The organism is Streptococcus sp. TATVAM-FAB8, assembly GCF_046592795.1.
Taxonomy (GTDB): domain Bacteria; phylum Bacillota; class Bacilli; order Lactobacillales; family Streptococcaceae; genus Streptococcus; species Streptococcus ruminicola.
The window spans coordinates 1-57,671 of the sequence record NZ_JAWVPQ010000009.1 but is presented as its reverse complement, the minus strand read 5'-3'; the positions used below and the strand labels follow the sequence as shown (position 1 = coordinate 57,671).

Here is a 57,671-nt window from a genome sequence, read left to right as displayed (position 1 = left end):
TCAAACGATTTTATGGTATTAATGGAGCATTGGACGAATACCGTGAACAAGAAGTTAACCGTATTGGAAATAAATTATTTATTTTGCTCTTCCTTTTTGAATTTATTTCAACAGCTCTTACCTCTCTCTTGAGCACTGTCTGGAAAGTATCTGCTGAAATTTTTCTCTACTGCAACGCTTTTGTCATTATTTTTGTCATGCCAATGGTTATGATGACAATGCTGACCAATAGAGACTTACAAGGACCTCTTGAAGTCCCTAGAGATAAGCTTGAGATAGAGCGTCAAAAAGCTAAGAAAAAAGGTTGGCTTAATGGAGTTGTTTTTGCCATTTTTATGCTTGTTTTTAATATGTTTATCAAATGGCAAGAAGGTGAAAATCCTTTTGAAATTTTGTTCAATCCTCTCTTCTTAAGCATCCTCATTTTTTCTGGTTTTATCTTTGGAGCTATTATGGGGTCTATGGCTGCTAGTCAAATTGACCCTGAAAAAAATTAGCACTCTTTTTATAAGAGTGCTAATTTTTTAATGCTTTTTACTTGATTTCCTAGTGGCTAGTGCTATAATGTAAGTATGAAATCTGACTATCTTTGACCTTTGTTGTTTTAGTCAGACATTACGAAAGGAGGGTATTTTATATGCTCTGTCAAAATTGTCATTTAAATGAATCTACTATTCACCTGTATACAAATGTCAATGGTCAGCAAAAGCAAATTGATTTGTGTCAAAATTGCTATCAAATTATGAAAACTGACCCAAATAACGCTATTTTAGGAGGATTAGGAGGTAATCCTCAATCATCTTCTAACCAAACAAACCAATCATCGAATCCTTTCGACGATTTCTTTAGTAATCTCAGCGGCTTCCCAGCATTTGGAAGCCAAGGATTCCAAAATACTCCTCCAACTCAATCTGGTGGAGGCAATAATAACGGACGCGGTGGCAATGGCAACAACAATTTCCGCCCAAACGGACCAGCACAGCAAGAACCTAAGGGCTTGCTAGAAGAATTTGGTATCAATGTTACTGATATCGCACGCCGTGGTGATATCGACCCTGTTATCGGACGTGATGCTGAAATTGTTCGTGTTATCGAAATTCTTAACCGCCGTACAAAAAACAATCCTGTTCTTATCGGAGAACCTGGTGTTGGTAAAACTGCCGTTGTTGAAGGATTAGCCCAAAAAATTGTAGACGGTAACGTTCCACAAAAACTCCAAAATAAACAAGTTATCCGCCTAGACGTGGTAAGCCTTGTTCAAGGAACTGGTATTCGTGGTCAATTTGAAGAACGTATGCAAAAACTCATGGAAGAAATCCGTGAACGTAAAGATGTTATCCTCTTCATCGATGAAATCCACGAAATTGTCGGCGCTGGTAATGCTGGTGACGGTAACATGGATGCTGGTAACATCTTGAAACCCGCTCTTGCTCGTGGAGAACTTCAATTAGTCGGCGCTACTACTCTTAACGAATACCGTATCATCGAAAAAGATGCTGCGCTTGAACGTCGTATGCAACCTGTAAAAGTTGACGAACCAAGCGTCGAAGAAACTATCACTATTCTTCGTGGTATTCAAAAGAAATACGAAGATTATCACCATGTCAAATACAGTGATGATGCTATCGAAGCTGCTGCTACCCTCTCAAATCGCTACATTCAAGACCGTTTCCTTCCAGATAAAGCTATCGACCTTCTCGACGAAGCTGGTTCTAAGATGAACTTGACACTCAACTTTGTTGATCCAAAAGAAATTGACAAACGTTTGGTTCAAGCCGAAAACCTAAAAACTCAAGCCACTCGTGAAGAAGATTACGAACGCGCAGCATATTTCCGTGATCAAATCGCTAAATACAAGGAAATGCAAAAACAAACCATCAACGAAGATGATATTCCAGTGATTACTGAGAAAACTATCGAAGCAATCGTTGAAGAAAAAACAAACATCCCTGTTGGTGACTTGAAAGAAAAAGAACAATCACAATTGATTCACCTTGCTGATGACTTGAAAGAACACGTTATTGGTCAAGATGAAGCCGTTGATAAGATTGCCAAAGCTATCCGTCGTAACCGTGTTGGTCTTGGTACACCAAACCGTCCAATTGGTTCATTCCTCTTTGTCGGTCCTACTGGTGTCGGAAAAACAGAACTTTCAAAACAACTTGCTATCGAACTCTTTGGTTCAGCTGATAGCATGATTCGTTTTGACATGTCTGAATACATGGAAAAACATGCCGTCGCTAAACTCGTCGGAGCCCCTCCAGGATATGTTGGTTACGAAGAAGCTGGTCAATTGACTGAAAAAGTTCGTCGAAATCCATACTCACTCATCTTGCTTGATGAAGTTGAAAAAGCACACCCTGATGTCATGCACATGTTCTTGCAAGTTCTTGACGATGGGCGTTTAACTGACGGTCAAGGACGCACTGTAAGCTTTAAAGATACAATTATCATCATGACATCTAACGCTGGTACTGGCAAATCTGAAGCTTCTGTTGGTTTTGGTGCTGCTCGTGAAGGACGTACAAATTCTGTTCTTGGTCAACTTGGAGACTTCTTCAGTCCTGAATTCATGAACCGTTTTGACGGCATTATCGAATTCAAAGCACTAAGCAAAGATAATCTCCTTCATATCGTTAACCTCATGCTTGACGATGTTAACAACCGTTTGGCAACTAACGATATTCACCTTGAAGTAACAGATAAAGTTAAAGAAAAACTAGTTGACCTTGGATATGATCCTAAGATGGGTGCTCGTCCACTTCGTCGTACTATCCAAGATCACATTGAAGATGCTATTACAGACTTCTACCTTGAACACCCAACTGAAAAAGATTTAAAAGCTGTGATGACAAGCAATGGTAAAATCATCATCAAATCAGCTAAAAAAGTTGAAAAAGAAGAAACTGTTTCAGCAGAATAATAAAAGCAAAGTCTAGGAAGTTTTTAGCTTTCTAGGCTTTTTTAACAATCCAGAAATCAAAATATTCCGACAATTTTCTAGCAAAAGACAACTTTTTTTAGTATAATAACAACAATAGCCACTCTTACAAATCTACTTTAGAGATTAATCATTCCATCTCCACTCATTCGGACACTTGTTTTATAGGAGAATATTATGTCAAACCCAACTTTTGGTGAAAAACTTGATAACGTTGATTACAAAGCTCGCTACGGAGTGTATGCCATTATTCCAAATGCGACTAAAGACCAAATCATTTTAGTTCAAGCCCCTAACGGCTCTTGGTTCCTTCCAGGCGGAGAAATCGAAGCGGGCGAAGATCATTTTTCAGCTTTAAAACGCGAACTTATTGAAGAACTCGGATTTTCAGCTGAACTTGGTTATTATTACGGACAAGCTGACGAGTACTTCTACTCACGTCATCGTGATACTTATTTTTATAACCCTGCTTACCTCTATGAAGTCACACATTATGAAAAAATTGGGGCACCGCTTGAAGATTTTAATCACCTTGCTTGGTTCCCAGTCGATGAAGCTATTGTAAAATTAAAACGTGGCAGCCATAAATGGGGTGTTGATGCTTGGAAAAAAAATCATCATTAAAATCTCATAATCTAAGTTTTTCACCTAAAATAGTGTTATAATAATGGTAGAAAGTTCATAGGAGGAAATTTATGAGGTTAATCAACACAACAAGTAGTCATTCCGAGCTAGTTCGTAACCAGCTTCGAAACACGGACGCTAAACTCGTTGAGACTTACTCTGCAGGAAATACCGATGTTGTTTTCACTAAAGCACCAAGTCATTACGAACTGTTGATTTCAAACAAGTATCGTGCTATCAAAGAAAGTGAAATCGAAGCCATTCGGGAATTCTTCCTCAAACGCAAAATTGACAAATCTACCGTTCAATTAGATCAGTTGAAAACCTTACATACAGCGAATCTAATTGAAATTTCCTTCCCAACAGTTCACTAATCAGGTTTTTAAAACCTGATTTTTTTTAGTTTACATACAAAAAAAACGAACTCAAGTGAGTTCGTTTTTAGTTATTATAGGTTATCGCATTATTTTGCTTTAACTTCAAAGCCTTCTGCTACTGCTTCTGGGAAGTTAGCTTCAACGATTTCAGCACAGTGGTCACAAATTGTAACACCGTATGAACGTTCTTTAGCTGTTGGATCTACGCGACGGCAACGATCACAAACTTCACCTTCAGCATGCGCTACTGTAAAGGCAACACCATCAAAGGCAACCGCATCTGCTGGAGCAGCTTCGTCAGTAACAGTCAATTGTGATACGATCAACAATTGAGCAATGTCGCTATCAAGGGCAGCAAGAAGAGTTTTCACTTCTTCACCAGCATAAATTGTCAAGTGTGCTTCCAATGATTTACCAATAACTTTAGCGTTACGAGCTTCTTCCAAAGCTTTTTGAGCTTGGTTACGAAGTGTCATGAAGGCATCCCATTCTTCAAGAATATTTTCTTGACCTTCGAAAACTTCAGCATCTGGTAATTCAGACAATTGAACGAATTCTTCTGGTTCGAATTCAAGGTATGACCAGATTTCTTCAGCTGTGTGTGGAAGAATTGGAGTCAACAATTTAGTGATTTTAACCAAGATATCGTAGAAGACTGTTTGCATTTGACGGCGAGCAATATTGTCTGCTGCTTCGATGTAAACAACGTCTTTGGCGAAATCAAGGTAGAAGGCTGACAAATCAACTGTGATAAAGTTAACAACAGCTTTGTAGATAGCCATGAAGTCATAGTCTTCATAAGCTTTACGGATTGTAGCTACCAATTGGTTGAATTTAACAGTCATGTATTTATCAACCGAACGCAAGTCTTCGTAAGCGACGGCATCTTTATTTGGATTGAAGTCTGTTGTGTTAGCAATCAAGAAACGAAGTGTGTTACGGATTTTACGGTAAGTTTCTGAAACTTGACCAAGGATTTCCATAGAAACACGTACGTCAGCGTCAGTATCTACTGAAGCAACCCACAAACGAAGGATTTCAGCACCGTATTGTTTTGCAACGTCGTTTGGTGAAATGATATTACCTTTAGATTTAGACATTTTTTCACCTTTACCATCAAGAACGAAACCTTGTGAAAGCACAGCTTTGTAAGGTGCATGTCCGTTAACAGCAACTGAAGTAATCAATGATGAGTTGAACCAACCACGGTATTGGTCAGAACCTTCAAGGTAAAGATCAGCTGGATATTCCAAACCTTCACGAGCGTTCATCACACCATTCCATGAAGAACCTGAATCGAACCAAACGTCCATGATATCAGTTTCTTTAGTGAATTCACCATTTGGTGAACCTGGGTGAGTGAATCCTTCTGGAAGAAGGTCTTTGGCATCGCGTTCCCACCATACGATTGAACCGAATTCTTCGAACAAGTCAGCCACGTGATCAGTCACTTCTTTAGTCATGATAGCTGTACCATCTTCAGCATAGAAGATTGGAAGTGGAACACCCCAAGCACGTTGACGTGAGATTACCCAGTCACCACGGTCACGAATCATGTTGTAAAGACGAGTGCGACCCCATTCTGGATAGAATGTTGTGCGATCAATTTCATCAAGGATGTCTTGACGGAATTTAGAAACAGAGGCGAACCATTGTGGAACAGCACGCCAGATGATAGGTTTTTTAGTACGCCAGTCAAATGGGTATGAGTGAGTGATAACTTCGCTAGCAAGCAAAAGATCACCAAGTTTTTCTTTAACAGTTGGAACAACTTTATCGTAGAATTGACCTTGGAATTCAGGGCCTGCATTTTCCATCATGATACCACGTTCGTCAACTGTAACAGCAACTTCAAGGTTGTATTTGATACCTACATTGTAGTCATCTTCACCAAAACCAGGTGCAGTGTGGACAACACCAGTACCAGAATCAAGTGTAACGTGATCACCCAAGATAACAAGTTCGTCTACTTCTGTATCCCATGGGTGTTCAGTAACGATGTATTCAAGTTCAGTACCTTTGTGTTTTGCAAGAACTTCAAATGATTCCCAACCGAATTTTTCAGCAAGGCTATCAAGAAGTGCTTCCGCAACCACAAATTTACGATCATCGTTAGCAGGTTTAACAACAACATAATCCATATCAGGACCAACAGTCAAACCACGTGAAGCAGTTACTGTAAATGGAGTTGTTGTCCAAACAACGATGTATGTATCTGTATCAAGAACACCTTTACCATCTTTAACTTTGTTAGCATAGTAAAGTGAAGTTGAATCAATATCATGATATTCAATTTCAGCTTCGGCAAGAGCTGATTCTGATGACCATGACCAGTAAACTGGTTTAGCACCACGGTAGATATAACCTTTATCAGCCATTGCACCAAAGACACGGATTTGTGCAGCTTCATATGCAGGAATAAGTGTTACATATGGATTTTCCCAATCTGCAGATACACCAAGACGTTTGAAATCTTCACGTTGTTTATCTACTTGGCTAAGAGCGTATTCACGACACATTTCAAGGTATTCAGTCAAAGGAATTTCTTTACGTTTTACACCTTTTTTAGCCAATACTTGTTCAATTGGAAGTCCATGTGTATCCCAACCAGGAACATAAGGAGCACGGAAACCAGACATTGATTTTGAACGCACAATAATGTCTTTAGAAATTTTGTTCATGGCGTGACCAACGTGGATATTACCATTGGCATATGGAGGTCCATCGTGGAGGTTGAATGAAGGTTTGCCTTCGTTTAATTGTTGACGTTTAGCATAGATGTCTGCTTCTTCCCATTCTTTTTGCCACTTAGGCTCTTTGTTTGGGAGTCCAGCACGCATTGGAAAAGCAGTTTTTCCAAGATTAAGCGTTTCTTTTAATTTCATGACTACTCCTTATAATAAATAATATTCAACTGTCCATGATTAACTCATTGACAGAAAAATGACTTTTTAAAGTGGTAAAACAAAACGAGCTCTCGTCTCAGTAAGGACGAAAGCTCGTGGTACCACCTTAGTTTAGAAATTTAGCTACACTGAAAAATAAGGTAGAAATCTAAATTTCCCTCTTTAACCCGTAAGGTGAGTTTCTCCCTTTTATCTTACTTCATTCAGATAAAATCTTAGAAAAGGATAACTGATATCCCAGTGATTGCAGACCTCGCACCATCGTCCACTCGCTGTTAATATAGCATATCAATCGCGTTTTTCTTATTCTTCAATATTTAATTTAAATGTTTGTGTTTCGTTAAGATTGATGTCATCGGCATCATCAATAACAGGAAGTTTTTGTGTTTCTTCAAGGTGTTTGTTTCCTGCTTCTACACGACGTTGCAATTCTTCCATTTCTTCTGGAGTGAATTGACGTGTAGCATCCATTGACAATTCATCATCAGCTTCAGGCATTTCTTCTTCCAAAACTTTCTCAACAACTTCACGGAAAGCTGCATCAGAATTTTGAAGGTAAACAGCAGTTGGTTGCAACAATTCTGTCCATTCTGGTGAATTTGTCAAACCAAGTTGACCTTCGATAGCGGCAACCAAACGTTGGTGGAAGACACGTGTTTGACGTTTCAAATCTTCTGTTTCAACCGCAACACGTTTAGCTTCATCTGTTGCATCACGCAAGATTTGGTTTGCTTTAGATTTTGCTTCGTCAATCAAATGTTGTGCATCGTAGTTAGCTTTGCTAACAAGGTTAGCAGCTTCATCATTAGCTGATGTTTTAACTTTTTCAGCAGTTTCTTGAGCAAGAATAACAGATTGGCTCAAAGATTCTTTCATTTCATCAAAGTAAGCAAGTTTGTCTTCTAAATCTTTGATTCTGTTTTCTTGTTCATGATTGCGACGAACCAAGTCTTCGTAGTCATCTACAACGATATCAAGAAATTCATTAACTTCTTCTTCGTCGTATCCACGAAATTTTAATTTAAATGTTTTATCTTTAATATCAAGTGCTGTAAGTGCCATTGATTTCTCCTTATTTATGTATCATCTTATCTACGGTCAATTTGTATTTTCCATTCTTCGTAAGCCCATTCTCACTTAAGATAGAAAACCGACCAAATCCTCTAACACTAATCAAATCTCCAACTTGAAGCATTTCTGAAGGTCTATCAAGCGTCTGATAGTTAAGCTTTACCTTTTCAGCACTGATCAACTGAATACCTTGACTTCTAGAAAGCTTCAAAACTGTTGCTAGAACTTTATCCAAACGCATACTTGAAACCATGATATCTAGCTGATGAGATTCTTTTTCTCCCTTAATTAACTGGTCAAGCGGAATCTCTTTTAGGCTTACACTTGCTTTTGCAATCTTAGTAACATTAACTCGAAAATAATCAACCATATTTTTCGTAACTAATAACTGTGCGTAGCCTTGTTCAACTAAAATATCTCCAATAATCGTTCGCTTAACTCCAAGCTTGTGAAGTAAAGTTCCCATTATTTGAGCGTGAGTTAATTGATTAAACTTCGAATTATAGTTCACTTCTAGCAGTGCTAACTCGAAATCTTCCAAATTTAGCTCATAGTAATCAGGTGCAACTAGTATACGTGCGTACTCTGCAGGATAATAATCACTCGAAACAAAGTAGCGCAAGCCTCGATTTCCAAGAATACTTTTAGCAATATCAACTTGGCGAGGATTTAGAAAATCTGTTAATGAATAAGCGTATGTCTCTTCTACCCTCTGAGCGATGTCATCCATTTTTTCAATGAAATCATACTCTTCAGGTCGAAAATGTTGGTAAATTTCTTTTTTCATCGAACCAATAACATAATAAGAAAGCGACTCAAGAGATTTAAGGCAATAACCGCGGCCCAAATCGTAAAGTCCAATCCCATAAATTGAAGATTTAAACGTTGAAAAGGTTTAATTACTGGTTCAACAATTTGAACCAATAAACGACCAAATCCAGTGTTATACGCACCAGGAAACCAAGATAGGAGCGCATACGCAATTAGCAGATAAGAGTATAATTGAATGGTTTTTAATAGTACAATTAATACAAAAATCATATATTAGCGTCTCTTCATGTCAAAATCGAACCCAACATCTTGTCCCGCATTTGGGATTGGAAGTTCTTCGAGATTGACGATGACATTTGATGGTGTCAACAAATACATTGAACTGCCAACTTTTTGAAGACTACCATAAAGAACTTTACTTGCACCATCAATAAAATCAAGACAACGACGTGCTTGAGCATCAAGCATATATTGAAAATCAATCAATACACATTCGTTAACAATCAATAAATCAACAATTTCTTGAGCATCCTCATATTTACGAGGGTATTTCAAGGCAATTGTTGTAGTCGTTTGATTGTTTCGAACTTGTAATTGTTCTTCACGACGTTGATTCAATGAATGAACGTGCGGATTTTCATCAGTAGCACGTCTTTGTTGAGGTTGCACACGTTGACGAACAGCACCACCAGCTTGAACTTGTTGAGCTCGTGCTGATGAGAATTGCTGTTCTGCGCGTCTAGGTGCTTGCTGTGGCTTAGCCTCAACTTGTTGTTGAACACGAGGTTGTCTAACCTCATCTTCAACAGTTTCTTCAACATCACTTACCTCATCAGTATCGAAATAAGAGATTAGTTTGTCAAATTTATCTTTCAAAGCCATGTTTTTCTCCCGTTATTTAAAGAATGATGATCCAATTCTAACAAAAGTTGCCCCATTGCGAATAGCAATTGGGAAATCACCACTCATGCCCATACTTAATTCGGTAAACGGCATATGAGCTAATTGTCGTGCCTGCAACTCTTGTCTAAGTTTGTCGGCTTTTCCAAAAATGTCGTCAATTTCACTTTCAGAAGCATTCTTAGGCGCCATCGTCATCAATCCTACAATTTCCACTTTATCAAAGTCAGAGATTTCAGCTAAAGCTTCATCAATTTCTGAAACTTTAAAGCCGTGTTTACTCTCTTCCTCGGAAATATTAACCTGTAGGAAGCATTTAATGGGATGCTCTGCTCTTTTCTGGATTTCAGCAGCTAATTTAACAGAATCTAAAGCGTGAAAATAATCAACGTAATTAATGACATTTTTTACTTTACGACGCTGTAGAGTACCGATTAAGTGCCATGTTAAATTTTTATCTTTTAACGCTTCATACTTATCCAGAAACATATCGACCCTATTTTCACCAATATGTTCAATACCTGTGTCAATAAGACGAGCAGCAACACCACTATCAACATACTTCGTCACAGCAATAATCTTGACACTTTCTTGTGAACGATTGGCTGCTTTTGTTGCTTGCGCAACCTGTTCAAAAACAAGGTCTTTATTTTTTTGAAAATCGGTCATTAACGATTTTTGAAGAATGGTGGTGTTTCAAGTTCATCATCAGCATCTTCATTAGCTGTAAATGTTGACATTGTCAATTTGCTATCAAGTTCGCCTTCTGTTGGACGTGCGATGTTGTCGCGACGAAGGTCCCAATTTCCAAATGAATTATCTTTTTGTTGTGATTGATTTGCTGTTGGTTGTTGTGGAGCTGGCATTGCATGGTTTTCGCTCATATCATAGTCAAAGTTTGAACGACGTTCAAAAGCGGCTTGACCAGGTTGTTGAGCACGTTCTGAAGCGTATTGAGCGCCAGCTGCTTGTTGTGCGTTGTTTTGTGCAAATGAACGAGTTGCTTGTGGACGGAATCCTGCTACTTGTTCTGCACGATCTTGATGAACACCTGTAGCTACAACAGTTACACGGATTTCATCTTTCATTGTGTCATCAATAGATGTACCAAGCCAGATGTTAACACCTTTACCAGCTGCTTGACTGATGATTTCAGAAGCTTCTTCTGCTTCAGTAAGAGTCATGTCAAGACCACCAGTTACGTTAACGATAACATCTTCAGCACCATCGATTGTTGTTTCAAGAAGTGGAGAGAAGATAGCTTTACGAGCTGCTTCAGTAATACGTTCTTCACCAGAACCGATACCAATCCCCATAAGAGCGTTACCTTTGTTAGCCATAACTGTTTTAACATCGGCAAAGTCAAGGTTGATAAGACCTGGATTTGTAATCAAATCAGTAATACCTTGAACACCTTGACGAAGCACGTTATCTGCTTCTTTAAGAGCTTCAAGAAGTGGAGTTTTCTTATCAACGATTTCAAGAAGGTTGTTGTTTGAGATGATAAGCAATGTATCAACTTGTTCACGAAGTTCTTGGATACCTTCTGCAGCGAAGTTACCACGTTTGTTACCTTCAAAACCAAATGGACGTGTTACAACTGCAACTGTAAGAGCTCCAAGGCTTTTAGCGATACGTGCGATAACTGGTGCAGCACCTGTACCAGATCCACCACCCATACCAGCAGTGATGAAGACCATATCAGCACCTGTAAGAGCTTCAGTCAATACTTCTTCGCTTTCTTCAGCGGCTTTACGACCAACCTCAGGTTGTCCTCCAGCACCGAGTCCACGAGTCAATTTAGGCCCTAACTGAATAACAGTTTCAGCTTTTGAAGAGCTCAATGCTTGGATATCAGTGTTTGCTGCGATAAATTCAACACCAGCAACACCTTCATCAATCATGCGGTTGATAGCGTTACCTCCGCCACCACCGACACCAATAACTTTAATAACTGCACCTTGTACTGATGCTGTGTCAAATGAAAATGCCATTTTTATTCCTCACTTATTATTAGTCAAACATACTTCCGAAAATACCACGAACACGTTCGCTAAACTTAGATTTTGGTTCTTCGTGTCTTTGTACAGGCTGAACTGGAGCTGGCTGTGGTACCATGTTTTCATTAACTGGTACAACAGGTTCGTTATTATAAACCACTCGTTGTTGCGCTTGTACTTGTGGCTGTGGTTCGAAATCAACTGGTTTACGACGAAGTAATTCTTCACCAGATACCGCACGTTGAGCAATAACATCAACTTCGCTCATTGTCCCAACGTATTCAACTAAGCTAATAACATTGGCAAACATTGGGTTGCGGATACCAACTTGATTTGGAACGTGTAGTTTGACAGTTGTTCCAAAAATTTCTTGAGCAACTTCTACCACACCTGGCATAATTGCTCCACCACCAACAAGAATAATTCCTCCTGGTAGGTCAAGTAGACGTCCACGTTCTAGATCTTGTTTAACACGATCTAAAATGTGGCGAACTCGTGCAGAAATGATTTCTGACAAGTATCGTTCACTTACTGAAATTGGAGATTCACTACCAACAACATCTACTTGAACAGTTTCTGAAGAGCTTGCTTCTTCTAAGTTTGCTTGACCAAAGTTAAATTTAAGGGCTTCAGCAATCTCCATAGAAGTTTTCAAGACTTTAGAAATGTCTTTAGTGACATACTCGCCACCTTCTGCATAGATGTTTGTATATTGCAATTCTTGTGCTCGCATAGAAGCAACGGTTGTTTGACCGCCACCCATATCAATCACAGTAGCACCAAATTCACGTTCACCTTCGTTAAGAACTGATTTTGCCAAAGCAAGTGGTGAAATAATAACATTTTCAACACTGATACCAGCGCGTTCTACTGTTTTACGAAGGTTATGAAGAATTGTTGTTGGTCCAGTATAAATTAAACCACGCATTTCTAAACGAATTCCCATCATGCCACGTGGGTCACGAATACCTTGGAAACCATCAACGATAAATTCTTCTGGAATCAAAGAGATAACTTCACGTTCTGGAGTGATGCTCTTAGTCAATGCTGATTTAACAACGCTATCAACATCTTCATCTTTGATTTCTTTTGATTCACTTGGAACTGGAATCATACCTTGAGTTGGTTCGATTTGAAGAAGATTAGCTGGAAGACCAACATTAATCTTATCGATTGTCATTCCAGCTTTTTCTTCTGCTTGTTCAATCGCTGTTTTGATTGCTTCTGCAGCTGCTTCAATATCTATAATAATACCGTCTTTTACTCCCGTGCTGGGAACGTTACTCACACCAATCACGTTCATTTCGCCAGAAACAAATTCTGCTACTAGAACTTTAATCGAGCTTGTCCCTATATCTAATCCTGTAAAAAAGCCATTTCTAGCCATTCACTCGACCTCACTATCTTTCCAATCATTTACTATTCTAAAATCTGCATAAAATCAGAATTATTCAGAAAATATTATATCATAAAAAAACGTAAAATGTTATCATTTTACGTTTTTTGTTATAGAATCTTAATTTTATTGTTGAGCTACTTGTTCAACTACTGCGGTTTCGTTCGGATGCTCTTCATTTGTAGCTCCTGGAGCTTGATTTTCTGCGCCTTCAGTTTCACTTGATTCCGTTGCTGTAGCTTCCTCACTCGACTCGGTTTGAGAGTTTTCTTCGTCAGATTTAGAATCAGATTCTGATTCTTTTTTGTTTTCGTTTTTAGCTTTTTCTTTATCTGCTGCAACAGATGCTTCAATGGATTCAGAAGTTGCATAAATTCCCACTTCCATATCAACAATACTGTTTTCTGGCAAGCTATCTTTTATTTTCAAATAATATGGTAATTTCTTAGCCAACTCAGATAGTGGAACACGAACAACGTTTCCATCATGCATTTCCAATTTCAATAAATCTGATGTTGTTGCAGAATCTGCTGAGCTGACAATTTGAATTTGATTAACCAAATCTTTATCCAATTTTGAAAAAGCCTTAACCAGTTTTTGAATGTCTTTTTCTGATGATAAATTAATCGTTAAGAAACTTTCTGGTAATTCAGAAGCTCCTACAAGACCAATACGTGTCCCATTTTCAAGGATTGGCTGATAGCCATCATCAGTTTGGGCATAAGCAATTATGCTGTACTCTTTAACATCAATATTTAATTTATTTGGGAATCTGTAAATAAAGTTAGCACTTTTCACCATTTTATTTTTGCTAATAATATTTTTTTCATAAGCTGAATGGTGGAAAATCAATGAAAAGAGATAGTTAGACGGTTTAATTCCTGAATCTCTAATCACTTCTTCCTGACTAACCGTTGTCGCACCCGTAACCGTAACAATTTTCTTTTTACTAAATGGGGTTACCAAAAAGATTGAAATTAAAAGAATAACCGCAGAAGTGATGATAACTGGTAGCGCATGATGAATCGCTTTTTGAAGAGGCGTTTTCTCTTTTTTAGCTTCCAGTTTTTGTAATTTTTTAGCCTCTTTGGCTTCTCTAGCTTCTTCTTTTTTAGCTTCCTTAGCCTTTTTCTTTTCTTCTGCAGTCAAAACTTTTTCTTCAACTTTTTCAGCTTCGGTATCAGTATCTGTTGCTTTCGGCTTACGCTCTAAGCGTAATTTTTCTTGGCGTTTTTTCTTTTCCGCTTTTTCAGCTTCTTTTTTCTTTAGAAACTCAATATTACGTTTTTGCCATTCCGTCAAAGCTGATTTTTTTTCTGATTTAGCTTTTTGACTTTTTTTAGGCTCTTTCTTTTTTGTCATTTAAATTCCTTTTGCAGTCTTAGAAATATCTTGTTTAAGCAGATCATAAAATTCTTCTTGTGACTTGATTTCAGTGGAATTTTTCATTTGTGTGTGATAACTATTTTCTTGTTCAAAGAGTTGAGTGAGCTCTTCTTGCAAATGCGTAAAAGTAAGTTTATCCTCAGAAAGTTGGCGAGCATAACCTTTTTTCTCAAAATAAGCTGCATTTTCAAGCTGATCTCCTCGACTTGCTTCTTTTCCAAGAGGCACAATCAAGTGCAATTTATTCATCGCCACTAATTCAAAAATAGTATTTGAACCACCGCGTGTCACAACAGCATCTGCCATGTCCATCAAAGGCTGATAAAGGTCTGTGACATAATCAATTCGATAGAGATTTTGACTCAATCCGTTTAAACTTTTATCTCCTGAAATATTGATAACATTGTAGTGCTCAACCAATTCAGGGGTATTTGTAATAAAGTCATTAAAAACACGTGCACCTGCAGAACCACCGATGAAAAGAAGTGTTTTCAATTCAGGGTTAAAGTGTGCTTTAATTCCTTCAATTTTGCTGCTATCATAAGCAACTTTGCTACCAACTTTTGTAATCGCACCAACGTGTTTTGCTTTCACCAAGCCTTTGGCTTGTTCAAAGGTTGTGTACATCGTTGTCGCAAATTTATAAGCGATTTTATTAGCAAGTCCCATTGATAAGTCAGATTCGTGCACAAAAACAGGAACTCCGAGTGTTTTTGCCGCAATGACTGGTGGGACAGATACAAAGCCACCTTTTGAGAATAAAGCTTGTGGACGAATTTTAGCGATAATTGCAATTGATTGAAGAATTCCAAATGAAACTTTGAACACATCAAGCATGTTTTGCCATGAAAAATAACGTCTTAATTTTCCTGTTGCAATAGAATGGAAGGTTACATCTAGACCTGATTTTTCAATTTGTTCGTGTTCAATTCCATGTTTGTCACCAATATAGTGAACTTCCCAACCATCTTTGATAAATTTTGGGATAAGAATCAAGTTCAAGGTAACATGGCCAACTGTACCACCACCGGTAAATACGATTTTTTTAGCCATGCTTATTCTCCTTTAATAGCTTCAAAGGTTGCGATAAATTCATCACCACGAACTTCAAAGCTCTTATACATATCCCAGCTTGCATTAGCAGGGCTCAAGAGAACAACATCACCAGCTTCAGCTTTACTGTAAGCAATACGAGCAGCATCTGCGACATCTTTAGCATCAACGTACGGAACTTGTGCTTTATCAGCTGCGCGTTTCACACGAGGAGCTGATTCACCAAGAATAACCATTAATTTAACACCTGTAATATCTGGAACAAGTTCGTCAAATTCATTACCACGGTCAAGACCACCAGCAATCAAGATAACTTTTAAATTATCAAATCCTGAAAGAGCTTTTTGAGTTGCTAGAATATTTGTTGATTTAGAATCGTTATAGAATTTAATGCCGTTAACTTCACCAAGAGCTTGAAGACGGTGTTTAACCCCACCAAAATGTGACAAAGTTTCTTTAATAGCTTCATTTGCAATACCTGAGAGTTTTGCAATTGCAATTGTTGCCAAAGCATTTTCAACGTTGTGGCTACCAGGAACACCGATTTCAGATGCTTTCATGATAGCTTCATCTTTGAAATACAAAGTATCACCATCTAGGTAAGCACCGTCAACTTTCTCAGTTGTAGAGAATGGGACAACTTGTGCTGCTGTTTTTTGTGCTAATTCTTTTGCCAAATCTTGGTTAAAGTTAAGTACCAAATAATCTTCTGCTGTCATATTCTTTTGAATATTCCATTTTGCAGCAACATATTCTTCAAAGCTGCCATGGTAATCAATATGTGTTGGCATAAGGTTTGTAATAACAGCCATGTGTGGGTGGAAAGTATCTGTTCCCATCAATTGGAAAGAAGATAATTCCATAACCAAAGTGTCTTTATCTGTAGCAGTCTGTGCCACTTCAGAAGCAGGAAAACCAATATTTCCTGAAAGAAGACCTGATTTACCACCATTGTTCAATGTTTCAGCAATCATAGTTGTTGTTGTTGTTTTACCATTTGAACCAGTGATACCAATAATTGGGGCATCTGAAATCATGTAAGCCAACTCAACTTCTGTGATAACTGGAATATTTTTTTCGATAGCGCGAGCCACCATTGGATTATCGTAACGAATTCCTGGGTTTTTAACCATCAATTCAAAGTTTTCATCCAAAAGTTCTAGTGGATGGCTACCACAGATAACTTTGATGCCTTCTTCAAGAAGAGATTGTGCAGCTGGATTTTCATCAAATGGTTTACCGTCGTTAACTGTAACGATAGCACCTAATTTTTCAAGGAGACGCGCTGCAGCTTCTCCAGATTTTGCTAAACCAAGAACTAAGACTTTTTTATTTTCAAATGTTTCAATTTTTTTCATAATATATCCATTCTAACATTGCAAATATAATAATATTCTACCTTTATTTAAGGCGTTTTTCAATCATTCTACGGCATTTAAGACAATCTTAGTGTCGCAATGTCTGATAGAGTGTTTATGACAAAAAAAGCTGAGTAAATACTCAGCCTCTTTCGCTATATTGCTCATTTTCATTTTTCTTAACAGGTAAGCGATAGACATCCCTTAGCGCGAAAAATCCCAAGGCAACCATAGCAAGTGCAAGAAAAATTTCTGGTGGTGATTGCATGATTTTAACAAAGCTCATTACTGCTAAAACAAGTAGCATTGCAACTAAGCCAACAAAACCAATCATCCCAAGAGTATTACGAATTGTTTTAGGAGCCATGAAAATATAGTATGAAATAATTAAGATTGCAATAATTAAATAAAACATTTCATGATTCCTTCCTACAATTCAAATTTATGTGTATTGTTTTCCGAGTTTATTTTAAGTTTGGAACTAAAATAGTCTAGCAGACTATTTTACTCTTCAGCTGATTTTTTCTTTTTAGCTGCTTTAGCGCGCAAGTTTTTATCAAGAATTTGTTTACGCAAACGGATTGATTCTGGTGTAACTTCCATGTATTCGTCATCGTTCAAGAATTCAAGTGATTCTTCAAGAGTCAAGATACGTGGAGTTTTGATAACAGCAGTTTGGTCTTTCGTAGCTGAACGAACGTTTGTCATTTGTTTAGCTTTAGTGATGTTAACTGTCAAGTCGTTTTCACGTGAGTTTTCACCAATGATCATACCTTCGTATACTTCAGTACCTGGGTTAACGAAGATTGTTCCGCGTTCTTCAACAGACATAATTGAGTATGTTGTTGCTTTACCAGTATCGATAGATACAAGAGCACCACGACGACGTCCACCGATTTCAGCGTTGATAACTGGCATGTATTGATCGAATGTGTGGTTCATGATACCGTAACCGTGAGTCATTGAAAGGAACTCAGTTGGGTAACCGATAAGTCCACGAGCTGGTGCCAAGAAGACAAGGCGAGTTTGACCGTTACCAGTTGATTGCATGTCAATCATTTCACCTTTACGTTCTGACAATGATTGGATAACTGAACCTTGGTATTCTTCTGGTGTATCGATTTGAACACGTTCGAATGGTTCGCATTTCACGCCATCGATTTCTTTGATGATAACTTCTGGACGTGATACTTGAAGTTCATATCCTTCACGACGCATTGTTTCGATAAGGATTGACAAGTGCAATTCACCACGACCTGATACAGTCCATTTATCTGGAGAATCAGTTGGATCAACGCGAAGTGATACGTCAGTTTGCAATTCAGCAAGCAAACGTTCTTCAACTTTACGAGATGTTACGAATTTACCTTCACGACCTGCAAATGGTGAGTTATTTGCCAAGAATGTCATTTGAAGAGTTGGTTCGTCAATGTGAAGGATTGGAAGTGGTTCAACGCAATCAGTTGGAGTGATTGTTTCACCAACGAAGATATCTTCCATACCTGAGATAGCAATCAAATCACCAGCTTTAGCTTCTTGGATTTCACGACGTTCAAGTCCGAAGAAACCAAACAATTTCGTAACACGGAAGTTTTTAGTTGAACCATCAAGTTTAGAAAGAGTAACTTGGTCACCAACTTTAACAGTACCACGGAAGATACGTCCGATACCGATACGTCCAACGAAATCGTTGTAATCAAGAAGTGACACTTGGAATTGAAGTGGTTCTTCTGAGTTGTCAACTGGAGCTGGAATGTGGTCAATGATTGTATCAAAGACTGGAGCCATTGTGTGTTCTTGATCAGCTGGATCATCAGAAAGTGATGATGTACCGTTGATAGCTGATGCGTAAACAACTGGGAATTCTAATTGATCATCATCGGCACCAAGTTCGATGAAAAGTTCAAGAACTTCGTCAACAACTTCTGCTGGACGAGCTGATGGTTTATCAATTTTGTTAACAACAACGATTGGTGTCAAGTTTTGTTCAAGAGCTTTTTTCAACACGAAACGTGTTTGAGGCATAGTACCTTCGTAAGCATCGACAACAAGAACAACACCATCAACCATTTTCATGATACGTTCAACTTCTCCACCGAAGTCCGCGTGTCCTGGTGTGTCCATGATATTGATACGAACACCGTTGTAAGCAACTGCAGTGTTTTTAGCAAGGATTGTAATTCCGCGTTCTTTTTCAAGATCGTTTGAGTCCATTGCACGTTCTTGCAACTCTTTACGTTCGTCAAGTGTGTGTGATTGTTTCAATAATTCATCAACAAGGGTTGTTTTCCCGTGGTCAACGTGGGCGATAATCGCCACGTTACGAATATCTTCTCTTAATTTAGTCATGATTCCTCGATTTATTTTTAATTTATTCTAACTTTTGAATTATATCATATTTCACCTGAAAAAACATCGTTAAAAGCTGTGTAAATGTTTTCAGACACGGATTTAGCTTCTATAGTGTGTAAAAAAGTATTATTTTAATAAAAATTCATATTGCTCTCTTTCTTGAACATCGACTTCAACTTGACGGTATTTTTCTGGAGAATGTCCTGTCCGTTTTTTAAAAAACTTAGAGAAATATAATGGGTCTGAAAATCCAATGGAACACGCAATGACATTGACTGGTAATTCCGTTTTTGTTAATAATTCTTTGGCATTCTCAATCCGCAAATGTGATAGATATTGCTTTAAGCTGACGCCTGTTTTTTGTTTGAATAAGCGAGCTAAGTAAGAGCGATTGAGGTTAAGGTAATCAGCTATTTCCTGAACTTTAATCGGCTTATCTAAATTGAGATTGCAATAAGCGACAGCTTCTTTGATGTAAGACAAATCATCTTTTTTATCTTGAGATTGATGATTTGGGAAATTTTCAATCAAGAAAGCAAATAAGTCATAAATAGCACGATTAGCTTTAAGTTCTCTCAATAAAACTGGCTCATTTGTTGCCTTAAAGAATTGATTATAAATCTTGACCAAGCGTTCGTCTTTATCATAATGAAACACCGGCTTTTCAAGCAAAGTCGTACAATCAAGATAGTGTTCAATTTTTGCACCTTGAACACCTATCCAAGCATAGCACCACGGTTCTTTTTTATCAGCTTCATAATAAATTTCCTCACCTGGTTTCATTAAAAAAGCATCGCCTGTTGATAACTCATATGTTTGATGATTAACTCTGAAAATCCCTTTACCAGCTGTAATGTAATGAATCATATAACTTTTTCTGACAGCAGGTCCATAAAAATGCCCAGAATCACATTCCTCATAGCCGTAATTATAAAGCATCACATCTACATTTTGATAACAGTCATTAGAATAATTAATAATTTTCATTACTTTCTCCAAAAGTCACAAAATTCCATAAATAAAAAACGAAAATCCATATCTTTATATATTATAAACGTTTACAATAATTTTGTGAATTAAAAAATATCCATTTTATTTTAGGAGGTTACTTATGTCTTTTACTGACAAAATCACGCAAAAAATGATGCCACTGGCTACGGCTATTTGTGAAAACAAGCATCTAACCAGTTTACGTGATGGTTTTATGGTTGCTTTCCCAGCCACAATGTTTGCATCTATTATGATGATTATCCAAAATTTACCCGCTACTTTTGGATTCGACAAATTTTTACCTGACAGTTTCATAACCTTTTTGAATGATTTTTTTGGTCCAATCGGAAATGCAACAATGAATGTCACAGCATTATTTGTTACTTTTGGTGTTGGTTATCATTTTGCTAAATATCTTAAATGCTCAAAGATTTATGCTGGTGCTGTTAGTTTAGCCTCTTTCCTACTACTTCTTCCATTTAAAATAGTAAAAGGTCAAGTTTACATGCCGACAGCAAAGCTTGGCTCTCAAGGAATGATTGTAGCCATCCTAACTGGATTTTTAGCGACAGCCATTTTTGCTTACCTAGAAAATAAAAAAATTACCATAAAAATGCCAAAACAAGTGCCACCTGGGATTGCAACATCATTTACGTCTATTATCCCAAGCGCGGCATCTCTATTGATTTTCAATACCGTTCGTTACCTCTTTACCTTTACAAGTTGGGGCAATGCTTTTGACTGCTTATTTAATGTTTTACAACGTCCTTTAGTTGGTCTTGGAACAAGTTTGCCTGCTACTCTCGTTGCCGTTGTCGCTGCCCAACTCCTTTGGTGGTTTGGAGTTCATGGTCAAATGATTGTTGGCGCCATTACTGAACCACTACTGCAAACATCAAACCTCGAAAATTATGCTGCCTTTCAAGCTGGAAAACCGTTACCGCACATCATCTGTTCAACTTTCATGGGAATTTTCCCACTTATTGGTGGTAACGGAATGACTCTGGGTGTTGTTCTGGTATCACTTTTCCTAGCACGCTCACTTCGCCTAAAAAGCACAATGAAAATGGTAGCCGTCCCTGCTTTCTTCAATATTTCTGAACCGATTACTTTTGGACTTCCAATCGTTTTAAATCCAATGGTACTCATCCCTTGGATTTTGGCTCCTGTTGTGACCGTGTTAACGTCATACTATGCTATTTATCTTGGTTTTGTTCCTCATCCAATTGGTGTCACTATTGTTTGGACAACACCTGTTTTCCTTTCAGGTTGGATTGGAACAGCCTCTATTGCTGGTGGTATTTTACAGCTGGTTAATGTGGCAGTTTCTATTGCGATTTGGCTTCCATTCATGATGGCAATTGACAAAACATATCTCGCTGATGAAGCTAATCCTGTGACAGAAAGTGTGACAGAAAATGATTGAAAACACCGTATTAAGCTACTCTAAACAAATTGATTGTCCTGTTGAGGTGATTTATCAAGAAGTCATTGAGGAAACACTACAATTTTTTAAATACTACGATAACCACATCACCCAACTTCAGGAACAGACAGCAATTAAGAAACCATTTTACACTAAAACGACTAAAGAGAGAGTTTGGGGTAAAACAACCGTCATTGAAATGAAAGAAAATCACTCTTTAAAACTGTCAAGTAGTTACGCTGGCGGCAATATTTTACAATGTTTTCTTTTTGAGACAGTTAATGGTAAGACAAAAATCGAGTATCAAGAAGCTAATAGTTTCACTGATAAAAGCAAGCAAGTTAATTTCTTTATTGTCTCGTTATTATACCGCTTTGTTTTCAAATACAAAGCAGCCAAACGTCTCAAGTACATTGCCACAAAGGTTGCTTAGGGGGTATTCATGTCAATTACAAAAATAAACAATATTTTTCACTTGTCAAATACTGATATGAGTTACCTCATCAAAATCATGCCAAATGGACAACTTGAACAACTGTATTTTGGTCCAACATTAGCGCTAAAAGAAGATGACTTTTCCCTTTTAGAACACTCAGAAGGCAAAGCTGCTGGCACTGTTAAATATGCTAAAAATAGCAGTTTTACATTAGCTGATAAACATCAAGAATGTGCCCTTTATGGGACAACGGCTTTCCAAGAAGCTTCACTTGAAGTAACCGTCCATGATACCCCACACTATTTAGAGTTAAAATACCTTGATTACGATACTCAAAAAGAAAAGCTTTCCTATTCTGGACCACATGTCAGGCTAAATGATGACGCTGAAATATTAAGCCTTAGACTAGAAGATGCGGGGTTGCAATTACAAGTCACTTTAGAATATGTCTTTTTTAAAAAAGGAAAAAATATCAGCAAACGTGTCCTTATTAACAACAATGGACAACATGATATTGTCTTAACACGTGCACTCTCCTCAACCCTTTGGCTAGAAGATGCCAACGAATATCAGGCTTATCATTTTTCAGGTGCTTGGATTTCAGAACGTCAATTAAAAAAATACCCACTTCAACAAGGAAGTTTTAAAGTCGAAAGTTTAACTGGTACAAGTAGTCATCAACACAATCCCTTTGTCGCTATTGCCAAAAAAGAAACGACTTTTGACACAGGCATGTGTTATGGAGCAAACTTGGTTTATTCTGGTAATTTCATTCAACAAATCGATGTTAATGAATGGAATCAAGCAAGATTAATAAGTGGGATTTCACCTTATACTTTTTCTTGGCAACTAAAACCAAATGAAAATTTTGCAACACCGCAAACTGTTTTAAGTTTTAGTCAAGACGGTCTCAATGGCTTAGCACAAGAAAACGCTGGTTTTATTTCTGAACATATCATTTCTCCATTCTGGGCAAAACGAGAGCGACCAATTGTACTAAATAGCTGGGAGACTTACGTTTTTGATTTCGATGAAAACAAGCTTTTAACCCTTGCTAAAAGAGCCGTAGCATTAGGTATTGAATGTTTTGTCGTTGATGATGGTTGGTTTGCTAAACGCAACAACGACCGCTCATCATTAGGTGATTGGTACCCAAATCCTGAAAAATTTCCAAATGGATTACAATCATTTGCCCAAAAAATTCACCAAATGGGGTTACAATTTGGTCTTTGGTTTGAACCCGAAATGGTTAACGAGAATACCGAGCTTTATCGCAAGCATCCTGATTGGATTGTTAAGCCGCCACAAGGACGTTATTCATACGGTCGCGGTCAATTAGTGCTTGACTTTACCAATCCAGCTGTTGTCGAAAATATTTTTGAACAAATGTCTCGGATTATCGATGAAACACAACTAGATTATCTCAAATGGGATATGAACCGAAATTTAACCGAAGTTTATTCCAATTATCTCGCCAAAAACGGCATCAGACAAGGAGAATTTTTCCATCGCTATGTTCAAGGTGTTTATCAATTATACGAAAAATTACTTGAGCGTTACCCAAATCTCCTCATTGAAGGTTGTGCATCAGGGGGCGGACGATTTGACTTAGGTATTCTTTATTATAGCCCTCAAATCTGGGTTAGCGACAATACCGATGCGATTGCCAGATTGGATATTCAAGAAAATACTGCTCTTGCCTACCCAATCACTTGCCTATCTAACCATGTCTCTCAAGTTCCTAATGGTCAAATTCAACGTATTACCCCTTTAGAAACACGTTTCAACGTTGCTATTTTTGGAATTCTTGGCTATGAACTGGATTTATTAAGTTTAGACGAATACTCAAAAAATATTATAAAACAGCAGATTACACTATACAAAAAACTTAGACATGAAATCATGACTGGACGTTTCTACCAAGTTCTGAAGCGTCCAAACCAGCGCATTTGGGCGCTTCAAAGTCCACAGATCATCTTGATTGGATACTTTTCAATCCTAGCTGATATTAATCAAAGTACCAGCAAAACATTCACCCTTCCTTTTGTAGATTCTAAAACTACATATGATATTGTGGACAATCAAACTGTCAGTGGCAGTCTGTTGAAATATCGTGGTATACCTGTTCCAATCGCCCTAAACGGAACTAATCAAGAAACTGCTGCTTTGGTTGGTGATTTTCAATCAAAACTTCTCCTCCTCAGAAAATATTGATATCACCAATCTTCCTCTTTCCATAACCCAAAAAAAGATGGGAACCACGTCCCATCTTTTTATGTTTTTATTAACCTTCTTTAATTTTACCAGTCCAATAATCAAAGCCGTCTTTAAGGACGTAAAGATTTGTGTAACCAGCTTTTTTCAGTGTTTTGATAACACGTGGAAGGGCAGCACTTCTACTGCTGTCATATAAAAGAACTGGTTTGTCTTTACGAATAGCTGAGTAAGACAATTGAATTTGGCTAGCTGGGAGATTACGTGCTCCCATAATATGTTTTGTTTTGAAAGCTGCTGCTTCACGAACATCAATCAATTGACTTGTGTGAATCATACTTTCAAATTCTGCATTATCAATGAATTTAGCTGAACGACGAACACTAATGTATGTCCATGCAAACCAGCCAATGATAACGACTAAAGCAATTAGAAAAATCATCCAGTTCATTTTTTGCCTCTTAATCTACAAATTGGCTTGCAAGACTTGCAGCACCGATGATACCAGCATCGTTACCAAGTTCAGCGATTTTAACTTTAGTTGTTTTACGAACTTGTGGGAATGCGTATGTTACGAAGTATTTTTCAACACGGCTACGCAAGAATTCACCTGCAGCTGATACACCACCGCCGATAACAACTGAGTCTGGGTTCAAGATGTTTGCAATATTAGCAGTTGCTTGTCCAAGGTAGAAACCAACTTTTTCAACAACTGAGTCAGCAAAGTGGTCACCAGCTTCAGCAGCTACGAAGATATCTTTACTTGTTACCACATCACCATTGTCGATAGCAGCTTTGATTTTTGAATCACCTTCGTATTCTTCTGCCAAGTGACGAGCTACACGAACAACACCTGTTGCTGAAGCAACTGTTTCAAGACATCCTTTGTTACCACATGTACATTCGAAACCATCAACTGGTTCAACGTTCATGTGACCAATTTCTCCACCAGCACCAGCAACACCGTGGATAAGGTTACCATCAGCGATAACACCACCACCAACACCAGTTCCAAGTGTTACGAAAACAACATCAGGGTTGTTTGCACCAGCACCTGTCCAACGTTCACCAAGAGCTGCTACGTTAGCATCGTTGTCGATAGCAAATGGAATACCAAGTTCGCGTTCGATAACTGAACCAACTTCTTCAGTGTGAGCCCAGTTCAAGTTGAAGGCACCTGTAACAGTTTTGTTTTCACGGTCAACAGCACCTGGTGAACCCATACCGATACCTGCAAAATCATCTTTTGTCAAACCGTAAAGGTTCAAACGGTGTTTGATTGATTCAACAATATCAGGAACGATGTGTTTTCCATCTTCAAGTGTATTTGTATCGATTGCCCATTTTTCTTGAACTTCACCTTCAAGAGTTAGGATACCGAATTTAATCGTTGTTCCACCTAGGTCAATTCCTAAAAGTTTTTTAGTCATTATTTTCTTTCTCCATTTCTAAACGGTGCTCGCGACGCAAAATTAATTCTGCATTCAGGTAGTCAGCCTTGTCAATCAACCCATTTTCATACAATTTCTCAAGTTCAAGTTTCATGACTTCTATATCATAAAGACGTTTACCGATATAGACAAAAATGCCGAACCGTTTCAACAGTTGCTGCACGTCAAATAAAGTTTTCATACAAAGCATTTTATCAAAAATAAGACTCTTTTTCAATAGGATATGCAATCGTTTTCTTTATTTTTACGTTTTCATTTGTTTTCATGAAAAAATAGTGGACCTTTCGGCCCACTATCGTGTTTTTTCTTAATTATTTAAGTCCTGGAGCTTGTCCACGTTCGGCTTGGAGCATCCAAATTGTTTTTTCAGCGTCAGATTTCGCTGCTGTGAAGATGTCATTTGATGGGGCATCTCCTTCTTCGTCAGTCACATCAAGACCAACTTGGTAAAGAGCTGTAAGGTAAGTGTAAACTTCAACCAAACGAGCAAGATTTTCGTCCATTGTCTTATCGAATGAACCAGCAGTTTCTTCTAATTTAGAGTTTTCATCGAATTCTTTAAGTGTAGAGAATGGTGCGCCTCCGATTGTAATCAAACGTTCGCTGATTTCATCCAAGTTAGCGTTAAGTCCGTCCATCAATTCATCCATTTTTGGGTGAAGGTAGAAGAATCCAGCACCACGCATGTACCAGTGAATTTGGTGAACGATTGAAGCAGCCTTTGATAGGTCTGCTACTGCTTGATTAAGCACAGCCTTTGTTTTAGCATTTTTTGTATTTTGTGAAATGTTATGTGTTACAGATGCGTAAATAGTTTCAGTCATTGTTTGAGTCATAAGCGACCTCCTCTAAAAAATAAAATCAATGGTTTTAGGAAATATTTCCTTTTCTTTATGATTCTATTTTAGAATAATTCTAAATAAGTAGCAAGTAATATGCTCACAAATTTTAAAAATTTTTTTCGAATAATAAGGTATGGACACTTTGTTATTCTTTTTTCTTGGGGCATCACTTGCTTCATTTATTGGTTTAGTCGTTGATCGTTTTCCTGAAGAATCCATTTTATTTCCAGCTAGTCATTGTAATGCTTGCGGGAAACAACTGAGACCAGTAGATTTAATTCCAGTCATTTCTCAGATTTTAAACCGTTCACGCTGTCATTTTTGCAAGGCTAAAATTCCTTTATGGTACGGATTTTTTGAATTTGTCTGTGGGCTCGCAACTGCTCTTTATTACCACGATATCATAGCTCCATCTAGTCTCTTTATTTTCTTCTTTAGCATGACACTTAGTTTATATGATTTAAAACACCAATCCTTTCCTCTATTAATCTGGTTACTACCCAGTGCTTTTTTACTCCTTTTTCTTCCTCTTAATACGGTAAGTATTATTCTTCTTTTACTTGGGATCATAGCTGAGCTTTTTGACATAAAAATCGGTAGCGGTGATTTTTTCTACCTAGCCAGTTTGAGTCTTTTTCTTGATTTGGAGAGCATTTTATGGATTGTTGAACTGGGTTCTTTGGTAGGAATTCTGTATTGCCTTTTTGATAAAAACAAACGCATTCCCTTTGTTCCTTTTCTATTTTTAGGCTATCTTTTAGTTATGTTTTTTAAGTACGCTTAATTTTTTTGTTAAATATAGTTAAAAATACTTTATTTTTAAAATTCTTCTGCTATAATAGGCCTTAAATAAGAGTTTTAGAAAAGAGGGATGCTTTTGGAAACTATTGTTACTTCTCAAAAATCACTTAGTGAGGTCAATCAAAGTATTGCGGTTCCAAAAAATGCCTCATTTTGGCAAACACTTCGAGCCTTTATTGGACCAGGAGCTTTAGTAGCTGTTGGTTACATGGACCCTGGTAACTGGATTACTAGTGTTGTCGGTGGGGCTACTTATAAATATCTCCTTTTATCAGTTATACTGATATCATCTCTGATTGCGATGCAGTTACAGCAGATGGCGGGAAAATTAGGAATCGTTACAAGAAAGGATTTAGCTCAGGCAACTGCTGCTCATTTACCTAAGAAACTACGTATTCTTTTATTCATTGTCATTGAATTAGCCTTGATGGCAACAGACTTAGCAGAAGTTATCGGATCTGGGATTGCGCTTCATTTACTATTTGGATGGCCGTTGCTATTTTCCATTTTAATAACTATCTTAGATGTTTTTATTCTCTTATCCTTGATGAAGCTTGGCTTTCGTAAAATTGAAGCTTTGGTTTCAACCTTGATTGCAACGATTTTGATTATCTTCTTATATTTAGTCTTGTTATCAAAACCAAGTTTCTCAGGTATCTTACATGGCTATATTCCTCAGCCGTCTATCATAGATTTGCATCAAAGTGGTGTTAATAGTAAATTGACACTTGCTTTAGGGATTATTGGTGCAACCGTAATGCCACATAATCTCTATCTTCACTCATCCATTTCACAAACACGTAAAGTTGATTATTCCAGTCAATCTTCTATTAAACAAGCGGTTCGTTTTATGACTTGGGATTCTAATATTCAACTAACAGTTGCTTTTGTGGTGAACTCACTTCTTCTTATCTTAGGAGCATCACTCTTTTATGGACACGCTAATGACATTAACGCTTTTTCACAAATGTATGATGCCCTTCAAGATTCAAATATTGCAGGAGCTGTTGCTAGTGCTGCTTTGTCAACTCTATTTGCTATTGCACTTTTAGCTAGCGGACAAAACTCTACCATCACTGGTACACTAACTGGACAAATTGTCATGGAAGGTTTCTTAAAACTGAGATTACCTCAATGGTTAATCCGACTAGTCACGCGCCTAGTTGCCTTAGCTCCAGTCTTGATTATCGCACTTCTTTACGGTAGTCAAGAAAGTGTCCTTGATCAATTAATTGTTTACTCACAAGTTTTCCTTTCGCTGGCACTACCATTCTCCATTTTCCCTTTGGTCTACTTCACATCAAATCGCAAAATTATGGGAGACTTTGTAAATAGCAAATGGAATACCATTTTAGGATACCTTGTCGCCATTATCTTAACCGTCCTAAATTTAAAATTAATTGTTGATTTGTTTTAAATATCATAAAAACCACTCAATCGAGTGGTTTTCTTTTATTTTTGATAATTTGAGCCATACGTTACAAATGCTGCGACGTCATCTGCTTTACCTTCGTGTAAATCTCGAACAATTTTAGTTCCGACAATGACGCCATCTGACACCTTATTAAAACGCTCGATATCAGCTTTTGTTGACACTCCAAATCCTGTTAATACTGGAATGTCAGCAACAGCTTCAAGATTTGCCAAATGTTTGTCCAAATCATCTCGGTAATTACCAGTTTTACCTGTAACACCGTTGATAGCAACCGCATAGATGAAACCTTCAGCATTTTGACACAAAGTCTTTTGGCGTTCAATGCCAGTAGTCAAGCTGACCAGTGGAACAAGGGCAATATCTGTATTATCAAGGTATGGCTTGATAAGATTTTCATGCTCATGTGGCAAGTCAGGAATAATCAAACCTTTAACAGAGGTATTGGCCAAATCTTTAACAAATTTTTCAATGCCGTATTGGTAAACAGGATTGATGTAAGTCATAATGACCAAAGGCACTTCGACTGTTTGTTCTTGTAATTTTTCAACAATCGCAGTCAAATTAACGCCTTTAGCAAGACTTCGTTGACCAGCTAATTCAATAACTGGGCCATCAGCGACGGGGTCAGACCATGGAATCCCTACTTCAATGGCAGAAGCTCCACTATTTTCCAATAAATCAATCGTCTCAAATAAGCCATCAAGACCTTTATCATGGTCACCTGCCATAATGTAAGGAACAAAAATTCCTTTGCCGCTAGCTTTAATCTCTTGAAGATGTTTTGTAAGTGTCTTAGTCATCGTTTACTTCCCTTCTGCTTCCAAACGTTCTTTTACTTGAACAACATCCTTATCTCCGCGTCCTGATAGACAAACGATAATTGATTTGTCTGGCCCAAGCTCCTTAGCAACTTTTTGGGTAAGCGCAACAGCGTGACTTGATTCAAGCGCTGGGATAATCCCTTCAAGTCGTGATAAAAGCATAAATGCTTCAAGTGCTTCTTCATCCGTAATTGAATCATAGGTTGCACGACCGATATCTTGGAAGTGACAGTGTTCAGGACCAACCCCAGGATAATCAAGACCTGCTGAAATTGAGAAAGCTTCCATGATTTGTCCGTGACGGTCTTGGAGAACATTCATCAAAGCTCCATGCAAAATGCCTGGACGACCTTTGGCAAAAGTTGCTGCGTGCTCTTCAGTATCAAGACCATGTCCTGCAGCTTCAGCACCATAAAGGGCAACAGATTCATCTTCAACAAATGGATAGAAAAGTCCGATTGCATTTGAGCCACCACCGATACAAGCTAGAACAGCATCTGGTAGTTTACCACCTGAGATTTCTGCGTATTGTTTTTTAGCTTCTTTACCAATAACTGATTGGAAGTCACGTACGATTTCAGGAAATGGTGCAGGCCCAAGTGCTGACCCCATAATATAGTGAGTATCTTCGATGTTTGCTACCCACGCGCGAAGAGCTGCATTAACAGCGTCTTTCAAAACACGTGAACCATCTGTGACAGCGTGTACTTTAGCACCGAGCAGCTCCATACGAAAAACATTGAGGGCTTGACGTTTGACATCTTCTTCACCCATGTAAATAGTACATTCCATGTCAAAAAGTGCAGCTGCTGTAGCTGTTGCCACACCGTGTTGACCAGCTCCAGTTTCGGCAATGATTTTCTTTTTACCCATGCGTTTTGCAAGGAGAACTTGACCAAGGGCGTTGTTGATTTTGTGAGCACCAGTGTGGTTAAGGTCTTCACGTTTAAGGTAAATCTTAGCACCACCGATATGCTTAGTTAAGCGCTCTGCGTAATAAAGCGGTGTTTCACGTCCAACATAGTTTTTAAGTAGTTCATCAAGTTCTGCTTGAAAACTTGGGTCAGCTTTTGCTTCGCGGTAAGCTTTATCAAGTTCGATAACGGCTGTCATCAGCGTTTCAGGGACAAACTGTCCACCGAATTTTCCATAAAATCCATTAATATCTGGTTGGTTATAGCTCATTTTTTCACACTTTCTATAAATCTCATAATCTTCAATAAATCTTTTTTACCATCCGTCTCAACACCAGAAGAAACATCAACAGCGTAGGGTCGAAAGAAAGTTATAGCTTGTCCGACATTATCGACACTCAATCCACCTGCTAAAAAATATGGCTTCGCTATTTTTTTATCCTTTAGCAGCTCCCAATCAAATGTCTTTCCGGAACCAGCTAGGGGGGCGTCAAATAATAGAAAATCCGCTTTAGTATGAATTTCTCCCAGTGTTTTTTGGACAGGAATGGCACGAATACTTGGAACTCCAATTTTGTCAAAGTCCTCATCTGCAAATTCTCCATGAATTTGCACCAAATCAAGAGGTACTTGGCTAATAGCTTCTTGAAGTTCCAAGAGAGTCGGACTTACAAAAACACCCACTTTTTGGACAGTTTTTGGAATCAACTGAGCTAAATTGCTAGCTTGTTTTATGCCGACTTGACGTTTACTTTTGGCAAAGACGAAACCAATATAATCAGCTCCGCTTTTAACCGCTTGTTCAACAGCTTCTTTGGTTGAAAGTCCGCAAATTTTAACCTTTGTCAATTTGCAACTCCTTCACTTTCTCGGCTACATTTTCAGCGGTCATTAAAGCCGTACCAACTAAAATACCATTGAAAAATGGAGCAACGAGCTCAGCATCTTCTTTAGTAAAAATAGCTGACTCTGAAATATAAACTGGACCTTCTTTAAAATATGTTGATAGCTCCAAACTTGTATTGATATCCGTTTCAAAGGTCACCAAGTTACGATTGTTAACTCCGATAATCTTAGCACCAATGCGATGAGCCACTTCCAACTCTGCTAAGTTATGCGTTTCAAGCAGAACTTCTAGTCCTAATCCTGTTGCAAAGTCATAAAGTTCTTTCAAACGCGTCTCAGAAAGAGCTGCCACAATCAGTAAAATAACAGTTGCTCCTGCATTTCGACTACGAATAATCTGTTTTTCATCGATGATAAAATCTTTTGCCAAGGTTGGAATTTTTACTTGATTTGAAATCTGACGAAGATAATCAATGTCCCCCTTGAAAAAGAAAGGGTCTGTCAAAACAGAAATCATCACAGCTCCGCTATCTTGGTAAATTTTGGCTTGCTTAACAATATCAACTTCGAGGTTAATGTCACCAAGACTGGGACTGGCTTTTTTTACCTCAGCGATAATTTGCAGCTTATTCGCATTATTTTTAAGGTAATCGTAGAGCTTATAAGTCTCACGAAGAGGTTGCAGTGGCTCAAGTTCTAGAGAGGCAACTTCTTTTTCTTTTTGCTTTAAAATGGTTGGTAAAAATTCTTTACTCATACTTGTACCTCTTGCAATTGGTGAAGTTTAGCAAGAGCAGAACCATCCGCGATTAATTGACGAGCAAGGTCAATCCCTTCTGCTAGACTATCAACTTTACCGTTAGCATAAAAGCCAAGACCAGCATTTAGCACGGTTGTTTCAAGATAAGGGCTAGCCTGATTTTCAAGAACGCTGACTAAAATATCTGCATTTTGCTTAGCATCTCCGCCAACAATGTCATCTAACTCAACTCTTGGCATGCCAAGGTCTTTGTAAGTAAAGCTGTGTTGAGTGATTTGACCGTCTTCTAACAATGTATAAGTATTTTTGCCATAAAGAGCTGCTTCATCCATGTTATTTGGCCCTGTGACAATAATGGCACGTTTGCGTCCGAGTTTTTGCATGACTTGCGCTGCTGTTTCTTGGAGGTCTGCCCGATACAAGCCCATCAACTGCGTTTCAAGGTCAAGCGGATTTGCCAAAGGACCAACGATATTCATGATAGTTGGAATACCAAGTGTTTTACGAGCTGGACCGATAAAGCGCATAGCTGGATGCATGGTTTGCGCAAAGATAAAAGCAAGTCCAACTTCATCAAGAGCTTTTGATAATGTTGCTGGTGAAGCAGCAATATTAATGCCCAAAGCTTCAAGAACATCAGCAGAACCTGATTTTGATGACACCGAACGATTACCACCTTTGGCAATACGAATACCACCTGCTGCTAAAATAAAGCAGGCTGTTGTTGAAATGTTAAAGCTATAAGACTGGTCACCACCTGTTCCGCAGTTACACATAGCATCCCCAAAATCCTGTGGTAAATCGACAGCGTGACTCTTAAGAGCTCGTACAATACCAGTAATCTCAGAAGGTGTTTCACCTTTCACTTTGAGTCCCATCAAAAAGGCAGCAATCTCACTTTCTGAAATCGAGTTATTTAAGATACTATCAAATAAACTTTCAACTTGTTCTTCTGATAAATCTTCCTTATTTGCAATTTGGTTAAAGAGTTCTTTCATTGTCCATCCCTCGCTTTACTTTTCAACAACTAATCGTACAAAGTTTTCAATCATTTTAAGCCCATCTGGTGACCCAATACTTTCTGGGTGAAATTGAAGGCCATAAATCGGTAACTGTTTATGCTGGATAGCCATGATTTCTTGATCATCAGTCGTTTTGGCAGTCACCTCAAAATCTTCTGGCATGTCTGTCACGACAATCGAATGATAACGCATGATTGGCATATTTTTGGCAAGCCCAGCAAAAATAGGTGATTGACTGAGAACATCAATATCACTTTGCTTGCCGTGCATGACATTTTTAGCCAAACCAAGCTTGCCACCAAAACTTTCAGCAATAGCCTGATGCCCCAGACAAATTCCTAGCATTGGCTTTTTCCCAGCAAATTTCTGAATCATTTCTTCTAATTTTCCAGCGTCAGCCGGCCAACCTGGACCCGGTGATAAAACAATAGCAGATGCTTCTTTGGCTGCTTTTTCTAATGCGTCAGCATCATTTCGCAAGACCTTAACTTCGGCAAAAGTCCCAAGGTATTGCGCTAGGTTATAGGTAAAAGAATCGTAATTATCAATTAATAAAATCATTTGCTATCCCCTATCCGTGTCATGGCTTTGGCTTTATTGATGGTTTCGTAAAATTCGTTTTCTGGTATACTGTCGTAAACAATACCTGCTCCTGCTTGAACATAAGCTTTTTGATTTTTGAGAATCATCGTGCGAATGGCAATGGCAAAATCCATATCTCCAGTTGCCGAAAGATAACCAATTGCACCAGCGTAGACGCCGCGTTTTTCACGTTCTAATTCATAGATACGTTTCATCGCACGAATTTTTGGTGCGCCAGAGACTGTACCAGCTGGCAATGTTGTTTTCAAAGCATCAATACTCTGCACATCTGCTAGCAACTGCCCCTTCACCACGCTGGTTAAATGCATGACATAGCGGAAATATTCTACTTCCATGTACTTAGTTACCTTGACCGTACCATTTTGGGAAATTCTTCCAATATCATTTCGACCAAGGTCAACTAGCATGCGATGCTCAGCTGTTTCTTTAATATCAGCTTGCAAGTCTTTAGCTAGCGCAGCATCCTCAGCATCATCACAACCTCTTGGACGAGTTCCTGCAATTGGATTAGTGGTCACTTCACCATTTTTCACAGAAACCAGACTTTCTGGACTTGCGCCAATAATCTGATAGTCACCAAAATCATAGAAATAAAGATAATTTGATGGATTAGTCACACGCAAATTACGATAATAATCAAGCGGGTCTCCATCAAATGGACTTGAGAAACGTTGGCTCAGCACACATTGGAACATATCTCCTTGACGAATCAACTTCTTAGCTCTGGCTACCATCTCTTCAAAAGCAGACTTTTCAATATGATTAACAAAAGTCAAAGGATGAAGATTTTGTGGACTAAATTCATTCGGTGCTTGGGTTTGTAAATCTTTGACAACCTTGCCAAGTGCTTGGCGCGTTGCATCGTTATCACGTTTGCTGTAAATATTATCTTCCACCACGTAGACTTTTTCAGTCTTGTGGTCAAAAATCAGATAAGACTCGTAAACAAAGAAATGCATATCCGGCGTTCCAATAGTATCTTCTGGAATCTCACCAATATTTTCATAAAGCCCAATCATGTCATAACCGACAAAACCAATTGCGCCGCCACCAAATGGCAAATCACTACTAGCTCCTTTGACGGTTACTTGATTGAGGTAGTCAAGCGGGTCACCAGCAATAACTTGACCATTTTCTGTCAGTTGACCATTTTCATATTTGATTTCAAAGACCGGGTTGTAAGCCACAATTGAAAAACGAGCGTTCTCTTTTTCTCGTGGAATTGATTCAAGAATAACCTTATGCTCACCTTGAACTCGCATATAAGCAAGAATAGGGGTTAAAGTATCAGCAGTTAGAATTTTTCGCATGTCATGTCCTCTCTACATGAAGTTTTAATTGTATTTTTTGTAAATTCTAGTCGCTGATTTGCCAGCCTTTATCTCTTCTTTTCATGATTTCCTCCCTTTTTAAACAAAAAATCCCCACACAGAAAAAACCTTCTGTGTGAGGGCGTCTAATGATAGCGCGGTGCCACCTCAATTTAACGGAAATATATGCTCCGTCATCTCTATCTCCTCTAACAAGGAGCTGCACGATAAGGGGTGCCTGCCCTGAGACTTACCACTGACAACTAGTGTTTATCTCACTTGTATCTTGAAATCTTTTTCACTTCCACTTAATTCACTAAACAAAAAACCTCACACAGAAAGAACTTCTGTGCGAGGACGTCTAATGTATAGCGCGGTGCCACCTCAACTTAACGGAAATACTATAATCCGCCATCTCTATCTCCTCTAACAAGGAGCTGCACGATAAGGGGTGCCTACCTGAAAAATATTTCTTATCTTCAACAATATACCATCAGCCCAATTTCACAACCACCTGCTACTCGTTCACAGTAACCACGAGCTCCCTGTAAGCAAATCCTTGCTACTTTCTGATTGGTTACCATTATAAACACCTGATTTTGACTTGTCAAGTGTTTTTTATGAATTTTCTAAAAAATTCAACATTTTTCATTATTTTGTTGATTTAATTAAAAAATCTCTAAGTTTTTCCTAGCAAGAACGCTAAGTCAAACTCAGAGATTTAGAATCTATTCAAGGGTTAAAGTGATTTCTTTTGTTTCAGGGGATAAGAGTCCTTCTAAATGGGTGATTAATCGAATCAACCAAGCAAAAGCAAGTAAGAAGGCACTCAATTCAAAAGCTGTTAAAGATAAGTAATGAATACCCTGAAAGGCGATTTCTAATCCAACCAACATGCCACCAATAGCATAAGACATAATCAAGAAATCTCGCGTTACTTCTGGCAAAAGCCATTTAACACTGATAATTAAGGCAATGATAATCAAAACCAGATACCCTGCTACTCTGGTATGCAAGAGATGTGAGCTAGCGTCATTCGGGAAAAAGCCAACTGCTCCCAAATCAATCCCTAAGATGGTCAACATGATACGTATAGCTCTTAATTTCCAGTTTTTACCATATTTTTCACCTAAAGCGACAAACAAGTAATCCACCAAAGCAACCAAAACCAAGGCTGACAAAATCAAAGTCAGATTAAATTGCCAACTTTCCTTAGCAGCTTGTGTTCCCAAAAAGCTTAAGTTGAAATGCCACCACTGCAAAGATCGATTCGTCGCCATTGCGACAAAGACACCACTGACCATAATCACTGTAAAAACGGTTGTCAACCAAGTCGCCCTAATCATCTCTGCTATTTGCCCCCAAAAAAGACTGACCGCATAGATTGATGCACCTAAAATCAAACTCGAAGTTAACTTGTCAAAAGAAGCACCCGTGAAAATCTGCTCCAGCAGCCAACCAAAGCCGAGAAGAGCTAACAGTAAAATCACCGCAAACGAGGCAACAATAACAGGAAGCATGCGCCAAAAAACTCGCGCTTTGATGCCACCAAGAAAGACTGTCCGGTTGCGAATGAGCGTTGTTGTAAAAATGGTCATTCCAAGTATCCCACCAAAACCAATCAAGAAGGTAATAATAGAATAATCTCCAACCAACAAAATCTGATCCATCTTCTCAATAGAACTCACTGCATAAAATAAGACACATAAAATGACAGTTGATAAAATTAAAACCCAGCTTGATAAACGTCCTTGTTTTGGTTTTCCCTCTTTTTGAAGAACCAATTTATCATTGTATAATTCAGCTTTTAATTGCTGCCCTTTACTCAGATTTAACTGATCGACAACTGCCTGATCTAGCACAATACTTAATTTTTTATTTTCCATACCTTCATTATATTATGCTAATGAAATCTTGTAAAACAGGAACTGTAAACAAAATGTCAAAAATCAGAAATCGTTTTTTAATTGAGGAAAATAAAAAAGAACCCATTTGACCGAGTTCTAATTTACTTTATAACCAACCTTTGTCTCTAGCAATTCTAGCCGCCTCAACACGATTATTGGCTGATAATTTATTAAAAATTGATGATGTGTAATTTCTCACCGTTCCATTTGAAAGATAAAGGGTATCAGCAATATCTTGATTCGATTTTCCAAGTGAAATCAATTGTAAAATACGCTTTTCTTGGGGACTCAACGGATTATCCTGGCTTATCATAGATTCCATCAATTCCGGTGAATACTCTTTTTTGCCTGCAAGCACTGTGTGGATTGTTGACATCAACTCAGAAGTTGAACGGTCTTTCAACACATAAGCATCAACACCTGCCTTTACTGCACGTTCAAAGTAACCAACTCGTTTAAAGGTTGTCACAATGATAACCTTCATCTCCTTATTTTTTCGAACCCACTCTAAAACATCCAGTCCAGATTTTTTTGGCATTTCCACATCAAGAATTGCCACATCTGGAGACTCCGTTTTTAATATTCCAATAGCTTGTTCACCATCACTGGCTTGTAAAATCTCATCGACATCATCTTCCATGAGCAACAATTGGCACAAAGCATCTCGCAGCATGGATTGATCTTCAGCAACTAATAATTTCATCCTATTTCTCCTTTAACCCCAATTCAGCTTGGATAAGTGTCGGTTGAGCTTGTGACAGAATCTGAATTTTTCCCTCAACTAAGAGAAGTCTGTCACGAATAGATTGGAGTTCATTCCCTGTTAATTTTTCAAAACCAACACCATTGTCTTCTACTCTGACAAATACCTTTCCTTCTTTTTCAAATAAATGAAAACGACATTGATTAGCCTGACTATGCTTAATGACGTTATTACTTAGTTCTCGCAAAATCATGCACAAAGTCGATTGCAAGACAGGCGCCATAGTTTCTAAATTCAAATCATTTTTCAACTGATAATCAATCTCCGTCATAGCAAAGAAATGCTCCAACTGCTCAATCTCTTCTTCAAGTGTTCTAAACTTGAGATTATTGATGATATTTCTAACATCATGCATCGAAGAGCGGCTAGCTTGGTTTAATTCTTCTAATTGCTTTTTGACAAGGTCGTATTTTCCTTTCTCTAATTGCTTAAGTGCTAACTCTGTTTTTAAAGTCATGGCAGCAAAGACATGACCCAAGGTGTCATGCAAATCACGTCCAATACGGTTTCGCTCATTTTCAGCTAGTAACAAATTAATGGTACGATTCTTTTCCATGATAGCTTTTTCTTGTGCTTCATTTTTTCGAGCATTCATCCAATGAAATAAAATGGCATAATTCACAACAGGAACAAGAAAAATCATCACACGAGTCGTTATATCTTCTGTCAAAGTCATTCCTACAAACATCATGAAAAGCATGGCTAAATCGTAGGAAATAAAACGAAATGAGCGATAATCATCTTGAAATTGAAAAACAAGCAAACTATTAAAATAAAAAGTAAACCACATCATGCCACCATCAACACAAAGTGTCATGTAGATAATATAAGATAGCATGAGTAACCAGCAAGAATTGGTTAAGGGATTTTCTTCAAAATTGACAAGAAAAAGGTAGCCAAGCAAAAAAGCCGCTGTTATCCCCAGAGTCCAAACTGGATAACCGAAAAAGAAAACACCCAAAACAGGAAAAGCTAAAAAAGCTAATGGCAGATAAAATAAGGAGTGAACATTCCTAATCCTTTTCAACATCATTTAACCTCAATTTTATTCTTAATCATAAGCGCTAACGCTGCTATTATTATGGCATAGCCAAGCACAATAATCAAGGACTGCCAATTTAATTGAGCATTTTTAGCAAAGTCCGTCACCAAGATATTCACATGATAAATCGGTGTTACTTTGGCTAGCTTTTGCATCCACTCTGGAAAGGTCTCGATTGGCATCCAAGAACCACCGATAATAGCCAATCCAAGAAAGGCAATATCACCGACAATTGTCATTAACTGTTGTGATTTCATTTGCGAAATCAACAAACCAAAAGCTAGAAATAGTAAACTTGACAATAACAATAAGGCTGCTGAACCCAACCAGCGGCTAAATGGCATTGTCACCCCACGAAAAATCGCACCAAATAAAAACGTTGCTAAAATAGACAGTAAAAAGCAAACCAAAACTCGAATCACTTTTGATAGATAATACTGCCAAATTGAAACCGTAGAATGTTCAATATAAGTCAACCAATAGCTAGTCTTATCTTCCACAAGCATAGCTGGAAATGAGAAGAAGCCAAAGCTTGACATTGAAAATGCTGTCATGGTTAACATATAACTCATCACCAGCACCTTCTGCTCTTTTAAATCTGGAGAGAGTTCCATCCCAGAAAAGAACAAGAAAAAGAAAACCGGCATTCCAATAGATAATACAAAGGTTAGCCAAGTACGTTTCGTTTTAATCCATTCAACTTTTAATAAAGCAATCATTTTTCATTCTCCTGTGTTTGGTCAAATAATGTATTTAATAAGGTTTTATTTTGAATTTCAATATCAGAAATCTGGCAACCATGTTTCTGTAATTTCTGCCAGACACTATCAATCTCTTTTGTCATAAAAGTAACTGAGTCATTCTTTACTTTAATGCGATAACCATTTGCTAAGCTATTAACAAACGGTAAAAATGTTTTTGGCAAGGTAACTTGTTTTTCATGTTCAGCTTCTCTCATAGCAAATGGAGTCGTATCACGTAGCAACTTTCCATGATGTAAAACTAAAATGCGCTCAGCCGTATGTTCGACTTCTTCAATGTAATGACTCGAATAAAAAATCGTTACACCTTTTTCTTTCAGGCTTTGGATAATTTGCCAAAAATGTTGTCTCGTTGAAGTATCCATTGCTACTGTTGGTTCGTCTAAGAAAAGAATTTTGGGTTGGCTAATAAGGCACAAAGTAAAAGCCAACAAGCGCTTTTGACCACCCGATAATTTCTCAGTTAGCTGATTTTTTTGTTCCTTGCTAAATTGCAAAATGTAATCAATCTCTTTATCAGTTAAAGGGGTCTTGCTAATCGCTTTAAAAAATGCAATTAATTCACATACTCTCAATTTTTCTGGCAAGCGATTTTCTTGTGGTAAAACAGCTACTGAATCTTTTAATTGCTGACTATTTGCGGCTAAACCATTGATGACAATCTTTCCTTTACTAATTTTCAAATCTCCTAACAAGCATGACATCAAAGTGGTTTTCCCGGCACCATTTGGACCAATCAGAGCCACACAATCTCCATCAGCCACTTCAAACGAGATGTCCTGTAAAATAGTTTTTCCTTTAATGGTCTTTGAGATATTTTCAACCGTAATCATTTCATAAGCTCCATTTTTCTCTTTATTTGATGATTTTATTTTAGAAAAAAATAGCTGAGCTTTTTAGCTTATAATGTCATGACATCACATGACTTTTGTCATGTTTTTGGTAACAAAAAACCAATCTGCTCTTTAGCAAATTGGTTATCAGTTTAATTTTCCATCATACCTGCTTGCAGTCGATACATACGATAGTAAGTTCCTTTCAAACTTAGCAATTCATCATGAGTTCCTGACTCAATAATCTTACCTTTGTCTAGGACATAGATACAGTCAGCATCTTGAATGGTTGATAAGCGGTGAGCAATGGCAATGGTTGTACGACCTTGACGCATTTTCTTCAAAGACTCTTGAACAGTGTTTTCCGTTTCTGAATCAATGTTTGCTGTCGCTTCATCCAAAATTAAAATCTTCGGCTGACTAGCTACGGTTCTTGCAAATGCCAAAAGTTGACGTTGACCTGTTGAAAAACTTGAACCACGTTCTGTCACTTTTGTCTCATATTTATCAGGTAATTTTTGAATGAACTGATCAGCATCCACAAAGGCTGCGGCAGCTTGAACAGCATCTTCAGAAATATCCTGATACATTTTAATATTAGATTTCACAGTACCATGATACAAGAATGGTTCTTGCAGTACCAAACCAACATTTTTATGCAAAGCTTTTTTAGAATAATCACGAATATCTTTACCATCCAGTAAAACTTGACCTGATTGGAACTCGTAAAACCTCATAAAGACATTAATAATTGATGACTTTCCTGATCCAGTCGATCCTACAAAGGCAATCGTCTCACCTTGATTAACCTTAAAGGAAATATTGTCTAAAATCCGGCGTTTTCCATCATAAGAAAAACTCACATTTTTAAACTCAATATTGCCATCTTGCACAAAATCTAACACACCATTTTGTTCAGGTTCATATTGCTGTTCATCAATCAAATCAAACACCCGTCCAGCAGAAACCATTGAGGTTTGCAAAGTTGAAAAATTCTGAGTCACTTCAATCAAAGGATCAAAAAGACGATTAACGTATTGGATAAAGGCATACATCAAACCAGCAGAAATACCAATTTCCATTCCACGAAAACCAAAATATGCCATTAAAATAGCATATGCTAATAACTTCAGAAGTGACATAGCAGGGCGCAAGAAAAGACTATCTAATGCCATCGAACGATTAGCATAAAACACATGCTCTTCATTGATAGCTTCAAATTCATCTTTCAAACGCTCTTCTTGACTAAAGGATTGAATAATTCGGATCCCTTCGATGCTCTCAGACAATTTACTGTTAATATCTGACAACAATCCACGTGTTTTTTCAATCACACTTACCGATTTTTTGCGATAAAGATTAACCAAAACAAAGATAAATGGCAAGAAAATCACAACCCAAGCTGTCAATGTCGCATTCAATTTCAACATGGTTAACAGAGTTACTGAAAAGATAAAAATAGCCGAAATAAAGCTTGATAAAAGGCCTGAAAACATATCACTGATAGCTTCAGTATCATTTGTAATACGAGAGACAATAGAACCCGCAGGAGTTTTGTCAAAGTAAGCCATACCGAGTTTTTCCATGTTTGCAAAGGCATCTCTTCGAATATCTCTAACAATGCTATAAGACACACGCGCAAAGAAGAAATTTCCAAAATACTGGATAAGCGTCTGCAAGACATACATGAGGTAATAACCAACTAAAATCAGCATGGCAGTCTGATTCATATCCGTCAAAAAATGATCAATAAAGTAAGAAGCAATCAGTGGAATCAGACTCTTAACAACCGTTGTTAGTAGTAAAAGACCTAGAGCTAAGGCGGTTAAGAATTTATAAGGTTTGAGATAGCTCATGAGGCGCTTAAATACACGCCACTGATTTGCATTATTCTTCATCACTATCTCCTTCCATTTCTAATTGCTGAGCTTCATAAGTATCTGCATACCAGCCACCTTGCTTAATAAGATCCTCATGACGCCCTCGTTCAATGATATGCCCATCTTGCAAGACTAAGATTAAATCAGCATGAACCACCGCACTCAAACGATGTGCTGTGATAATTGTCGATTTATGTTGACGAGTTTGCTTAAGATTCTCAATAATAGCATGTTCTGTCTTAGCATCTACTGCTGACAAAGAATCGTCCAAAATCAAAATTTCAGGATCAAGAATCATGGCACGACTCATAGCAATCCGCTGTTTTTGACCACCAGAAAGACTAACCCCTTTCTCACCAATCAAAGTTTCAAAGCCATCTGGTGTTGCCATAATGTCATCATAAACTCGAGATAACTTCGTTGCTGCTTCAACCTTTTCTAAAGAGGCATCAGGATTTCCAAAACGAATATTTTCTAAAATACTAGTGGCAAATAAAAATTGATCCTGTGGGACATAACCAATCAAACGGCGTAAATCAGATAACTTGTAATCCTTGATATTGTTGCCATCAAGCATAATCCGACCATCAGTCAAATCATATTCACGTAACAACAAACGAATCAAGGTAGTCTTACCAGAACCGGTCTGCCCAACTAATCCCAGCGTTTGTCCCTGTTCTAGAGCAAAATGAATATCTGATAACGTCTCCTCATTTTCATAATGAAACGAATCAATATCATAAACCAAAGTACCATTCTGAATAGTCTGCAAAGGCTGTTTACTTTCTTGGACATCAGATGTTTCTTTCAAAAGACGATTAATACGATTATAAGAGACAGAACCGCGTTGAATCATATTAAAAAGAAAACCAATTGCCATTAAGGGCCAAACTAGCATATCTAAGTAAGTGATAAAGGTTACTAAATTACCAACCGTCACTTGACCGGCTGATACCATAAAAGCTCCCATCAACAATGACAAAACATAACTTGCCCCGATAAATAAAAGCACTAAAGGATCAAACATGACATCATATTTCATGGTTTTCATGTTCTTAACAAAAGTCATGTCATTGATCTCTTGAAAAGACTGAAGTTCATCTTCTTGATACCCAAATGACTTGGTTACTTTGATACCTGACACGGACTCCTGAACCTTATTATTTAATTCTGAAAAGGCAGCCTGAGATTTTCCAAACGCTTGGTGAGTCTTTCGTCCTAAACGACTTGTTGCATATGCCATAAATGGCAAAGGAATCACCGCTACCAAGGTCATTTGCCAAGAAATACTAAAAGCCATTGTCACCAAAGTCACAAAAGCCGTAATTGTCGCATCTACTGCTGACATAACTCCAGCGCCTGCTAAACGTGTCAGCGCATTAATATCATTGGTAGCATGCGCCATCAAATCACCCGTACGATGTTTTTGATAAAAACTAGGTGACATTTTTGTAAAATGATCAAATAAGCGAAAACGCATAATCTGACCAAGACGATACGACGTTCCCAAGATATACATTCGCCAAATATAACGTAAAAAATACATGGCAAAAGCTGATAAAACCAACAAGAATAAGCTCATCAGCAATTGCCCTTGTGTTAACTCACCAGATGTCACTCGATCAATAACTCCGCCCATAACTTTTGGAGGGACAAGGTTTAAAATTGCCACCAAAATAAGGGCAAGAATTCCAATAATATACCGTTTTTTCTCCAGCCTAAAAAACCACCAGAGATCCTTTATAATTTTCATTAAAACCTGCTTTCTAGCTGATATTATACACCTTTGAGTAGACTCTAAATCAAGTTTCCTGCCCTAAGCTTCTCATATGAAAAAGGTCAGGAATTTTTCCTGACCTATAATAACTACTTGTGATATTTTTTGTAAATAACTGTGTAAAGCCCCAAAGCTAGTAAGCCACCTAATGAATTAGTCCAAAGATCATCAATTTCAAAGACCCGATTAGCATTATAAAGCAAATCGACAAGCAACTGCGTTGTTTCAATTGTTAGGCTGATTCCAAAAGCTAACAGCCAAGCTCGCTTCCACTGACGCAATTTTGGAAATAGCCAAATCAATCCCAACATCAAAGGAAAGATAAGAAACATATTTGTGACATTTTGTGCAAAGACCCAAAATAATTCAAAGGCACTATCAAGCTGACCAATACCAATCAAACTGTTAAACGGCACCAAAAGCAAACGTAAGCGTCCATAATAAATGATATTGGGTGTCTCAACCCCATCAATCTTAAAAGGTTGCGGACTAAAACACAAGAAGCAAAGGGCAAGGATGTAAATCCCCACCAAGGTTATTGCCACCTTACGTCCTATGCTTGTCAACTCAAGTTCTTCATCAAATAGCTTTCTCATTTTACCTTCTTATTTTGCTTTAGCAGCTTTTTGGCGGTCACGTTTCATTGTATTTGAACGCAATTGACCACAAGCGGCATCAATATCAGTTCCGTGTTCTTGACGAACGACACAGTTAACACCATTTTTCTTAAGAACATCGTAAAAGGCTGCAACGTGTTCTTTACTTGAACGACGGTATTGGTCGTGTTCAGAAACTGGGTTATATGGAATCAAGTTGATGTATGATAATTTGCGGATTTTTTTCGTCAAATCAGCCAATTCTTGTGCGTTTTCTGGTGAATCATTAACATCATTTAACATGATATACTCAAACGTCACACGACGGTTAGTTGTTTCAACGTAGTATTCAATCGCAGCAAAGAGTTTTTCAAGTGGGAATGAACGGTTAACACGCATGATTTGTGAACGCAATTCATTGTTTGGTGCGTGAAGCGAAACAGCCAAGTTAACTTGCAAGCTTTCGTGAGCAAATTCACGGATTTTGTGTGCTAAACCTGATGTTGAAATTGTGATGTGACGTGCACCGATAGCAAGACCATTGTCATTGTTAATCGTACGAACAAAGCGAAGCACGTTGTCGTAGTTATCAAATGGTTCACCAATCCCCATAACAACGACGTGACTCACGCGCTCATCTTGACCACGTTCATCAAAGTATTTTTGTACCATCATGATTTGTGAAGTGATTTCACCACTTGTCAAATCACGTTGTTTTTTAATCAAACCGCTGGCACAGAATGAGCAACCCATGTTACAACCGACTTGTGATGTTACACAGACTGACAAACCATAGTGTTGGCGCATCAAAACTGTTTCAATCAACATCCCATCAGGCAATTCAAACAAGTATTTGACGGTACCATCTGATGCTTCTTGGACGACACGTTGTTTCAATGGGTTAACGCAGAAATTTTCATTTAAAATAGCGATAAAATCTTTTGAAATGTTTGTCATTTCTTCAAAAGATTGGACACGTTTACGGTAAAGCCAATCCCAAATTTGTGTTGCACGGAATTTCTTTTCACCGTGTTCGATTGCCCATTCGATGAGTTCATCGCGTGTTAAACCGTAAATAGAGGGCTTCATGTCCTTAGTTTCTGTTTGCATTCTGTAAATTTATTTCCTTCCTATTTCTCTTTGCGGCGAATGACAAATTGTTTTGCCGACTGAATTTCTTTTTGTTGTTCACGTTTTTGGTGACGCTCACTGCGTCCTTTGCTTTCTTTACGTTTTTGACTGGTAAAATGTTGATTTCCTGAACGGTCAGCTTTTTTCTTACCAGACGAACGTTTTTGTGATTTATGACGTCTTGTTTGTTTTTCTTCTTCAGACTTCACAGCACGTGGCTCTTTATTTTCAAGAACAAAATAAGCACAGCCAAAGTTACAATATTCTTTAAGGTAATCATCTAAACGTGAAATACGATTAGCCTTTTTAACGTCGCGGTCATCTTTGTAAAAACCTTTTAGACGTAGCTGTTCATTTCCCCAATCTCCGACAATGTAGTCATATTTGAGCAAGATATCTGAAAAACGTTGACTAAACACTGTTGCGTTAAAAGCATCTTTTTCATTGGCTAAAATCAACAACTCGATATCATCGCTTTTGACACGATCAGAAAATACCACGAATTGTGGACCAGGAAATTTATTGTAATTGTACATTTCAGGAGAGATATCTTTTCTCATCGGTCTCCTCTCTTCATCCATCGTAAAACTTATTCTTTATGTCTGAGGTAGTCTTCTACCAGTTCTCGAAGCAATTCAGGAAAAAGCAACTCAGCTTGATGTGATTTAATGCTTTCAAAATAACGAGCAAAATAATATTGATCAACCAAGACTAGACTGACAGTCTCCTTTTCATTCGTAACCTTTTCATTATACACTATTTTTCCGTTTTTGTAAGCAAAGCCACTCGTTAAAACGGTCCCAAATTCCTTACCGCGAAATCCCATGCCACGGATTTGTTGTCTTGCTAACAATTCTGCTTGCGAATAAACATCTTGACAGATTTCGGCTAACTCATCGGTACTTACTTCTAACCTTGCTAGTCGCATTTGATGCGGAAGCGAATGGTGCAAAGTATCTTTAGTAATGTCCTTAGTAAAAGGCTCCACAACCAAGCCAGAATTTATCATGGCAATATCTGCTTTGGCATAATCTTTCATAGCATCCATAACCAATTGACAAGACTCGTCTAAACTCAAATCCTCATCAAATTGCTTCACCATTTCTTGCCCTAAAAGCTTGCGACCATCTGAAACAATTTTTTCAATCCATTCTTTATCACCTGGTTTACTTGCCATATGACTAGTTTCATGAGCGTGGATTGTGATATCAGTCATTTCATGATTGTCAAAGCTGAGATTAATTTCACCGACAAACTGACCGTATTTTCCTGCAGCTGCCATGTAAGTGCCATTAAGGCATGCCCCATCTTCAAAGACATGATGCATATGAGCCCCAATAATCAAATCAATTTCTGGACAAGCAGCGGTGATTTTTTCATCCCAAGGAAGGCCCAAGTGGCTTAATAATATTCTAAAGTCAGCTTCTTGCACTTCCTTAATAGCAAGGTCTCTTTTTAAGCATTCTAAAGGGTCAAGGACTGTCCATCCACCTGGTTTATAAGTCAGATAATAGGGAAAAGTATAAGCTAAAAAAGCAATCTTAGTGCCTGCTTTCGTTTCATAAATCTTATAAGCCTCAGCCCAAGCTGGACGACCATTGTCATCTTCAAGATTACCTAAAATAACATCAAAGTCAGCCTCTTGATAAACCTCATTTAACCAATGTTTTGCCAGACCAATTCCTTCATTATTACCAATAGTCGCAAAGTCAATCTTAAGCTCGTTTAAAAATTGAACATTACATTTTCCCTTACTGATATCTGTCATCGGATGCCAGCGGTCAATATTATCCCCAATATCAAGGCGAATAACTTCATTTGTCTCAGGATATTCTTGAAAAAAACGTTTGATTTTTGGATAATTTTCAAAATGAGAATGCCAATCATTCAGATGTAAAATCGTTAGCTTTTCTGTCATAGCAATATTATAGCATTTTCCACCCCAATAGTGATATTTCAGTGCCTTTACAAATCTATTATCAACCAAAAAAGCTAGATAAAAAATCTAGCTTTTCAATACTCAGCGACTATTTCGCTGTTCTTTTGCCAAGGAGAGACGTTTAACAAACATATAAGCAATTCCTTGGACCATCCATAAGGAAGCATAACAAAGTACCCAAGCTGAGAAAGTCAGCCACTTCATGCCTAAGGTCTGATAAATACCATGACCATTTACAGATCTAATAAAAATTAACAAACTAACATCTAAAAAGATAAACAGGGCTGCAATATTAAAGCCAATCACCAAACGTTTCTGCCAGTTTGTCATACACTCCTCCAATCTATTAGTATTCCACCTCTTCATTTTAAACCATTGTAAACAATAAAGCTTAAGAAAAAGTTAACTGATGCATCAAAAAACACCTCTTTTAGCTAGTCTAAAAGAGATGCTTCTTGTATTAATTTGTACTTCTTAGGTAATCAATCGCTTCTTGGACATTCTTGACAGGGACAATTTTCATGTCTGTATCAAGGTCTTTAGCAGCTTCTTTGGCTTCTTCGTAATTTGTCTTAGCATCAGGATCTTTTTTCAATGTTTCTTTATCGACTGGATTATTTGGAACAAAGAAAATATCTGCACCAGATTTGGCAGCTGAGACAACTTTTAAGCCTGCTCCGCCGATATCACCAACAGAACCATCTGATTCAATGGTACCAGTACCAGCAATTTTACGACCTTTACGAAGATCTTCGTTATTAACTTGATCATAAATATCAAGGGTGAACATCAAGCCTGCACTAGGTCCACCAACACCACTGGTATCAAAAGTCACATCGACATCAGATGACACCTTGGTATGATCAACCAGACCAATACCGATACCATTTTTACCATTTGGCAATTCAATGATTTTACCAGAAACCTCTTTTGTTTTACCGTTTGAAATTTCTTGAACAGTGACTTTAGAGCCAAGATCCAAGTCTGCTACATAAGCCATCAATTCTTGTGAACTCTTGAACGTTTTACCATTTACACCAGTAACCGTATCAGCTAGATGTAAAAGTCCTTTAAAGGTTGAATTTTTGGTTACATTTAGGACATAGACACCTTGATAATCAAGCTTAACGTCTTTCCCTGCTAGGGTTAAAGCTTGGTAGGTCGCTGTATTTTGTGAAGTTTCCATGTAGTATTGATTAATACGCATGTAATCTTCATTACTGTAGCCACCTGTTGTTGCGGCAGCCGTTGAAATCTCCGTATGCGGTGTTAACCAAGCATAAACCAGCTGAGCAAGCGTCGCTTGGCTCACTGTCACCGCTACAAAGTTATAGGAACCTTCATCTTTATCTGTTTTGTTATTAACGGTTAAAACACTACGAACATCATAAGCACCCCCAGGCATTTCAACATAATAGTCGAGGGGATAAAATAAACTAAAGATGAGAAATACTGTTCCCACTACTCCTAGTATCCACCATTTAAAGCGGTATAAAATACGACCTAACTTTTTCAAAATCCCTTTAAATGCGTTTAAGATTGTCATATTTTTCCTCCACTTTTTTCACAACGCTTTCTGGAACAAAGGCCGAAATATCCGAATGAAAATGCATCAATTCGCGAATACGACTAGATGAGACATGAAGCCACTCTGGTGAGGTTAACAAAAAGACACTCTCAATATCACTTGCCAAATGCTGATTATAAAAAGCAAGGTCAGCTTCATATTCCAAATCTTTAGCATCTCGAATTCCTCTAACCAAATAGCCAGCCTTTAACTCTCTTGCCACGTCAACTGCTAAAGAATCCTGTGCTGTCACGACCTTTACATTTGGGAAAGCTTGGACTGCTTCTTCTAACATAGCCTTTCTCTCAGCAATGCTAAACAGCCCTTTCTTATTTTTATTGTAAAAAATCCCTACATAAAGCGTATCAAATAGTCGACTCGCACGCGCTATAATATCAAGATGTCCATTTGTCACAGGGTCAAAAGATCCCGTCACCAAACCAATTTTTGTCATATTGCCTCCATCAAGGATATCATGACATTTACTATCTAATGTAAACCGTCACCTTACTAATTCCGTATGTTTTTTGTTTCCAAATGCCAAAGCTTGAAATCTCTTCTGGCAAATCCACAGCTTTATCTGTTTCACATACAATCATCACATCTTCAGACAAAAGCCCAGCTTCTTCCATGTCAGTGATATTTTTAACGATTTCCTCTTTCGCATAAGGCGGGTCCAACAAAACCAAATCAAATGGTCCTTTGACCATGCCGAGTGCTTTATTAGCATCCATCTTCATCAAATGGAATTGCTGTTCAGATTTCGTCATTTTGATATTTTCTGTGATAATAGCTTGCGCCTTACGGTTGCGTTCAACCATGACCGCTTCATTCATCCCACGTGAGATAGCTTCAATAGCAAGACTACCGCTACCAGAAAACAAATCCAAAACACGCCCACCATCAAAGAATGGGCCAATCATATTAAAAATAGCGCCCTTAACCTTATCAGTTGTCGGACGAGTAATTTTTCCATCGAGCGTCTTCAAGGGACGCCCACCAAATTTTCCTGCTACAACTCTCATAAGAACCATTATAACAAAATTAACCTAAAATGCCTTAAAAAATTATTGATAAGGTTTACACTAAAAATAAGATTTGATATGATGAATAGGATAATTTTAATCATCAAAGTTTTTTAGGATAAAGGAGTTATGATGGATTTTAAAAAAATCTTTAAAGACAAGAAAAATATTGCCCTTACTGTCTTGTCAGTCTTATTGATTGGTAGCTTCTCTGCTCAAGGAAGTAAAGATCATGAACTTTCCCAAGCTGAAACTAAGATTGAACAACTCAGTCAAGAAGTAGACAATACCAAATCAGACTTAATTGATAGTCAAAACGAACTCAGCGATTTCAAAGAAGAAAACGCCAAATACATTGAAATTGGTAAAAAAGAATACCAAAAAGTCAAAGCTATCGAAAATGAAGCTCTAGCTGCTGTCACAAAGCTTGAAAATGATCAAACTCAAGCTAACCTCGATGCTGCAACTAACAAAGTGAATGCTGTCACAGATAGCAAGCTGAAGGAAAAACTCCAAAAGCGTATCACAACTGTAAAAACAGCCATCGAAGCTAAGAAACAGCAAGAAGCTATCAATGCAGCTGAAACAGCTGTTAAAAAACTCGAAAGCGACCAAAAACGTGAAAACGTCGATGACGCTAAAAATAAAGTAAATGCGATATCTGATTCAGCTAAAAAGGAAGCCTTTAATAACCGCATCAAGGCTGTCGTTTCAGCTATTGATGCCAAAGAAGCTGAGGCAGCGAAACAAGCTGAAGAAGCCAAAAGAGCTCAAGAAGCTGAAGCCGCACGTCAAGCCCAAGAGCAAGCTGCCGCTGCTGCACAACAAGGTGATGCTACTACTGTTTACATCACAAACACTGGTCGTCGTTATCACCTAAGCCCATACTGCCGTGGTCTCAACCGCTCAAACAGTACTACACCAACAACACTATCAAATGCTATCGCTGCTGGATATACACGCTGTAAGTTTGAATAATATTTTAGTCGTTAGAATTTTTTCTAGCGATTTTTTTCTTAGCCATATTTACAGAATTATTTCAAAGTGATATTCTTCTATTGTAATTAGTTTTATATTTCAAATTATTTGGAGGATACAATGAAAAAGAAACTAAGACTTGCCCTATTATTGATGACCGCCCTTGTTCTTGGCACATCTCAAGACCTAGGAGTTTTAACCCCTGCGTCATTTGGAAACAATCATGTCGTTTTAGCTGATACTAAGACTAAAAGTAAATCAGTTAAAAAAGACGACAAAGCAATCAAATCTGCTAAAAAAGCTGTTAAAAAACTTGAGAAAACTCCAACTCAAGAAAACCTTGACTTAGCCAACAAAAAAGTTAAAGCCGTCAAAAATAAAAAGACAAAAAAACAACTCAAAAAACGTATTGCTTCTGTCAAAGTTGCAATAGAGGCACAAAAGCAAGAACAAGCTGCTGAAGCCGCTGCCGAAGAAGCTATAACTAACTTAGAAGCTAATCAAACGCGTGAAAACGTTGATGACGCTAAAAACATGGTTAATGCTGTAGCAGATTCAGCTAAAAAAGAAGCCTTCAATAACCGTATCAACGCTGTCGTTTCAGCAATTGATGCCAAAGAAGCCGAAGCTGCTCGTCAAGCTGAGGAAGCAAGAAAAGCTGAAGAAGCTAGACAAGCACAAGAGCAAGCTGCCGCTGAAGCTGCTCGGCAAGCACAGGAACAAGCTGCTGCTGCCGCTCAACAAGCACAACAACAAGAACAAGCTGCTGGTGGATATAAAAGAGATTATCGCGGTAGATGGCACCGCCCAAATGGACAATACGCTTCAAAAGCAGAAATTGCAGCTGCTGGCTTGCCATGGTAAAAAATGATTAACCGAGATAAATATCATCTCAGTTTTTATATTCAAAAAGGTCGACTGGAGTGCCAGCCGACCTTTTTTAGTCCTTAAATTAAGTTTCTTCTATTAAAGAATGTTTTCGTAAGTATCACGAACATCTTTTGGCCAAACACTTGATTGTACTTCACCAATGTGTTTTTTACGAAGCAAGAACATTGCCATACGTGATTGACCGATACCACCACCGATTGTAAGTGGGAAGAGACCGTTAAGAAGAGCTTTGTGCCATTCTAGTTGCAAACGATCTTCGTCACCAGTGATTTTAACTTGACGTTTAAGAGCTTCTTCGTCAACACGAATACCCATTGATGACAATTCAAAAGCTGAGCCAAGCACTTCGTTCCAAACAATAATATCACCGTTAAGACCATGGTATCCATTTTCAGATTCAGAAGTCCAGTCATCGTAGTCAGGTGCACGACCATCGTGGCGTTGACCATCTGGTAAAATGCCACCAATACCAATAAGGAAAATCGCACCGAATTCTTTAGCAGCAGCATTTTCACGTTCTTTTGGTGTCAAATCTGGGTAACGTTCCACCAATTCTTCTGTGTGAATGAAAGTGATTTTCTTAGGCAAAACTGCTTCAATATCAAAACGAGCTTCTACTGCCAATTCTGTCAAACGAATAGCTTTGTAAACTTGTTCAACAGTTTCTTTCAAGTATTCAATGTTGCGACGACCATTTGGAATAACTTTTTCCCAATCCCATTGGTCAACATAAATAGAGTGGATTGGGTCTAATTCTTCTTCATCTGGACGGAGAGCTTTCATGTGTACGAAAAGCCCTTCTCCTTCATTGAAGCCGAAACGTGCTAAGGTATGACGTTTCCACTTAGCAAGTGAATGAACAACTTCATATTCAGCATCAGGAATACGTTTAACGTGCACAGATACAGGATGTTCAACGCCGTTCAAATTATCTTGCATACCATCCCCGACCTGGCTAAGAATAGGTCCTTGCACTTCAACGATGCCAAGTTTATCAATCAAATATTGAGTAAAAGTATTCTTGACAAAAGAAATCTCCTGCTGTTGATGAATAAAGCTTTTCTTCATATGCTCCTCCTTAAAAATTTTTTTAAATTTGAAATACCAAAATGATAATGAACGATAGTGAGGTATATTTTGTATTTCGTGATCGCTTTACAACGATAGAGCTATTATACACCTATGTTTTTAAAAAATAAACACTTTTTTGCAAATTTTCGCAATATTTTTGAATTTTATGTTAGATAACCTAACAAAGGATGGAAAATCAGCTATTTATAAGCATTTTTTAGAAGAAAATTTCACTTTACAGTATTAAAAAATTGAACCATCAAACAAAAATAGCTCAACTTTTTTCTAATAATTAAACCGTTGTCAAAATAGTGTTTAAATAACGACAGTTATCAAATATCACTCTTTTGACCCTTGTAACAATTTTAAAAAGATAAAACTCAAAATAATAACCGAACAACCAATATAGAAGAAATTAAATGGATTACTTGGTGTGAAAATCAGCGTGAAAAGAGCTGTTCCAAGTGGCATAAATAAAATAGCAACGGTAAAAACAATTCCCAGTACTCGCCCCAGATACTCACTTGCTACTTCTCTTTGAACAAGCGAAAAAGAATGAATGTTAAACAAGGTCATAAAAATTCCAGAACCAACTGGCGACAGTGCCAAAAGAAAAATACTCGGTTTCAAAAAATAAAGAACGGGAGCTAAGGCAACAAATCCTCCAAAAATAGACAAAAGTGCCATTAATTGACCAGTCGATAATTTGTATCTAATTTTTCCGCTAATAACCGCTCCAATCACTCCACCAATAGCCTCAGCTGTTAAAAACATAGCATAACTATTTCCAGTGATTTTTGGGAACATTTGATTACTATAAGGCAGTAAAAGACTGTAACCAGCCATAAAAAAGTTAACCCCAGCAGAAAGAGCAATCAGAAGATAAATCTGGCGATTTTTCGCTACATAGTGAAACCCACTAACCAAATCCTCTAAAATTATCTTAACTGAAAATTTATCTGTTTTACTGGCTTCTTCTAAAATCGGTTGAACAAAAGCAACAATCAAAGCTGATAATAAAAAGGACAACCCATCAAGACTCAAGGCTCCTCGGATACCAATCATGTGGTAAATTCCTAAAGCAAGCATCGGGACAATAATTTTCACCAGAGTCGCAAGCGTTTGAAGGTAAGAATTCACTCGAGTAATATTGTCCTTTTCGACGATTTCTCTGGTAAAGGCATTGTAGGCTGGTGTCGAAAATGCTGACAAAAATGCTAGTAAAGCATTGGTTAAAATGACCGCATAGATGAGCCAAGTTTGCTTGGAAATAAGAGACAAGCACAGACAAATTAAGCCACTCAAAAAATCACTTAAAATGATAATTTTCTTTCGTCTGAAACGGTCCGCAATCACTCCACCAAATAAATTAAACAGGGCTCCAATGACATTTTCAAGTGCTTGATAAACTCCTACCAAAACCATTGATTTCACGTTCATACTCGCTAAAAACGAATTATTCACATAATCAAATAAAGTATCACCTATCTTTGAAATCGTACTGCTCGTTACTAAAAGACCTGTATTTTTTCGTTCGATTTTCCTCATAAGCACCTCCCGATTGTTAGATAGTATACTCTTCAAAAGTTATTTTTGCAATATTCTTTCAATTTTATTTTCAAAAAAATACCGCACCTAACGGTACGGCTTATCTATTTATTTCTGAGCGAATCGAGTTTTTCAATCAATTCCTTTGTCATTCGTCGTGGACCACGAACGGCTTTGACGCCACAACTTTTTAACGTTTCAAAAGTCACTTGCTCATCTGAGAAAGTATGAAGCAGTTCTATTTTCATTAATTTTTTGATGGAAGTATCATCTCGGTAAGCTTCATTTGGCAAATCAGCTTCTAAGACTTGGCAAAAATACCGCACTGCCTTAGTCGGTGCTGTCATGTAAATCGCCACAAAATCACCTTTTTTAATGCTTGCTTTTTGTGTCCATAAAATAACCTTGTTTGCTGCAAATTCAGCATCAATATCATAATACTTGGGGTTGGCTGGAATAATCCAATAATCTGGACCACTACTGCTCCCCAAGGCCTTTCCAGCTACCAAAGCTCTGCTATTATCCACCAAAGAAAAAAGTAGCTCATCAGGAACTGTCTCATCTAAAACCACACTCACCCAAGACTTCTTATTCATGTGGTAAGACGGATAAACGCCCGTGATTTCAATCAATTCAGGCAACTTAGCTTGTTCAACCTTAATATTGATGATTTCAACTTTGTCATCCAGCGCTTCTTGCGGCCACTGCTCCTCACCAAGGTCTAATTTGCCACGCGCAAGCGTCATCACAAGACCATACCACTTCTGATTTTCAGGATAGCGAAAAGAAGAAAACTCAGGATATTTTTCAAAAGGATGGTCAAAATCATCGCCATAAGTAGCCTTTAGGTGATTTGCAAGACGATTCATTTGGTCACTAGCAAATGGCAGAGCTTCAAAGCAAGCTTCAGCCACTCTTTCAAGAACCTCTTGATAAGCTTCTCTGACTTGTCCGACAAAATTCCCACTCGCTGCTGGCACATGAAGCGCCAAATACTCTTCTCCTAGATCTGTGTCCATCACTTTGCCACTGACCTGACCGTCTGCTGAAATATGAAACCGAACCTCAAAATCACCATTTAAAATCTTCTCACGATAATCATAACCAGCCAGCGACTTCTCAAAACCAAACGGCACCAAGCGCTCAAGCATCACACGCTTCTTTCTAAAAATATCCGATTCAAATGACATAGGAACTCCTTTCATTTAGCATAAGTATAGCAAAAAAAGACTGGAATAACATTTTCCAGCCCTTTCTTTTCAAAATCTAATAGCTGTTTTTAACAATAATATTTGTCCAAGTTTTTGGGAACAATACAATGATCCTCCTTATCGTCTTTCTGTATTATACTACAAAACTTATTTAACCTAAGAATACATAAAGTCAAACTAATTTTTTATCTTTTTTCTATATGAAACTATAGTATAATAACATACGTATCATATAATTATCACAAATACAAAAGGAGGATTATAAAAATAGAAACTTATACAGATGAAGAATTTAATTCTCTTGTAACTGACTTAGTCCAAGCTATTAGAAAGCAAAAACTAGTTCTCTTTGTTGGTGCAGGTGTTTCAATTTCACAAGGATATCCCAATTGGAATGATTATGTTACTCATCTCATTAAATATTGGCAATCCTATCTACTAAATATCGAGAATGTTAGCATAGGAAGAGAAAAATATTTAGTCTTTGACACCATATCAAAATCAGACTTAAGCAATAAACGAAAAGTTGATTTAGTAAATCATTCATTAAAATCCATTTTAGGTGAAGAGGAATTTAAGAAAAATAGGCTCAACTTTGAAAAAAAATATTTTGAAAAATTAGTACCATACCAACCATCTAATAAAATACTCGAAGCACTAGTTAATATTGATGCAATATTCGTTACTCCAAATTATGATTTAGAAATAGAAAAGCATGCCCAAAGACTACGAAATAGTGTCAAAAGCATTAATGATCTCCAAGAGTTTGTTATAAATAATGATAGTAAGCTCGAGTGGGGAGATATTCTCCATATCCATGGAACCCCACATTGTGACCCGAACTTCTTTGTTAGTTCCTCAGCTGACTACTCTAAAACATATCTCAAAGAAAAACATAATTTTGAACAATTAAAAAAGTGGTTCTCAACTAAAAATTTAACTGTATTATTTGTTGGCGTTAGCCTTGATGAAGATGAAATTTTATCTCTACTAGCACCCCAAAACAAACATTACGCTTTAATGAAAGCTGACAAAACCAATGACCCTAAGATTGATAAAGAGTATCGTAATCTTTATTCTACTTTTTTTAAAAATGAAAATCATACTTCAATAATCTGGTATGGTAGCTCATTTGATGATCTTCCTGTATTTATAAAAAAATTAACCGATAAAATTAATGAAGAAACTGGATTATCACCACAGAATCGAGAATGGCAACTATTACTAAATCCAATCTCCACTGAAGACGAAGTCATCAATGCTTTAAATAATAACGCAGATAATGAAACATTTTTAAATGCTCTATATAAAAAAATATTAACACTTAATGACAAAGAAATTCCCGAACTTATTCTTCACTCAACATTTAAGAGTAACGTGGTAAAAAATACCGTCATCAATAATTTTGACTCTTTTTGGAATTTCGTAGATCAAAATAAAGAATCACTATCGCTTGAAGAGTGGAAAATCCTAAAAGTGTTATTTTCTAAAGGTAATCAAAATTATTATATTAATTCTTTATACAATTTGTACAAATATGGTATTGATTATCAAAAAATTTCAATTGATGAATTAGTTAATATTAGATCTGCAATCGGTACAACAGCTAGTATTCCGTTTACAAAATTTATTAAGGATTGTGATTTAATGGGATATTGGTTTATTAATCAATTTACACCAAAAGATTCAAAAGACACTTATAGTAAATCAATATACTTAACTAACGATGTTAAAGAAAAGCTAAA

At 37.6% G+C, this 57,671-nt stretch carries 54 protein-coding genes and 2 pseudogenes (1 of these 56 running past the window's edge); 13 read left to right on the top strand and 43 right to left on the bottom strand.

The annotated features are described in order from the left end of the window. The 4 genes from SFC32_RS06250 to SFC32_RS06235 form a co-directional block, all read left to right on the top strand. Positions 1–497: the 3' portion of a DUF3278 domain-containing protein gene (locus tag SFC32_RS06250; RefSeq protein WP_411049966.1), read on the top strand. The gene continues 37 nt to the left of window position 1, outside the view; only the last 497 of its 534 coding nucleotides appear in the window; its start codon lies off the left edge, out of view; the stop codon is at positions 495–497. A gap of 140 nt (positions 498–637) precedes the next feature. Continuing rightward, positions 638–2,923 (top strand): ATP-dependent Clp protease ATP-binding subunit, encoded by a 2,286-nt coding sequence (locus SFC32_RS06245; RefSeq protein WP_074563274.1) that lies wholly within the window; start codon positions 638–640, stop codon positions 2,921–2,923. A gap of 195 nt (positions 2,924–3,118) precedes the next feature. Then, the gene (locus tag SFC32_RS06240) at positions 3,119–3,565 is read left to right on the top strand and encodes an NUDIX hydrolase (RefSeq protein WP_058833190.1); all 447 of its coding nucleotides are present in this window, start codon (positions 3,119–3,121) and stop codon (positions 3,563–3,565) included. 71 nt (positions 3,566–3,636) lie between these two features. Beyond that, the gene (locus SFC32_RS06235) at positions 3,637–3,939 is read left to right on the top strand and encodes a DUF1827 family protein (protein ID WP_020916381.1); all 303 of its coding nucleotides are present in this window, start codon (positions 3,637–3,639) and stop codon (positions 3,937–3,939) included. 89 nt (positions 3,940–4,028) lie between these two features. Here the strand turns inward: SFC32_RS06235 and ileS are convergent, their stop codons facing one another. From ileS to SFC32_RS06165, 14 genes are all read right to left on the bottom strand, one after another. Continuing rightward, entirely contained in the window at positions 4,029–6,827 is a 2,799-nt protein-coding gene (gene ileS, locus SFC32_RS06230; protein WP_411049967.1) for an isoleucine--tRNA ligase, read from the bottom strand. 324 nt (positions 6,828–7,151) lie between these two features. Further along, positions 7,152–7,910: a DivIVA domain-containing protein gene (locus SFC32_RS06225; RefSeq protein ID WP_074559481.1), complete on the bottom strand. Its 759-nt coding sequence runs from the start codon at positions 7,908–7,910 to the stop codon at positions 7,152–7,154. 10 nt (positions 7,911–7,920) lie between these two features. Further along, positions 7,921–8,706, bottom strand: coding sequence for an RNA-binding protein (locus SFC32_RS06220; protein WP_411049968.1), 786 nt, complete (start codon positions 8,704–8,706; stop codon positions 7,921–7,923). Continuing rightward, a complete protein-coding gene (locus SFC32_RS06215) occupies positions 8,703–8,960 on the bottom strand; it encodes a YggT family protein (protein WP_039697283.1) in 258 nt (85 codons plus the stop codon). Before SFC32_RS06215 ends, SFC32_RS06220 begins: the two co-directional genes overlap by 4 nt. Positions 8,961–8,963: 3 nt before the next feature. Beyond that, entirely contained in the window at positions 8,964–9,572 is a 609-nt protein-coding gene (locus SFC32_RS06210; protein WP_166043825.1) for a cell division protein SepF, read from the bottom strand. A 12-nt stretch (positions 9,573–9,584) separates the two neighbouring features. After that, a complete protein-coding gene (locus SFC32_RS06205; protein WP_006531551.1) occupies positions 9,585–10,259 on the bottom strand; it encodes a YggS family pyridoxal phosphate-dependent enzyme in 675 nt (224 codons plus the stop codon). Then, complete coding sequence (gene ftsZ / locus SFC32_RS06200) at positions 10,259–11,584, bottom strand: cell division protein FtsZ (protein WP_039697285.1); 1,326 nt, start codon at positions 11,582–11,584, stop codon at positions 10,259–10,261. The genes SFC32_RS06205 and ftsZ overlap by 1 nt, the downstream gene beginning before the upstream one ends. A gap of 19 nt (positions 11,585–11,603) precedes the next feature. Beyond that, positions 11,604–12,977 carry a cell division protein FtsA gene (ftsA, locus tag SFC32_RS06195; protein ID WP_039697286.1) on the bottom strand — a complete coding sequence of 458 codons (1,374 nt, stop codon included), beginning with the start codon at positions 12,975–12,977 and terminating at the stop codon, positions 11,604–11,606. A gap of 135 nt (positions 12,978–13,112) precedes the next feature. Then, entirely contained in the window at positions 13,113–14,348 is a 1,236-nt protein-coding gene (locus SFC32_RS06190; protein WP_411049969.1) for a cell division protein FtsQ/DivIB, read from the bottom strand. Further along, positions 14,349–15,425, bottom strand: coding sequence for a UDP-N-acetylglucosamine--N-acetylmuramyl-(pentapeptide) pyrophosphoryl-undecaprenol N-acetylglucosamine transferase (locus tag SFC32_RS06185; protein ID WP_411049970.1), 1,077 nt, complete (start codon positions 15,423–15,425; stop codon positions 14,349–14,351). A 2-nt stretch (positions 15,426–15,427) separates the two neighbouring features. Further along, positions 15,428–16,783, bottom strand: a complete 1,356-nt coding sequence (gene murD, locus SFC32_RS06180) for a UDP-N-acetylmuramoyl-L-alanine--D-glutamate ligase (RefSeq protein ID WP_411049971.1) — start codon at positions 16,781–16,783, stop codon at positions 15,428–15,430. A gap of 142 nt (positions 16,784–16,925) precedes the next feature. Beyond that, positions 16,926–17,198 carry a DUF3165 family protein gene (locus SFC32_RS06175; protein ID WP_039697289.1) on the bottom strand — a complete coding sequence of 91 codons (273 nt, stop codon included), beginning with the start codon at positions 17,196–17,198 and terminating at the stop codon, positions 16,926–16,928. Positions 17,199–17,287: 89 nt separating this feature from the next. Then, positions 17,288–19,132, bottom strand: a complete 1,845-nt coding sequence (gene typA, locus SFC32_RS06170; protein WP_074559456.1) for a translational GTPase TypA — start codon at positions 19,130–19,132, stop codon at positions 17,288–17,290. 129 nt (positions 19,133–19,261) lie between these two features. Continuing rightward, positions 19,262–20,122 carry an AraC family transcriptional regulator gene (locus tag SFC32_RS06165; RefSeq protein ID WP_411049972.1) on the bottom strand — a complete coding sequence of 287 codons (861 nt, stop codon included), beginning with the start codon at positions 20,120–20,122 and terminating at the stop codon, positions 19,262–19,264. Positions 20,123–20,246: 124 nt separating this feature from the next. Here SFC32_RS06165 and SFC32_RS06160 point away from each other — a divergent pair, with 124 nt between their 5' ends. Genes SFC32_RS06160 through SFC32_RS06150 form a run of 3 tightly spaced genes read left to right on the top strand, consistent with a single transcriptional unit; the run spans position 20,247 to position 24,201 of the window. Next, the gene (locus tag SFC32_RS06160) at positions 20,247–21,551 is read left to right on the top strand and encodes a PTS sugar transporter subunit IIC (RefSeq protein WP_411049973.1); all 1,305 of its coding nucleotides are present in this window, start codon (positions 20,247–20,249) and stop codon (positions 21,549–21,551) included. Further along, positions 21,544–21,984, top strand: coding sequence for a hypothetical protein (locus tag SFC32_RS06155; RefSeq protein ID WP_411049974.1), 441 nt, complete (start codon positions 21,544–21,546; stop codon positions 21,982–21,984). Before SFC32_RS06160 ends, SFC32_RS06155 begins: the two co-directional genes overlap by 8 nt. A gap of 9 nt (positions 21,985–21,993) precedes the next feature. After that, entirely contained in the window at positions 21,994–24,201 is a 2,208-nt protein-coding gene (locus tag SFC32_RS06150; protein WP_411049975.1) for an alpha-galactosidase, read from the top strand. Positions 24,202–24,271: 70 nt separating this feature from the next. On the opposite strand, the gene SFC32_RS06145 is transcribed toward SFC32_RS06150, so the two are convergent. The 4 genes from SFC32_RS06145 to SFC32_RS06130 all read right to left on the bottom strand — a co-directional run bounded on the left by SFC32_RS06145 (position 24,272) and on the right by SFC32_RS06130 (position 26,488). Continuing rightward, positions 24,272–24,652: a rhodanese-like domain-containing protein gene (locus SFC32_RS06145; protein WP_039697291.1), complete on the bottom strand. Its 381-nt coding sequence runs from the start codon at positions 24,650–24,652 to the stop codon at positions 24,272–24,274. A 10-nt stretch (positions 24,653–24,662) separates the two neighbouring features. Beyond that, the gene (locus SFC32_RS06140; RefSeq protein ID WP_039697292.1) at positions 24,663–25,631 is read right to left on the bottom strand and encodes an ROK family glucokinase; all 969 of its coding nucleotides are present in this window, start codon (positions 25,629–25,631) and stop codon (positions 24,663–24,665) included. Then, entirely contained in the window at positions 25,624–25,833 is a 210-nt protein-coding gene (locus SFC32_RS06135) for a YqgQ family protein (protein WP_006531568.1), read from the bottom strand. The genes SFC32_RS06140 and SFC32_RS06135 overlap by 8 nt, the downstream gene beginning before the upstream one ends. Before the next feature lie 130 nt (positions 25,834–25,963). Further along, positions 25,964–26,488, bottom strand: a complete 525-nt coding sequence (locus tag SFC32_RS06130; protein WP_074559453.1) for a Dps family protein — start codon at positions 26,486–26,488, stop codon at positions 25,964–25,966. Between the two features lie 139 nt (positions 26,489–26,627). Here SFC32_RS06130 and SFC32_RS06125 point away from each other — a divergent pair, with 139 nt between their 5' ends. Next, entirely contained in the window at positions 26,628–27,278 is a 651-nt protein-coding gene (locus tag SFC32_RS06125) for a prepilin peptidase (RefSeq protein ID WP_411050235.1), read from the top strand. 87 nt (positions 27,279–27,365) lie between these two features. Beyond that, complete coding sequence (locus tag SFC32_RS06120; protein WP_411050020.1) at positions 27,366–28,712, top strand: Nramp family divalent metal transporter; 1,347 nt, start codon at positions 27,366–27,368, stop codon at positions 28,710–28,712. A gap of 35 nt (positions 28,713–28,747) precedes the next feature. Here SFC32_RS06120 and trpA read toward each other — a convergent pair whose 3' ends face one another. The 22 genes from trpA to rsmD all read right to left on the bottom strand — a co-directional run bounded on the left by trpA (position 28,748) and on the right by rsmD (position 50,227). Continuing rightward, entirely contained in the window at positions 28,748–29,530 is a 783-nt protein-coding gene (trpA, locus tag SFC32_RS06115; protein ID WP_133018030.1) for a tryptophan synthase subunit alpha, read from the bottom strand. A 3-nt stretch (positions 29,531–29,533) separates the two neighbouring features. Beyond that, positions 29,534–30,736 (bottom strand): tryptophan synthase subunit beta, encoded by a 1,203-nt coding sequence (gene trpB / locus SFC32_RS06110; RefSeq protein ID WP_074563251.1) that lies wholly within the window; start codon positions 30,734–30,736, stop codon positions 29,534–29,536. Continuing rightward, complete coding sequence (locus tag SFC32_RS06105) at positions 30,733–31,314, bottom strand: phosphoribosylanthranilate isomerase (protein ID WP_411050019.1); 582 nt, start codon at positions 31,312–31,314, stop codon at positions 30,733–30,735. Before SFC32_RS06105 ends, trpB begins: the two co-directional genes overlap by 4 nt. Continuing rightward, positions 31,301–32,068, bottom strand: coding sequence for an indole-3-glycerol phosphate synthase TrpC (trpC, locus tag SFC32_RS06100; RefSeq protein WP_093815202.1), 768 nt, complete (start codon positions 32,066–32,068; stop codon positions 31,301–31,303). The genes SFC32_RS06105 and trpC overlap by 14 nt, the downstream gene beginning before the upstream one ends. Then, positions 32,065–33,069: an anthranilate phosphoribosyltransferase gene (trpD, locus tag SFC32_RS06095; protein ID WP_074799245.1), complete on the bottom strand. Its 1,005-nt coding sequence runs from the start codon at positions 33,067–33,069 to the stop codon at positions 32,065–32,067. The genes trpC and trpD overlap by 4 nt, the downstream gene beginning before the upstream one ends. A gap of 15 nt (positions 33,070–33,084) precedes the next feature. Continuing rightward, positions 33,085–33,654, bottom strand: coding sequence for an aminodeoxychorismate/anthranilate synthase component II (locus SFC32_RS06090; protein WP_411050018.1), 570 nt, complete (start codon positions 33,652–33,654; stop codon positions 33,085–33,087). After that, positions 33,651–35,006 carry an anthranilate synthase component I gene (gene trpE / locus SFC32_RS06085; protein WP_411050017.1) on the bottom strand — a complete coding sequence of 452 codons (1,356 nt, stop codon included), beginning with the start codon at positions 35,004–35,006 and terminating at the stop codon, positions 33,651–33,653. The genes SFC32_RS06090 and trpE overlap by 4 nt, the downstream gene beginning before the upstream one ends. 728 nt (positions 35,007–35,734) lie before the next feature. Next, complete coding sequence (locus tag SFC32_RS06080) at positions 35,735–36,892, bottom strand: permease (RefSeq protein WP_074481841.1); 1,158 nt, start codon at positions 36,890–36,892, stop codon at positions 35,735–35,737. Positions 36,893–37,019: 127 nt separating this feature from the next. Continuing rightward, a complete protein-coding gene (locus SFC32_RS06075) occupies positions 37,020–37,616 on the bottom strand; it encodes a response regulator transcription factor (protein WP_074563241.1) in 597 nt (198 codons plus the stop codon). 1 nt (position 37,617) lies between these two features. Then, positions 37,618–38,709, bottom strand: a complete 1,092-nt coding sequence (locus SFC32_RS06070; protein ID WP_174235031.1) for a sensor histidine kinase — start codon at positions 38,707–38,709, stop codon at positions 37,618–37,620. Next, the gene (locus SFC32_RS06065) at positions 38,706–39,437 is read right to left on the bottom strand and encodes an ABC transporter permease (protein ID WP_411050016.1); all 732 of its coding nucleotides are present in this window, start codon (positions 39,435–39,437) and stop codon (positions 38,706–38,708) included. Before SFC32_RS06065 ends, SFC32_RS06070 begins: the two co-directional genes overlap by 4 nt. After that, entirely contained in the window at positions 39,434–40,312 is an 879-nt protein-coding gene (locus SFC32_RS06060; RefSeq protein WP_411050015.1) for an ABC transporter ATP-binding protein, read from the bottom strand. Before SFC32_RS06060 ends, SFC32_RS06065 begins: the two co-directional genes overlap by 4 nt. 152 nt (positions 40,313–40,464) lie before the next feature. Beyond that, positions 40,465–42,210 (bottom strand): ABC transporter ATP-binding protein, encoded by a 1,746-nt coding sequence (locus SFC32_RS06055; protein WP_411050014.1) that lies wholly within the window; start codon positions 42,208–42,210, stop codon positions 40,465–40,467. Continuing rightward, positions 42,200–43,945, bottom strand: coding sequence for an ABC transporter ATP-binding protein (locus SFC32_RS06050; RefSeq protein ID WP_074481836.1), 1,746 nt, complete (start codon positions 43,943–43,945; stop codon positions 42,200–42,202). Before SFC32_RS06050 ends, SFC32_RS06055 begins: the two co-directional genes overlap by 11 nt. A gap of 113 nt (positions 43,946–44,058) precedes the next feature. Continuing rightward, entirely contained in the window at positions 44,059–44,565 is a 507-nt protein-coding gene (locus SFC32_RS06045) for a VanZ family protein (RefSeq protein WP_411050013.1), read from the bottom strand. Between the two features lie 9 nt (positions 44,566–44,574). Continuing rightward, the gene (rlmN, locus tag SFC32_RS06040; RefSeq protein WP_039697319.1) at positions 44,575–45,675 is read right to left on the bottom strand and encodes a 23S rRNA (adenine(2503)-C(2))-methyltransferase RlmN; all 1,101 of its coding nucleotides are present in this window, start codon (positions 45,673–45,675) and stop codon (positions 44,575–44,577) included. A 20-nt stretch (positions 45,676–45,695) separates the two neighbouring features. After that, entirely contained in the window at positions 45,696–46,256 is a 561-nt protein-coding gene (locus tag SFC32_RS06035; protein WP_411050012.1) for a YutD family protein, read from the bottom strand. Positions 46,257–46,285: 29 nt separating this feature from the next. After that, positions 46,286–47,614: a bifunctional metallophosphatase/5'-nucleotidase gene (locus SFC32_RS06030; RefSeq protein ID WP_411050011.1), complete on the bottom strand. Its 1,329-nt coding sequence runs from the start codon at positions 47,612–47,614 to the stop codon at positions 46,286–46,288. A 102-nt stretch (positions 47,615–47,716) separates the two neighbouring features. Continuing rightward, positions 47,717–47,965 carry a DUF3923 family protein gene (locus tag SFC32_RS06025; protein ID WP_074601322.1) on the bottom strand — a complete coding sequence of 83 codons (249 nt, stop codon included), beginning with the start codon at positions 47,963–47,965 and terminating at the stop codon, positions 47,717–47,719. Between the two features lie 130 nt (positions 47,966–48,095). After that, positions 48,096–49,181, bottom strand: a complete 1,086-nt coding sequence (locus tag SFC32_RS06020) for a SepM family pheromone-processing serine protease (RefSeq protein ID WP_074563228.1) — start codon at positions 49,179–49,181, stop codon at positions 48,096–48,098. Next, on the bottom strand, positions 49,159–49,656 hold the full coding sequence (gene coaD, locus SFC32_RS06015) for a pantetheine-phosphate adenylyltransferase (protein WP_411050010.1): 498 nt from the start codon (positions 49,654–49,656) through the stop codon (positions 49,159–49,161). Before coaD ends, SFC32_RS06020 begins: the two co-directional genes overlap by 23 nt. Positions 49,657–49,687: 31 nt before the next feature. Next, complete coding sequence (rsmD, locus tag SFC32_RS06010) at positions 49,688–50,227, bottom strand: 16S rRNA (guanine(966)-N(2))-methyltransferase RsmD (RefSeq protein ID WP_411050009.1); 540 nt, start codon at positions 50,225–50,227, stop codon at positions 49,688–49,690. Positions 50,228–50,359: 132 nt separating this feature from the next. Between rsmD and SFC32_RS06005 the strand changes: the two genes are divergently transcribed. Continuing rightward, the gene (locus SFC32_RS06005) at positions 50,360–51,205 is read left to right on the top strand and encodes a hypothetical protein (RefSeq protein WP_411050008.1); all 846 of its coding nucleotides are present in this window, start codon (positions 50,360–50,362) and stop codon (positions 51,203–51,205) included. Between the two features lie 120 nt (positions 51,206–51,325). Continuing rightward, on the top strand, positions 51,326–52,069 hold the full coding sequence (locus tag SFC32_RS06000) for a hypothetical protein (protein ID WP_411050007.1): 744 nt from the start codon (positions 51,326–51,328) through the stop codon (positions 52,067–52,069). Between the two features lie 102 nt (positions 52,070–52,171). On the opposite strand, the gene asnA is transcribed toward SFC32_RS06000, so the two are convergent. The 3 genes from asnA to SFC32_RS05985 form a co-directional block, all read right to left on the bottom strand. Then, the gene (asnA, locus tag SFC32_RS05995; protein WP_074563225.1) at positions 52,172–53,164 is read right to left on the bottom strand and encodes an aspartate--ammonia ligase; all 993 of its coding nucleotides are present in this window, start codon (positions 53,162–53,164) and stop codon (positions 52,172–52,174) included. 342 nt (positions 53,165–53,506) lie between these two features. Beyond that, positions 53,507–54,715: an MFS transporter gene (locus SFC32_RS05990; protein WP_074964884.1), complete on the bottom strand. Its 1,209-nt coding sequence runs from the start codon at positions 54,713–54,715 to the stop codon at positions 53,507–53,509. 104 nt (positions 54,716–54,819) lie between these two features. Beyond that, entirely contained in the window at positions 54,820–55,905 is a 1,086-nt protein-coding gene (locus tag SFC32_RS05985; protein ID WP_411050234.1) for an MmcQ/YjbR family DNA-binding protein, read from the bottom strand. Positions 55,906–56,139: 234 nt separating this feature from the next. Here SFC32_RS05985 and SFC32_RS05980 point away from each other — a divergent pair. Both SFC32_RS05980 and SFC32_RS05975 read left to right on the top strand, forming a co-directional pair. After that, positions 56,140–56,901, top strand: a pseudogene (locus SFC32_RS05980) (SIR2 family protein); the annotation flags it as partial. A gap of 45 nt (positions 56,902–56,946) precedes the next feature. Next, a pseudogene (locus SFC32_RS05975) lies at positions 56,947–57,671 on the top strand (hypothetical protein); the annotation flags it as partial.

Bases quoted from the DNA above. Each gene is read 5' to 3' on its own strand.
- trpE (WP_411050017.1), bottom strand. From the start codon at position 35,006: ATGCGAAAAATTCTAACTGCTGATACTTTAACCCCTATTCTTGCTTAT.
- trpB (WP_074563251.1), bottom strand. From the start codon at position 30,736: ATGAGCTATAACCAACCAGATATTAATGGATTTTATGGAAAATTCGGT.
- SFC32_RS06125 (WP_411050235.1), top strand. From the start codon at position 26,628: ATGGACACTTTGTTATTCTTTTTTCTTGGGGCATCACTTGCTTCATTT.
- SFC32_RS06140 (WP_039697292.1), bottom strand. From the start codon at position 25,631: ATGACTAAAAAACTTTTAGGAATTGACCTAGGTGGAACAACGATTAAA.
- SFC32_RS06070 (WP_174235031.1), bottom strand. From the start codon at position 38,709: ATGATGTTGAAAAGGATTAGGAATGTTCACTCCTTATTTTATCTGCCA.
- SFC32_RS06090 (WP_411050018.1), bottom strand. From the start codon at position 33,654: ATGATTTTATTAATTGATAATTACGATTCTTTTACCTATAACCTAGCG.
- SFC32_RS06060 (WP_411050015.1), bottom strand. From the start codon at position 40,312: ATGATTACGGTTGAAAATATCTCAAAGACCATTAAAGGAAAAACTATT.
- SFC32_RS06075 (WP_074563241.1), bottom strand. From the start codon at position 37,616: ATGAAATTATTAGTTGCTGAAGATCAATCCATGCTGCGAGATGCTTTG.
- SFC32_RS05990 (WP_074964884.1), bottom strand. From the start codon at position 54,715: ATGAGGAAAATCGAACGAAAAAATACAGGTCTTTTAGTAACGAGCAGT.
- SFC32_RS06045 (WP_411050013.1), bottom strand. From the start codon at position 44,565: ATGAGAAAGCTATTTGATGAAGAACTTGAGTTGACAAGCATAGGACGT.
- SFC32_RS06150 (WP_411049975.1), top strand. From the start codon at position 21,994: ATGTCAATTACAAAAATAAACAATATTTTTCACTTGTCAAATACTGAT.
- murD (WP_411049971.1), bottom strand. From the start codon at position 16,783: ATGAAAAAAATTGAAACATTTGAAAATAAAAAAGTCTTAGTTCTTGGT.
- SFC32_RS06205 (WP_006531551.1), bottom strand. From the start codon at position 10,259: ATGACCGATTTTCAAAAAAATAAAGACCTTGTTTTTGAACAGGTTGCG.
- SFC32_RS06030 (WP_411050011.1), bottom strand. From the start codon at position 47,614: ATGACAGAAAAGCTAACGATTTTACATCTGAATGATTGGCATTCTCAT.
- SFC32_RS06000 (WP_411050007.1), top strand. From the start codon at position 51,326: ATGAAAAAGAAACTAAGACTTGCCCTATTATTGATGACCGCCCTTGTT.
- SFC32_RS06145 (WP_039697291.1), bottom strand. From the start codon at position 24,652: ATGAACTGGATGATTTTTCTAATTGCTTTAGTCGTTATCATTGGCTGG.
- SFC32_RS06155 (WP_411049974.1), top strand. From the start codon at position 21,544: ATGATTGAAAACACCGTATTAAGCTACTCTAAACAAATTGATTGTCCT.
- asnA (WP_074563225.1), bottom strand. From the start codon at position 53,164: ATGAAGAAAAGCTTTATTCATCAACAGCAGGAGATTTCTTTTGTCAAG.
- rlmN (WP_039697319.1), bottom strand. From the start codon at position 45,675: ATGCAAACAGAAACTAAGGACATGAAGCCCTCTATTTACGGTTTAACA.
- SFC32_RS06245 (WP_074563274.1), top strand. From the start codon at position 638: ATGCTCTGTCAAAATTGTCATTTAAATGAATCTACTATTCACCTGTAT.
- SFC32_RS06175 (WP_039697289.1), bottom strand. From the start codon at position 17,198: ATGTTTTATTTAATTATTGCAATCTTAATTATTTCATACTATATTTTC.
- SFC32_RS06050 (WP_074481836.1), bottom strand. From the start codon at position 43,945: ATGAAAATTATAAAGGATCTCTGGTGGTTTTTTAGGCTGGAGAAAAAA.
- SFC32_RS06025 (WP_074601322.1), bottom strand. From the start codon at position 47,965: ATGACAAACTGGCAGAAACGTTTGGTGATTGGCTTTAATATTGCAGCC.
- trpC (WP_093815202.1), bottom strand. From the start codon at position 32,068: ATGAGTAAAGAATTTTTACCAACCATTTTAAAGCAAAAAGAAAAAGAA.
- trpA (WP_133018030.1), bottom strand. From the start codon at position 29,530: ATGACTAAGACACTTACAAAACATCTTCAAGAGATTAAAGCTAGCGGC.
- coaD (WP_411050010.1), bottom strand. From the start codon at position 49,656: ATGACAAAAATTGGTTTGGTGACGGGATCTTTTGACCCTGTGACAAAT.
- SFC32_RS06235 (WP_020916381.1), top strand. From the start codon at position 3,637: ATGAGGTTAATCAACACAACAAGTAGTCATTCCGAGCTAGTTCGTAAC.
- SFC32_RS06005 (WP_411050008.1), top strand. From the start codon at position 50,360: ATGGATTTTAAAAAAATCTTTAAAGACAAGAAAAATATTGCCCTTACT.
- ileS (WP_411049967.1), bottom strand. From the start codon at position 6,827: ATGAAATTAAAAGAAACGCTTAATCTTGGAAAAACTGCTTTTCCAATG.
- typA (WP_074559456.1), bottom strand. From the start codon at position 19,132: ATGACTAAATTAAGAGAAGATATTCGTAACGTGGCGATTATCGCCCAC.
- SFC32_RS06130 (WP_074559453.1), bottom strand. From the start codon at position 26,488: ATGACTCAAACAATGACTGAAACTATTTACGCATCTGTAACACATAAC.
- SFC32_RS06165 (WP_411049972.1), bottom strand. From the start codon at position 20,122: ATGAAAATTATTAATTATTCTAATGACTGTTATCAAAATGTAGATGTG.
- SFC32_RS06135 (WP_006531568.1), bottom strand. From the start codon at position 25,833: ATGAAAACTTTATTTGACGTGCAGCAACTGTTGAAACGGTTCGGCATT.
- SFC32_RS06065 (WP_411050016.1), bottom strand. From the start codon at position 39,437: ATGATTGCTTTATTAAAAGTTGAATGGATTAAAACGAAACGTACTTGG.
- rsmD (WP_411050009.1), bottom strand. From the start codon at position 50,227: ATGAGAGTTGTAGCAGGAAAATTTGGTGGGCGTCCCTTGAAGACGCTC.
- SFC32_RS06080 (WP_074481841.1), bottom strand. From the start codon at position 36,892: ATGGAAAATAAAAAATTAAGTATTGTGCTAGATCAGGCAGTTGTCGAT.
- SFC32_RS06215 (WP_039697283.1), bottom strand. From the start codon at position 8,960: ATGATTTTTGTATTAATTGTACTATTAAAAACCATTCAATTATACTCT.
- ftsA (WP_039697286.1), bottom strand. From the start codon at position 12,977: ATGGCTAGAAATGGCTTTTTTACAGGATTAGATATAGGGACAAGCTCG.
- trpD (WP_074799245.1), bottom strand. From the start codon at position 33,069: ATGAAAGAACTCTTTAACCAAATTGCAAATAAGGAAGATTTATCAGAA.
- SFC32_RS06225 (WP_074559481.1), bottom strand. From the start codon at position 7,910: ATGGCACTTACAGCACTTGATATTAAAGATAAAACATTTAAATTAAAA.
- SFC32_RS06035 (WP_411050012.1), bottom strand. From the start codon at position 46,256: ATGAGAAAAGATATCTCTCCTGAAATGTACAATTACAATAAATTTCCT.
- SFC32_RS05985 (WP_411050234.1), bottom strand. From the start codon at position 55,905: ATGTCATTTGAATCGGATATTTTTAGAAAGAAGCGTGTGATGCTTGAG.
- SFC32_RS06210 (WP_166043825.1), bottom strand. From the start codon at position 9,572: ATGGCTTTGAAAGATAAATTTGACAAACTAATCTCTTATTTCGATACT.
- SFC32_RS06120 (WP_411050020.1), top strand. From the start codon at position 27,366: ATGCTTTTGGAAACTATTGTTACTTCTCAAAAATCACTTAGTGAGGTC.
- SFC32_RS06020 (WP_074563228.1), bottom strand. From the start codon at position 49,181: ATGACAATCTTAAACGCATTTAAAGGGATTTTGAAAAAGTTAGGTCGT.
- SFC32_RS06055 (WP_411050014.1), bottom strand. From the start codon at position 42,210: ATGAAGAATAATGCAAATCAGTGGCGTGTATTTAAGCGCCTCATGAGC.
- SFC32_RS06240 (WP_058833190.1), top strand. From the start codon at position 3,119: ATGTCAAACCCAACTTTTGGTGAAAAACTTGATAACGTTGATTACAAA.
- SFC32_RS06185 (WP_411049970.1), bottom strand. From the start codon at position 15,425: ATGGCTAAAAAAATCGTATTTACCGGTGGTGGTACAGTTGGCCATGTT.
- SFC32_RS06160 (WP_411049973.1), top strand. From the start codon at position 20,247: ATGTCTTTTACTGACAAAATCACGCAAAAAATGATGCCACTGGCTACG.
- SFC32_RS06220 (WP_411049968.1), bottom strand. From the start codon at position 8,706: ATGAAAAAAGAAATTTACCAACATTTTCGACCTGAAGAGTATGATTTC.
- SFC32_RS06190 (WP_411049969.1), bottom strand. From the start codon at position 14,348: ATGACAAAAAAGAAAGAGCCTAAAAAAAGTCAAAAAGCTAAATCAGAA.
- ftsZ (WP_039697285.1), bottom strand. From the start codon at position 11,584: ATGGCATTTTCATTTGACACAGCATCAGTACAAGGTGCAGTTATTAAA.